Annotated in this window: 45 protein-coding genes, 2 tRNA genes and 2 pseudogenes (1 of these 49 running past the window's edge); 23 read left to right on the top strand and 26 right to left on the bottom strand. The window is 67.1% G+C overall.

What is annotated here, in order from left to right:
* The 4 genes and pseudogenes from QO033_RS19335 to QO033_RS19325 form a co-directional block, all read left to right on the top strand.
* Positions 1-262 (top strand): annotated as a pseudogene (locus tag QO033_RS19335) (S-(hydroxymethyl)glutathione dehydrogenase); the annotation flags it as partial.
* A 632-nt stretch (positions 263-894) separates the two neighbouring features.
* A pseudogene (locus QO033_RS25305) lies at positions 895-1,614 on the top strand (hypothetical protein); the annotation flags it as partial.
* Between the two features lie 175 nt (positions 1,615-1,789).
* Positions 1,790-2,035 carry a hypothetical protein gene (locus QO033_RS19330; protein ID WP_284482610.1) on the top strand — a complete coding sequence of 82 codons (246 nt, stop codon included), beginning with the start codon at positions 1,790-1,792 and terminating at the stop codon, positions 2,033-2,035.
* Positions 2,036-2,497: 462 nt separating this feature from the next.
* Entirely contained in the window at positions 2,498-3,376 is an 879-nt protein-coding gene (locus QO033_RS19325) for a DMT family transporter (protein WP_284482609.1), read from the top strand.
* A 44-nt stretch (positions 3,377-3,420) separates the two neighbouring features.
* Here QO033_RS19325 and QO033_RS19320 read toward each other — a convergent pair whose 3' ends face one another.
* The gene (locus QO033_RS19320; RefSeq protein ID WP_284482608.1) at positions 3,421-4,272 is read right to left on the bottom strand and encodes an IS110 family RNA-guided transposase; all 852 of its coding nucleotides are present in this window, start codon (positions 4,270-4,272) and stop codon (positions 3,421-3,423) included.
* Positions 4,273-4,798: 526 nt separating this feature from the next.
* On the opposite strand from QO033_RS19320, the gene QO033_RS19315 reads away from it, so the two are divergent.
* Genes QO033_RS19315 through QO033_RS19305 form a run of 3 tightly spaced genes read left to right on the top strand, consistent with a single transcriptional unit; the run spans position 4,799 to position 6,561 of the window.
* Positions 4,799-5,365 carry a hypothetical protein gene (locus QO033_RS19315; RefSeq protein WP_284482607.1) on the top strand — a complete coding sequence of 189 codons (567 nt, stop codon included), beginning with the start codon at positions 4,799-4,801 and terminating at the stop codon, positions 5,363-5,365.
* A gap of 27 nt (positions 5,366-5,392) precedes the next feature.
* Complete coding sequence (locus QO033_RS19310; protein WP_284482606.1) at positions 5,393-5,557, top strand: hypothetical protein; 165 nt, start codon at positions 5,393-5,395, stop codon at positions 5,555-5,557.
* A 2-nt stretch (positions 5,558-5,559) separates the two neighbouring features.
* Positions 5,560-6,561, top strand: coding sequence for a tyrosine-type recombinase/integrase (locus QO033_RS19305; protein ID WP_284482605.1), 1,002 nt, complete (start codon positions 5,560-5,562; stop codon positions 6,559-6,561).
* Between the two features lie 83 nt (positions 6,562-6,644).
* Here the strand turns inward: QO033_RS19305 and QO033_RS19300 are convergent.
* The 7 genes from QO033_RS19300 to QO033_RS19270 all read right to left on the bottom strand — a co-directional run bounded on the left by QO033_RS19300 (position 6,645) and on the right by QO033_RS19270 (position 12,073).
* Positions 6,645-6,721, bottom strand: a tRNA-Arg gene (locus tag QO033_RS19300).
* A gap of 58 nt (positions 6,722-6,779) precedes the next feature.
* Positions 6,780-7,268 carry a GNAT family N-acetyltransferase gene (locus tag QO033_RS19295; protein WP_284482604.1) on the bottom strand — a complete coding sequence of 163 codons (489 nt, stop codon included), beginning with the start codon at positions 7,266-7,268 and terminating at the stop codon, positions 6,780-6,782.
* Between the two features lie 198 nt (positions 7,269-7,466).
* Entirely contained in the window at positions 7,467-8,231 is a 765-nt protein-coding gene (locus QO033_RS19290) for an SDR family NAD(P)-dependent oxidoreductase (protein ID WP_284482603.1), read from the bottom strand.
* 65 nt (positions 8,232-8,296) lie between these two features.
* Complete coding sequence (locus QO033_RS19285; protein WP_284482602.1) at positions 8,297-9,844, bottom strand: FAD-binding oxidoreductase; 1,548 nt, start codon at positions 9,842-9,844, stop codon at positions 8,297-8,299.
* Between the two features lie 12 nt (positions 9,845-9,856).
* Positions 9,857-10,381 carry a hypothetical protein gene (locus QO033_RS19280; protein WP_284482601.1) on the bottom strand — a complete coding sequence of 175 codons (525 nt, stop codon included), beginning with the start codon at positions 10,379-10,381 and terminating at the stop codon, positions 9,857-9,859.
* Positions 10,381-10,776 carry a c-type cytochrome gene (locus QO033_RS19275; RefSeq protein WP_284482600.1) on the bottom strand — a complete coding sequence of 132 codons (396 nt, stop codon included), beginning with the start codon at positions 10,774-10,776 and terminating at the stop codon, positions 10,381-10,383. The genes QO033_RS19280 and QO033_RS19275 overlap by 1 nt, the downstream gene beginning before the upstream one ends.
* 16 nt (positions 10,777-10,792) lie before the next feature.
* Positions 10,793-12,073 carry a c-type cytochrome gene (locus tag QO033_RS19270; protein ID WP_284482599.1) on the bottom strand — a complete coding sequence of 427 codons (1,281 nt, stop codon included), beginning with the start codon at positions 12,071-12,073 and terminating at the stop codon, positions 10,793-10,795.
* A gap of 288 nt (positions 12,074-12,361) precedes the next feature.
* Between QO033_RS19270 and QO033_RS19265 the strand changes: the two genes are divergently transcribed.
* Positions 12,362-13,333 (top strand): helix-turn-helix domain-containing protein, encoded by a 972-nt coding sequence (locus tag QO033_RS19265; protein ID WP_284482598.1) that lies wholly within the window; start codon positions 12,362-12,364, stop codon positions 13,331-13,333.
* A gap of 55 nt (positions 13,334-13,388) precedes the next feature.
* Here QO033_RS19265 and QO033_RS19260 read toward each other — a convergent pair whose 3' ends face one another.
* A complete protein-coding gene (locus tag QO033_RS19260) occupies positions 13,389-14,309 on the bottom strand; it encodes an MYG1 family protein (protein WP_284482597.1) in 921 nt (306 codons plus the stop codon).
* Positions 14,310-14,490: 181 nt separating this feature from the next.
* Positions 14,491-14,802 carry an ETC complex I subunit gene (locus tag QO033_RS19255; protein ID WP_284482596.1) on the bottom strand — a complete coding sequence of 104 codons (312 nt, stop codon included), beginning with the start codon at positions 14,800-14,802 and terminating at the stop codon, positions 14,491-14,493.
* A gap of 328 nt (positions 14,803-15,130) precedes the next feature.
* Here QO033_RS19255 and uvrB point away from each other — a divergent pair, with 328 nt between their 5' ends.
* From uvrB to QO033_RS19235, 4 genes are all read left to right on the top strand, one after another.
* The gene (gene uvrB / locus QO033_RS19250; RefSeq protein WP_284482595.1) at positions 15,131-17,323 is read left to right on the top strand and encodes an excinuclease ABC subunit UvrB; all 2,193 of its coding nucleotides are present in this window, start codon (positions 15,131-15,133) and stop codon (positions 17,321-17,323) included.
* Positions 17,324-17,382: 59 nt separating this feature from the next.
* The gene (locus QO033_RS19245; RefSeq protein ID WP_284482594.1) at positions 17,383-18,117 is read left to right on the top strand and encodes a hypothetical protein; all 735 of its coding nucleotides are present in this window, start codon (positions 17,383-17,385) and stop codon (positions 18,115-18,117) included.
* 191 nt (positions 18,118-18,308) lie between these two features.
* On the top strand, positions 18,309-19,184 hold the full coding sequence (locus tag QO033_RS19240) for a DMT family transporter (RefSeq protein WP_284482593.1): 876 nt from the start codon (positions 18,309-18,311) through the stop codon (positions 19,182-19,184).
* Positions 19,185-19,312: 128 nt separating this feature from the next.
* Positions 19,313-19,388, top strand: a tRNA-Ala gene (locus tag QO033_RS19235).
* Positions 19,389-19,456: 68 nt separating this feature from the next.
* On the opposite strand, the gene QO033_RS19230 is transcribed toward QO033_RS19235, so the two are convergent.
* From QO033_RS19230 to QO033_RS19210, 5 genes are all read right to left on the bottom strand, one after another.
* On the bottom strand, positions 19,457-20,326 hold the full coding sequence (locus QO033_RS19230; RefSeq protein ID WP_284482592.1) for an energy transducer TonB family protein: 870 nt from the start codon (positions 20,324-20,326) through the stop codon (positions 19,457-19,459).
* Positions 20,327-20,333: 7 nt separating this feature from the next.
* Entirely contained in the window at positions 20,334-20,756 is a 423-nt protein-coding gene (locus QO033_RS19225; protein WP_321170053.1) for an ExbD/TolR family protein, read from the bottom strand.
* Between the two features lie 7 nt (positions 20,757-20,763).
* Positions 20,764-21,141: an ExbD/TolR family protein gene (locus QO033_RS19220; RefSeq protein WP_284482591.1), complete on the bottom strand. Its 378-nt coding sequence runs from the start codon at positions 21,139-21,141 to the stop codon at positions 20,764-20,766.
* Positions 21,142-21,145: 4 nt separating this feature from the next.
* Positions 21,146-21,841 carry a MotA/TolQ/ExbB proton channel family protein gene (locus QO033_RS19215; protein WP_284482590.1) on the bottom strand — a complete coding sequence of 232 codons (696 nt, stop codon included), beginning with the start codon at positions 21,839-21,841 and terminating at the stop codon, positions 21,146-21,148.
* A gap of 244 nt (positions 21,842-22,085) precedes the next feature.
* Positions 22,086-22,370, bottom strand: a complete 285-nt coding sequence (locus tag QO033_RS19210) for a DUF2218 domain-containing protein (protein ID WP_284482589.1) — start codon at positions 22,368-22,370, stop codon at positions 22,086-22,088.
* Between the two features lie 134 nt (positions 22,371-22,504).
* On the opposite strand from QO033_RS19210, the gene QO033_RS19205 reads away from it, so the two are divergent.
* From QO033_RS19205 to QO033_RS19190, 4 genes are read left to right on the top strand one after another with little or no spacing between them, the layout of a single operon-like run.
* Positions 22,505-23,395, top strand: coding sequence for a siderophore ABC transporter substrate-binding protein (locus tag QO033_RS19205; RefSeq protein WP_284482588.1), 891 nt, complete (start codon positions 22,505-22,507; stop codon positions 23,393-23,395).
* Between the two features lies 1 nt (position 23,396).
* The gene (locus tag QO033_RS19200) at positions 23,397-24,320 is read left to right on the top strand and encodes an ABC transporter permease (protein WP_284482587.1); all 924 of its coding nucleotides are present in this window, start codon (positions 23,397-23,399) and stop codon (positions 24,318-24,320) included.
* On the top strand, positions 24,307-25,251 hold the full coding sequence (locus QO033_RS19195; RefSeq protein ID WP_284482586.1) for an iron chelate uptake ABC transporter family permease subunit: 945 nt from the start codon (positions 24,307-24,309) through the stop codon (positions 25,249-25,251). The genes QO033_RS19200 and QO033_RS19195 overlap by 14 nt, the downstream gene beginning before the upstream one ends.
* Positions 25,248-26,000: an iron ABC transporter ATP-binding protein gene (locus QO033_RS19190; protein WP_284482585.1), complete on the top strand. Its 753-nt coding sequence runs from the start codon at positions 25,248-25,250 to the stop codon at positions 25,998-26,000. Before QO033_RS19195 ends, QO033_RS19190 begins: the two co-directional genes overlap by 4 nt.
* A gap of 34 nt (positions 26,001-26,034) precedes the next feature.
* Here the strand turns inward: QO033_RS19190 and QO033_RS19185 are convergent, their stop codons facing one another.
* From QO033_RS19185 to QO033_RS19170, 4 genes are all read right to left on the bottom strand, one after another.
* Positions 26,035-27,975: an FUSC family protein gene (locus QO033_RS19185; RefSeq protein WP_284482584.1), complete on the bottom strand. Its 1,941-nt coding sequence runs from the start codon at positions 27,973-27,975 to the stop codon at positions 26,035-26,037.
* Positions 27,972-28,439, bottom strand: a complete 468-nt coding sequence (locus QO033_RS19180; RefSeq protein WP_284482583.1) for a MarR family winged helix-turn-helix transcriptional regulator — start codon at positions 28,437-28,439, stop codon at positions 27,972-27,974. Before QO033_RS19180 ends, QO033_RS19185 begins: the two co-directional genes overlap by 4 nt.
* 211 nt (positions 28,440-28,650) lie before the next feature.
* The gene (locus QO033_RS19175) at positions 28,651-29,838 is read right to left on the bottom strand and encodes a pyridoxal phosphate-dependent aminotransferase (RefSeq protein ID WP_284482582.1); all 1,188 of its coding nucleotides are present in this window, start codon (positions 29,836-29,838) and stop codon (positions 28,651-28,653) included.
* Positions 29,839-29,940: 102 nt separating this feature from the next.
* Entirely contained in the window at positions 29,941-31,746 is a 1,806-nt protein-coding gene (locus QO033_RS19170; protein WP_284482581.1) for an alpha/beta hydrolase, read from the bottom strand.
* Between the two features lie 210 nt (positions 31,747-31,956).
* Here QO033_RS19170 and QO033_RS19165 point away from each other — a divergent pair, with 210 nt between their 5' ends.
* Positions 31,957-33,210 (top strand): Hsp70 family protein, encoded by a 1,254-nt coding sequence (locus QO033_RS19165; RefSeq protein ID WP_284482580.1) that lies wholly within the window; start codon positions 31,957-31,959, stop codon positions 33,208-33,210.
* 54 nt (positions 33,211-33,264) lie between these two features.
* On the opposite strand, the gene QO033_RS19160 is transcribed toward QO033_RS19165, so the two are convergent.
* Positions 33,265-33,744 (bottom strand): aminoacyl-tRNA deacylase, encoded by a 480-nt coding sequence (locus QO033_RS19160; RefSeq protein WP_284482579.1) that lies wholly within the window; start codon positions 33,742-33,744, stop codon positions 33,265-33,267.
* Positions 33,741-34,148, bottom strand: coding sequence for a DUF4186 domain-containing protein (locus tag QO033_RS19155; protein ID WP_284482578.1), 408 nt, complete (start codon positions 34,146-34,148; stop codon positions 33,741-33,743). Before QO033_RS19155 ends, QO033_RS19160 begins: the two co-directional genes overlap by 4 nt.
* Before the next feature lie 231 nt (positions 34,149-34,379).
* Between QO033_RS19155 and QO033_RS19150 the strand changes: the two genes are divergently transcribed.
* Both QO033_RS19150 and QO033_RS19145 read left to right on the top strand, forming a co-directional pair.
* Positions 34,380-36,143 carry a sensor histidine kinase gene (locus tag QO033_RS19150; RefSeq protein ID WP_284482577.1) on the top strand — a complete coding sequence of 588 codons (1,764 nt, stop codon included), beginning with the start codon at positions 34,380-34,382 and terminating at the stop codon, positions 36,141-36,143.
* Positions 36,140-36,760, top strand: coding sequence for a response regulator transcription factor (locus QO033_RS19145; RefSeq protein WP_284482576.1), 621 nt, complete (start codon positions 36,140-36,142; stop codon positions 36,758-36,760). Before QO033_RS19150 ends, QO033_RS19145 begins: the two co-directional genes overlap by 4 nt.
* 52 nt (positions 36,761-36,812) lie before the next feature.
* Here QO033_RS19145 and QO033_RS19140 read toward each other — a convergent pair whose 3' ends face one another.
* Positions 36,813-37,016, bottom strand: a complete 204-nt coding sequence (locus QO033_RS19140) for a hypothetical protein (RefSeq protein ID WP_284482575.1) — start codon at positions 37,014-37,016, stop codon at positions 36,813-36,815.
* A complete protein-coding gene (locus tag QO033_RS19135; RefSeq protein ID WP_284482574.1) occupies positions 37,010-37,429 on the bottom strand; it encodes an EamA family transporter in 420 nt (139 codons plus the stop codon). Before QO033_RS19135 ends, QO033_RS19140 begins: the two co-directional genes overlap by 7 nt.
* A gap of 71 nt (positions 37,430-37,500) precedes the next feature.
* On the opposite strand from QO033_RS19135, the gene QO033_RS19130 reads away from it, so the two are divergent.
* A complete protein-coding gene (locus tag QO033_RS19130) occupies positions 37,501-37,878 on the top strand; it encodes a LysR substrate-binding domain-containing protein (protein WP_284482573.1) in 378 nt (125 codons plus the stop codon).
* A 46-nt stretch (positions 37,879-37,924) separates the two neighbouring features.
* Here QO033_RS19130 and QO033_RS19125 read toward each other — a convergent pair whose 3' ends face one another.
* The gene (locus QO033_RS19125; RefSeq protein ID WP_284482572.1) at positions 37,925-39,007 is read right to left on the bottom strand and encodes a hypothetical protein; all 1,083 of its coding nucleotides are present in this window, start codon (positions 39,005-39,007) and stop codon (positions 37,925-37,927) included.
* Positions 39,008-39,404: 397 nt separating this feature from the next.
* Here QO033_RS19125 and dsrO point away from each other — a divergent pair, with 397 nt between their 5' ends.
* The 3 genes from dsrO to QO033_RS19110 are packed head-to-tail and all read left to right on the top strand — an operon-like array spanning position 39,405 to position 44,379.
* Positions 39,405-40,175 carry a sulfate reduction electron transfer complex DsrMKJOP subunit DsrO gene (gene dsrO, locus QO033_RS19120; RefSeq protein WP_284482571.1) on the top strand — a complete coding sequence of 257 codons (771 nt, stop codon included), beginning with the start codon at positions 39,405-39,407 and terminating at the stop codon, positions 40,173-40,175.
* A complete protein-coding gene (gene nrfD, locus QO033_RS19115) occupies positions 40,175-41,299 on the top strand; it encodes an NrfD/PsrC family molybdoenzyme membrane anchor subunit (protein WP_284482570.1) in 1,125 nt (374 codons plus the stop codon). Before dsrO ends, nrfD begins: the two co-directional genes overlap by 1 nt.
* An 11-nt stretch (positions 41,300-41,310) precedes the next feature.
* Complete coding sequence (locus tag QO033_RS19110; RefSeq protein WP_284482569.1) at positions 41,311-44,379, top strand: molybdopterin dinucleotide binding domain-containing protein; 3,069 nt, start codon at positions 41,311-41,313, stop codon at positions 44,377-44,379.
* A gap of 60 nt (positions 44,380-44,439) precedes the next feature.
* On the opposite strand, the gene thrC is transcribed toward QO033_RS19110, so the two are convergent.
* On the bottom strand, positions 44,440-45,825 hold the full coding sequence (gene thrC, locus QO033_RS19105; protein WP_284482568.1) for a threonine synthase: 1,386 nt from the start codon (positions 45,823-45,825) through the stop codon (positions 44,440-44,442).
* A 96-nt stretch (positions 45,826-45,921) separates the two neighbouring features.
* A protein-coding gene (locus QO033_RS19100) for an alpha/beta fold hydrolase (RefSeq protein WP_284482567.1) crosses the window boundary here: on the bottom strand, positions 45,922-47,346 show its 3' portion. Its footprint extends 465 nt past the window's final position; the window shows 1,425 of its 1,890 coding nt (coding positions 466-1,890); its start codon lies beyond the right edge, outside the window — the gene reads right to left on this strand; its stop codon occupies positions 45,922-45,924.

Here is a 47,346-nt window from a genome sequence, read left to right as displayed (position 1 = left end):
CAGCGTGGTGATCGGCGTGGCGCCCTCGGGGGCGGAGATCTCCACCCGTCCGTTCCAGCTGGTCACCGGCCGGGTCTGGAAGGGCACCGCCTTCGGTGGCGCCAAGGGGCGGACCGATGTGACGAAATTCGTCGACTGGTACATGGATGGCAAGATCGAGATCGACCCGATGATCACCCACAAGCTGAGCCTCGAGGAGATCAACCACGGCTTCGATCTCATGCATCAGGGCAAATCCATCCGCGCCGTCGTCGAATATTGACACCCTGATGTTTGATCCCAAGGTTTGAAGTTGTGATCTTATTCATAGGAGTAGAAGGAAGCACCATGGGATAAATTGGTGATAGGGGGCGTCACGGCTAGGCTCGACGTCGGAGCGAAGATGCAGTGATCGAAAACGTTGCTTGTATGGCTATTGCCCGCGGACAATTGGCGCAGCTGCTCCACTCGGAGTGCGCCCTTGCCCAGATTGCCCGCGGACAATTTCACAACCTAGGTCGTGTCGATAAAGGAGCTTCCGATGGTGTGATGGAGATGGTCCTAGCTGGTATCTGTGATAGCAGGTCAGATTCGCTGAATACTTTGGCTCCGCTTCGGACGAACGGTCAAGTAGCCGCGTTCTAGGGCTTGGTCATACTTCGCCTCGCCGCATGACTATGCCATGCGGTGGACGGTGCCGACTGATTCCGAAGGATCGCTCATGACCTGCCGCTGCCTGTCGCTCTTTGCTAAACTCCTTGCCGCCATGAGGCAGCGCTGAAATGACCCGCGACATCCGTGGCATGTACCCGCAGGACATCCCCTCGGGCGAGGCCTACAAGCCAGACCGCGAGCCGGAATTTGGAACTGAAACTAGGCCGGAAACTGGCTCTCCTGCAGGGCATCCTCGCGGCCATGTCCTTTAGCCTATTGTTGGCGGGCACGAATGCGACGACTCCGTTGCTGCCGGTCTACAACGCCGTGCTCGGCTTCTCCCCTCTGGAGTTGACGCTCACTTTCACGGTCTACGTCGGGGCGCTGATCGTGACGCTGGTCTGGGCAGCCCGTCCCGGGCGAGATGGACGCGGCCCCGCGGGCCTGCCTGCCGCCATGCTGCTCGCGGCGCTCATGCTGGTAATCGTCGGTGACATGCTGCTCTCGACCGGGACCTCCGTCGGCATCCTTTCCGGCCGCTTCCTCGCCGGTCTGTCCGGCGGCTGCGGAACCGGCGCCTCTGCTGCGCTCGTCACGGCAGTGCTCGGTGACCGCGGGCGCGGAGTTTCGGCGACGGGCAACCTCGCCGGGGCGATCATCGGGACGGTGGGCTCGCAGTTGATGTTGCAGGGCTTTGCCTCCGAAGCGGCGCATCTGACTTTCCTTCTGCATGCGTTTCTGTGCGCTCTACTTGCGTTCCCTCTCACTTGGGTTCTCTGGTGCCGTCGGGCACAGAACGCCAGCGATGTACGCCCCAGTGGCGAGATCGCCGGTGTCTGCGGTATCTTGAGACTGAACCTTATGCCCCTTGCGACGGGGGGGCTGGCTTGGGTCGGCTTGTCGTCGGCCATCGTGCTCGCGCCAACCCTCTTTGCGCATGCGAGTCTGCACCTAGCGCAGGCCTGGGGCGTGCCGGTGATGCTTGTCACGAGCTTGGGCCGGGCAGATCGGCAACCCTTGGTTGGCGCCGCGACTGCGGCGCTCACACGGGATGCTCTAGGGGGCGGTGGGGCTGGCGCTGATTGTAGCTTCGGTGCAGCTCGGAGCAGGGGGCCTTGCGCTACCGGGATTTGCGCTTCTCGGCTATACCGGGGGCATGAGCTACCGGCTGTCGCTGGTTCTAATCACTCGAGGCACTGCGCCGGCTCGGCAGGGGCGGCTGGCCTCACTCTATGCCGCAATTACCTGCGCCGCGGTGGCGGTTGTGGGAGCTGGTTTTCTGGCGGCACTGGTAAACTACGAGGTCATGGCACAGGTGGAGTTTGTGCTGATCGGGGCGCTAATGCTACTGGCGTTGCCGGCCGCGCCACGGCTCGATCAGACGCTGATCCCGGTGGAGTGATCCGCCGGGGGCGGTGTCGGTCACGCCAACGCCTCGGTGATGATTCCGAATGGCCTTGTGAGAAAAATTGGCTATCGTCAGGCAAAATGGTTCCGTAGGATCCGGGCAAGTCCGTTCTTCGATTTCCGGAAAATGACTTGGCACCTGCGTAATGACGGCCGCTTGGAGGAGTCGTCCGCACTATGAGATGAATGCGATGCAGCCTCTTCAAGAGGAAGTCGCCCCTCCTCAAGTCTGGTTCTTCTGAGATGATCAAAGGAGACGCAGCAGGGGGCGTAACGGAACTATGTCTGGACATCCAAGCCCGCCAGCTTGATCGGGACCATGCATTTGGGTTTCAACAAGTCTGGGCGAGGCTCGTGCTTTCAACTGGTGCATCCGTGGAAAATGACCTCTAGACTGCGCGGAGTTACCCTACGAAAGGTCATGCCGATGAGCCTCCCACAGACGCGGACACTTGGAATGGCGGCAGCGCTCGCCACCGTGATGATTTGGGCAGCATTCATATTGATCACGCGAGTCGCCGTGCAGGGCAACTTTACGGTAGAAGAATTGCTGATCCTGCGGCTTCTTCCTGGCGCTTTGGCGATGGTTCCGGTCATGTGGCGGATGGGCGTGATACCGCGCGGGCAATCTCTCCCTCGCGCGACGATGTTGATGGTTGGGGCGAGCGCAATCTTTCCTTTTGTTGTGTCCAAGGGGCTGGCCTATGCTCCCGCCTCGGACGGAGGAGCGCTGGCGCCGGGCATGCTGCCTTTCTGGACTGCGCTTGCAGCGTATGCCTTGGCTGGAGAAGTTCCTGGTCCGCGGCATAAGGTTGGGTTGGCGATGATCTTCGCTGGAGCGATAGTTGTTGGCCTTTGGCAAATCCTTGCCGGGGCGGATGATGGCGCTTGGAAGGGGCACCTGATGTTTCTGACCGGATCGGGGTTCTGGGCGATCTATTCCGTTATTTTCCGCCAAAGCGGCCTCAGCCCCTTACACGCGTTGGTGATTGGACTGTTCTGGGGCTCCTTGCTCATCTCCCCGCTCCTGCTTGCGACTGGCAACGTAAGCTTCGCGCAGGCTAGCCTAAGTGACATCGTGGCCATGATCATGATACAGAGTTTTGTCATCGGCATTCTGGCAATGTTTCTGTTCGGCTATGCGGTGCAGATCATCGGCGCCGCTGAAGCTGCGGCCTTCGGTGCGCTAACGCCAATCCTTGCCCTTCTGGGTGGCGTCGCGTTTTTGGGCGAAACCATCACTCCGCTCAAGGCCGCTGGTGTCGTTCTCGTGGCCGCGGGCGTCTTCTTGGCATCAGGTGTTCTGAGCAAGCCTCGTTCGGTTGCCGCACTTTGAACGCGACTGGATGTGAACCGCGCCGGGTTTGCCGGCAACTGTATTCAGGTTGGCTGAATCTCCCGGAAGTAGGTCCCGTCCGCAACCATGCTGTTGAGCACGCAGAGCAGCTTCCTCGCCGTCGCGGTCAAAGCGGCTTTCACCGGTTTTCCTGACGCCTGCAATTTCTGCCGAAACGCCTTGAACATCGTCGAGTGACGGGAGGCATGCAGGGCGGCGAGATAGAGGACGGTTCTGACGGTTGCCCTTCCGCCACCGATGACCCGTCTTCCGTTGCGCTGGCCGCTATCTCGGGCAATGGGCGCAAGGCCGGCGAGAGCCGCAATTTTCCGGCGATCGGTTGTGCCGATTTCCGGCAGCTCGGCCATGATCGTGGCAGCGACGATTGTGCCCACACCAGGCACCGACTGTAGCCGGCGATCGGTTTCAGCCAGTTCGGGCGAAGAGCGAATGATCTCCGCGATCCTTGTCTCTACCTTCTCGATCCGCCGCTCGAGGAGCAGGATCAAGCTCTTGATGTCGGACCGGGAATCGCGGTCTGTCGTCTGCTGAAGTCTGGTGATCTCCTGCTTTCGCATCTCAACCAACTGACGGCGCCGGGTAATCTGCGCGAGAAGCACCTGTCGCGTCGGGGAAACGGGAGGGGTTTGCGGTGGCTGCAACCTCTGACCGAAGGTCGCGAGCATCCGGGCGTCGACACGGTCGGTCTTGCCGATAACGCCCATGGCTCGCGCAAAATCGTGTGCCTGACGAGGATTGACGCGGCTGAAGCTGGCCTGGGCAGCCTCAAGGCCATCGCGCAGCACCCGGTCATAGCCGCCGCTGGCCTCGAAGATCACCCAGGCACCCTCGCGCGCCGCGGCCCGGGCGAAGCTGCGGGCGTCACCAACCGTCATATGGCGCGGCTTCTCCCGCCTCGCCGACCTCATCGAAGGAGCCCGCATCGCAACGCCGCCGCCAGACACTTATGGGTAACTGCAATCTCCGCCGGAGGGATACGATCCTATCATGCCTTTCTACATTGAATGGTGCACAGCATCGCGCGAGCTGGGTCGTCTCGCCGACATGCCCGGAAGCCGTGACGCGGACAGCCCCGAGTACTAGGCCGCCGAAGCTCGCGGGTACGACGCCCAGGCGAAGATCGCAGCCATGATCCCCTCCAGCTTGGAAGGGATTGTGGCGCAGGCGCATGCTCTATGGTCCATCGTCTGATCCGATGGCCCCGCCGGAACCCCGGTCAGTGCAAGAGGAGGCAAGATGGACGACGCCAAGCGGATCACTGGGATCTGGTCGGCGGCACGGGGGACGCAGAGCTCCTTGTCTGGGTTAGGTAGGGTGCAGACTATGTCTGGGAACGCTTCTCTATGCATAAAAATTATATTTAGAGTTGACCGAGAGGCTGGGGCGCCCTACAGCAGGAATATGAGACCCAAAGCGTTCAACATCAAAGTCCAAGAGTGCTACCGCACCGAAGGGACCACCCTTCCGGAGACATTGCGGCTCCTGAAGGCCGCAGGGCTCATGTCCACGGGCGCGCGCGGGGTGAATGCCCCCGACATGACGCCCCGAGATGCGGCCCGTCTAACGATTGCACTGCTAGCGAGTTCGAAGGTTGTGCATGTCGTCGAGGCCACCAAGAAGTTCTGCGCTCTGACCGTCAACCACAGCTATAGCGAGGGGATGGTTCCGTCCTTCGCGAAAGATGGTGAACAGGCTGAAACCCTCGAAGACGTGCTGACTGAGTACTTTTCGATGCAAGGCACGATCATTTCGGAACTGAGCAGCCTTGAGGTTCGCCACAACGAAGAACAGGCCGTCATGGAGTTCTTCAACGGACGGGCGTTGTTCGATGGAGATGCCGAAGCGACCAACCGTATCCTGTCCGAAGAGCGGAACATGGGTATCGGGACGGTTCGCCGGGTGCCGGGCAGTTCGATGTTAGAGTTGGCCGTCGCAATGAACGCTACGCAAAATGGGGAGGTCAACTAAGCTATGTCCCGTACTCCAGCGCCTGCCATGCCGACCGAGCGCCAAATTCAGGAGGCGCTCAAAATCGTTTCCTCCATGTATCCTGATGCTCGGATCGCCCGCGTTGGGCCGGATGGGGTGACGTTCGATTATCAGGACAAGGCCGCGCCCAAAGATGAGGGCTGGAACGGCAAACCGTTCTCGGCGGAGTAGTCATGAAGAAACCGCCCTACCTTCGTTCCAAACTGCGCCGGGGCCGCTGGTTCCATACCTACCGTCGGGGTGACAAGGAAATCTCCCTCGGGGTCCATGGCCTGCATCCCACCGACCCGCGTGTGTTCGCCGCGTACTGCGCAGAGCATGCCCGATGGGAACATCGCCCGCCTGGGACCGTGACGACGAAAGCTGGGACGTTCGCTTGGGCGGTCGATCTGCTGAAGGCCTCGCCGGCATGGGAGAAGTTGGCACCTGCGACCCAAAAGAACCGTGATGCGATCCTGCGCCGCTATGTGAAGGCGCAGGGCGCACGTCCGCTGTCGAGCATTTCTGCCGATGATATCGAGCAGGCGCTTTATGCCAAAGGCGGTTTCGCCGCGGTGAATGAGTTGAAGGCGCTCAAGCCGGTCTTTGCTCACGCCCACAAGCTGAAGTTCATCGCAACCGATCCGACGCGGAGTGTAAAGGTTGAGCGTCCGACCTCGGACGGCTTCCCGACTGCAAGCGCGGATGAGATCGAGCGGTTCCAGAAACGCTGGCCCATTGGCACGACCGAGCGTCTGGTTTTCGACCTTGCCCTCTACACGGGTGCCGCGCGGGCTGATCTGGTTCGGATCGGACGGAAGGATATCAGCGACGGGCTACTCAGCTTCCGCCGTCAGAAAACCGGAGTTCCTGCGGACGTTCCGCTCACGGCGGAGCTGAAGGAAGTGATTGGCCGGACGCCGGATATCTCCCCCACGTTCCTGCTGACGACTTGGGGCAAGCCCTTCAAGCCTGCCGGTCTCGGGAACCTTTTCGGAGAAGCGGCACAGGCTGCGGGGATTACTGCGAGGCTGCACGGATTGCGCAAGGCATTCTGCGTCTATTGGGCCGAACAGGGCAAAAGCACACACCAGATCGCCGCTATGGCTGGTCATATGAGTCTCTCGGAAGTCGAACGGTACACCCGGGAAGCTGACCGCAGGCGCATGGTGAAGCTGCTGGTGGAAGGCGCATGACACGGGACACAGAAGCTCAGGACCGGGACACGCTTCCGAAAGCCTTTGATTATAAAGGGGTGAATGCCATGGATGGGGCAAGCTGGCGATCCCAGAAGGACTCGAACCCTCAACCTGCTGATTAGAAGTCAGCTGCTCTATCCAGTTGAGCTATGGGACCGCTTGCGCCGACTTTTGCGGGCTTTGGCGGTGAGGTTCAAGGGAAACCTTCGGTTGGCTCAGAGGCTGCGGGTCATGAAGGTGCTGTGCGGGTCGGGGCCGTAGCAGCCGAAGGGGCCGCAGTCGGAAAACCCGTGCCGCCGGTAGAGGCTGCGGGCGGCGGCGAAATCGGGGCCGCTGTCGGTCTCGAGGTTCAGCCGCCGCATTCCCTGTGCCCGGGCGCAGTCGATCAGGTGACGCAGCAGCGCGCCGCCGGTGCCGCGGCCACGGGCCTCGGCGATGACATGCATCGATTTCAGCTCCCCCTCCTGCGGGCCGGTGCGTTTCAGCGCCCCCATCGCCAGCGGCGTCCCCCCTTGCCAGAGCAGGAAAAAGCTGATGTCCCCGGCGGCAAGCGCGCGGGCGTCCAGAACATGGACGCTGTCGGGTGGGGTATGGGCCTGCATCTCGGCCAGATGCCGGGCGATCAGCCGCTGTCCGGCGGGGCTGTCGGGCCGGTCGCGGCGAATGCTGAAAGCGGCGGGGTCAGCGGGCAGGGGCTGCGGCATCGCTTTGGCGGTCTCCTTCGGGCGGGTCTCCGGGCGGAGAGCCCGACCGTGCCGCCCCCCGAGGCTAGGGGCTTTGCGGTGGCGGGACAAGCTTCCGAGGCCGGGCCCGGGCTACGGTAGGCCGGGCGCAGAGAAAAGGGCCCGCGCGTGCGGGCCCTTCGGGATCGGTGGTGCCGGCCCCGGCGGGGCGCAGGCGGATCAATGCGCGGTCTGGCCGCCATCCGCCACGAAGACGGTGCCATTGACGAAGGACGCGCCGGGGGAGGCGAGGAACAGCACGGCGGCGGCGATCTCTTCGGGCTGGGCCGGGCGTTTCATCGGGCTGTTGGCCATCAGCGCCTGGGAGATCTCGGGATCGTCCAGCCAGCGCTGGGTCATCGGCGTCGCGATCAGACCCGGGGCCACGGCGTTGACGCGGATGTTCTGCGTCGCATAGTCGAGCGCGGCCGCGCGGGTCAGCCCCGCCACCCCGTGCTTGGCCGCCGCATAGGGCGCCATGTCCGGATCCGCCACCACGCCGGCCACCGAGGAGGTGTTGACGATGGCGCCGCCGCCGGCGCGCAGCATGGCCTGGATTTCATATTTCATCGACAGGAAGACGCCGCGCAGGTCGACGGCGATGATGCGGTCGAATTCCTCTTCGGTCACCTCGGCCAGCGGTGTCGTAGTGGGCAGGATGCCGGCGTTGTTGAACGCCACGTCGAGCCGGCCAAAGCGGCTTTCGGCTTCTGCGACCAGCGCCTGGACCTGAGCGCCCTCGGCCACGTTGGTGCGTTGGAACAGGGCCTCGGCCCCGAGATCGCGGCAAGCCTGGGCGGTGTCTTCGGCGGCTTCGGCCATATCGCCGATCACCAGCCGGGCGCCGCGCTCGGCGAAGGCCAGCGCGGTGGCGCGACCGATCCCCGTCGCGGCACCGGTGATTAGAACCACTTTGCCGTCGAAATCCAGATAAGCGTCGCTCATTTTCAGTCTCCTTCCGTGCGGAAAGACGGGGTGGCGCCGTGGCGCGCCCCGTCGTCGATGTCAGCTCAGATCGTGATGCCGGATTTCCCCGGGGCGAGAATGCCGTTCGGGTCCAGCGCCCGCTTGATCCGGCGGTTCAGGTCGCGCTGCCCCGGACCGTAGGTCTCCGCCACCTCGTTCATGAAGGAGGTCGAGGTGCGGTAAATCCCGTAGCCCGCGCCATGCAGCGCGTCGATCAGGGCGAGATAGCAGCGTCGCGCCCGGTCCATTTCCTCGGCATCGTTGCGGTCGTAGAGGATGTCGGTGAGCTGTTCGGCATGACGGCCGCCGATCAGGAAACCACCGATATAGTCGAAGCCGTATTCGTCCAGAACGCCGTGCATCAGGTTGAACTGCTTGAGCGCCTCGGAGCCCTCGCAGCGCACCACCGGGGCCAGCCAGGAGGAGCCGCCGCCGCCCTTGTAGTTGTAGATGGTGAACTCGGTCAGCGTCGGCTGGTTGGTCATGTTCAGGTTCCAGTGGTGGAACGGCGTCGCCTCGATTCCGGGATCGCGCTCGGTCATGAACTGGCCGCCGGTGGAGGCAAAGGCCTCGCGCGCGATCTTCAGGTTGACCTCGATCTGTTCCTCGGTGCCATAGAGCGTCGAGATATGGCCCCAGATGCCCAGGCCCATGTCGTTGCAGATCTCCCGTACCCGCTCGCGCGGGATGGCGCCGGGGCCGGTATAGATCTCGTCACGGCGATAGGTCTGGGCGATGTGATACATCGTGTGGCCCAGAACGCCGTTCTCGATCACCTTGTTCAGGTTCAGGTGGCGCACCGCGTCGATGCCGGCGGCCATGCCGTCGTCCTCGTTCCAGCCGCAGAGAAAGCCCAGGCTCATCGGCGGCTTCGGCATCAGCCAGATGCCGATCTTGGTCACGACGCCGAAGTTCGACTGGCTGAAAATCCCGTCGACCCAGGGACCGAAGCCCCAGCGGTAGACGTTCCATTCGCGGCTGTTCTCGACCCCACCCATGCCGGTGCGCACCAGTGAGCCGTCGGCCAGAACCACTTCCAGCCCGCAGAAATTCTCGAAATGCTGGCCATAGCGGTTATAGCCCACGCCGCGGTCGAGCGTGTTGCCCATCGGACCCGCGACGGGCCCGGAGGAGGGGAAGGAAATCCACAGCGGGATGTTGTTGGCCTCAAGGAATTCCTTGAGCTGCATATAGGTCACGCCCGGCTCCACCAGCGCATAGCCCAGCGTCTCGTCAACCTCGATGATCCGGTTCATCCGCTTCAGATCCAGCACCACCTGACCCGGGGTCGCGGGTGCTGCATCGCCATAACCGAGGTTCTTGCCGGTGGAGATCATCCACAGCGGAACACGGTATTTCTCGGCCACCTTGACCACGGCCTGGACCTCTTCGGTCGAGGCGGGGGCGACGGCGCCGGCGGGGCGGTGGCGGGCATCGGGTTCGGGCAGCATCACCTTGGCATAGGGGGCCAGCCGGTCGATATCGGCCATCACATAATCGTCGCCGACGATGGCGCGCCACTCGCTCAGGGCGGCGGCGAAATCGCTGTGCGAGACGCCGGGGGGCAGGAAAGTCAGGTCTTCAGTAGCCATGGAGGGTCTCCCTCAGAGATCGGCAATCAGGGTGGAGAAGGCGCGCGGGGCGCCGGTCCACGTCAGGGGGGAATGCGGCCGGTTCAGGCCCTGCGCCAGAACCTGGGACAGGTCGTGCGCCTGCCAGCCGGAGGCGGGGAGCGGCAGATGGCCCTGCGGCAGCCGGTGGTTGGCACGATGGATCACCGTCGCGCCGGGCGCGTGATCGCCAAGCGCCAGATCGAACAGCACCAGATCGGCGTCGCGCCCGATCAGCAGCACCCGCTGTCCGGCCAGCGCCCGCAGGCGCGCCGGGTCGGTCAGGAAGGCGCCGGTATCGCTGTGCCGGACGCTCAGCTCGGCAGCGGTCAGCGCGCGGTCCAGCGCGTCGCTTTGCGGCAGGGCGAGGATCACCTGCACCGGGGGCTGCTCCAGGGGCTGCACCGGGGGGATCCCCGGGGCAGCGAGGGCGGTCGCCCCCTGCGTCAGCGCCGGCAGCGACAGCCCGGCCAGGCCGGAGGCGAGAAATCCCCGCCGGGTGAATGCGGGTCGTTGCATCAATGGCCCTCCCGCTCGGCGATGGAGCCGGGGACGACACCGGGCGTCGCGCCGGGGGCGACCCGCAGCGACGCGATATAGGCGGCGACCGCGCGCAGCTCGTCATCCGAGATCTCGCTTTCGCGGAAGGCGGGCATGGCGTTCAGCCCGTGACGGGTGACGTGATGCAGGGTCTCGTAATCCAGCTTCTGCAGCCGCAGATCGGGGCCGACCCCCATACCATGGCATTGCAGGCAGGTGTTTTGCGCCAGCCGGGCGCCGGAGCGGTCGCCGCGCGTCTGGGCTGCGGCGGCCGGGTCGACGGTCAGCTCGTCGGCGGCGGCGGTGCCCGCCGTCAGGCACAGGCTCAGCCCGAGGGCCAGGGCGCGGCGGGTGGTGGGAAGGGAAAATCGCATGGATATCTCCGCGGTCTCAGTGAAGGGTGGCGCGCGCGGCCGCGACCTGTTCGGGCGTGGCGGTGGCGCTTTGCGTTTCGTTCATCGCGTTGCGCACGTAGTTGGCGATATCGGCGATGGAGCGATCGTCGAGCAGGAAGGCGGGCATGGCGATGCGGCCCTCCTTGTCCGACAGGCCGGTCAGCACCGGCATGATCACGTTGTCGGCGGCGGCGCCGACGGCGTGGTGGTTGGCCAGCGCGGGGGCGAAATCCGGAACACCTTCGCCGTCGAGCCGGTGGCAGGCGGCGCAGTTGGCGCGATAGGCGACCCGGCCCCGCTCGACCGAGGCGGTGGCCGCGGCATGATCCAGCGCTTCGCCGGTGGCATGCCGGATCGGCGGCAGCTGGTGCAGGTAGGCGGCCATGGCGCGCAGGTCGGTCTCGGTCAGATGCGAGGTGCCCTCGGCCACCACGTCGTACATCGGCCCGAACGGCCCGCCATGGGCGGTGGTCTGGCCGGAGAGATAGGCGAAGATCTCGTCTTCCGACCAGTCGCCCAGCCCGGTCTCGGCGTCGGGGGTCAGGTTGGGCGCCCAGAACCCATCGATCTGCGCCCCGGCAAAGGCCATGTCCTTGCGCATCGCGCCCAGGGCGTTGCGCGGCGTGTGGCATTCGGCGCAATGCGCCGGTCCCTCGATCAGATAGGCGCCCAGGTTGACCTCGTCGCTCAGCGCCGGATCCGGGGTGAATTCGCTGTTATCGAAGAACAGCTTGCGCCAGCCGCTGAGCAGGAAGCGCTGGTTGAACGGGAAGTCCAGCTGCAGATCGGGCTTGGCCTGCCGCACTGGCGGCAGCGACATGATATAGGCGTAGAGCGCGTCGATATCGGCATCCGACATCTTCGCATAGGAGGTGAAGGTCATGGTCGGATAGAGATTGCCCGGATGCGCCGTCACCCCTTCGCGCACGGCGCGGGCGAAGGCGTCGCGGGTCCAGCCGCCGATGCCGGTCTGCGGATCGGGGGTGATATTGGCGCTGGCCATGGTGCCGAACGGGGTCTGCATTTCCAGCCCGCCGGCAAAGGGGGCGCCGCCGGGTTTGGTGTGGCAGGGGGCGCAGTCGGCGGCGCGGGCGACATATTCGCCGCGGGCGATCTGGCTTTCCAGATGCTGGCCGAGGGCGGGCATCGGCGTTTCCGCCGCGGTGCGCTCTACCGGGCTGAACATATAAGCGCCGACGGCGGCGCCGCCGGCGAGGACGAGGACGGCGCCCGCGATCAGCGTGCGGCGGAGGGGGGCGGGCTGTGAGGATGGCATGGTGTCTTGCTCCGGCCTTCGGGCGGGCCCTGGCGGCACACGGGCGGCGTGCCGATCCGGGCCGCGCAACGGGCAGCGTTCATCGGAAAATTCGTGACCTCGTAGATAGATCGCCGCGCCCGGGGCGTCTTGTCGCAGGGGGACGAAAGCTGTGACTGCGCGGGACATGGCGTTCTCGGACTGCACAAGTCCTGTGCAAGAAAGCGCCGCCGCCGGAATTGAACCGGCGTCACCGGAGGATTAACAGGGCAGCTGATTTTCGTGTTTGCCCAGATTTCCGTTGCCTGAATGACCTCCCGCCCCGACCCGCAGAAGGCGCGCGCGCCGCATGTGTCCAGCTTCGACACCAGTGCGCTGGAACCCAGCGTGCAGGTCCGCCTGTGGGAGCATTACGCGCAGGAGCATGTGTTTCAGGTGCATTGCCACTCGGTGAACGCCGATACGCTGCATGGCTCGCTGCGCAACTTCGAGACCGGTTCGGTCCGGTTCGCCGATATGCGCGCGACCGCCCATGTGGTGGAGCGCACCGCCCGCGACGTCGCCGAGGACCCCTGTGAGCTGATCCTGCTGATCATGATTCTGGAGGGGGAGGCGACCTATGGGCAGGGCGGCGTCTGGATGACTGCGCAGGTCGGCGATATCCTGGCCATGCGCTCGGACCAGCCGTTTCTGGGCACTTATTCACGGCCGGTGCGGCAGATGGTGATGACCTTGCCGGTGACGGAGTTCACCGACCTCTGCGGGCGCGAGATCGTCGGGCTGGAGCGGGCGACCCAGGCGCAGCTGGGCAACAAGAGCCTGCGCTGGCTGTTCGAACAGGGGCTGGCCTCGCTCGACGGGACGGGCTCGGTGCCCTATCAGGCGATCCACGGGCTGGGGCTGGTGGCGGCGCTGTTCGGCCGGTCCGATCCGGTGCAGGGGCGGCGGATGCGGCCGCATTTCTTCGCGGCGCAGGCCTGGATCGCCGATCATCTCTCCGATCCAACGCTGTCGCCGTCACAGATCGCTGCGGGTTTGAATATCTCTCTGCGCCATCTGAATCGGGTCTTCGCCCGCGAAGGGGTGACCGTGCGCCGGGTGATCGAGGAGCGCCGCCTGAAGATGGCGTTGCAGTTGCTGCAGGATCCCAAGCACACCTATATGAGCATTGGCGAGATCGCCTATAGCTGCGGTTTTTCGGATCAGTCGCTGTTCAGCCGCCAGTTCCGGCGGCAATTCGACCTGACCCCGACCGAGGCGCGGCTGGCCGCCCGGCCGTAGCCCTGCGCCGGAAGGGCGCGCCTTTCTGTCGGCCCTCCGGGCCGGAGGACGGGGCTCAGGCGCCGCTTTCGGCCACGGCCAGATCCGCCATCCGCAGCGCGGCCTCGCGGCTGCTGGCAACGGCAATGAACCGCGCGTTGTGGCAGAATTTCGCACCCTTCACCCCGCTGGCGGCCTCCAGCTCGGCATCGGTCAGCCCGGCCCAGGCCGCCGGCAGGTCGGCGCGACTTTCGAAACTGTCGCCGCTCTTGCGGATGGTGGTGAGTGCCCAGTCGCTGTCGCGGGGATGGATGACGAACAGCAGGTGATCGGCGCCGGCCTTCTCGACGGCGGCGCGGAACGGCATGCCCATCGGCAGTTCCAGGACACGGGCGCTGCCTGCCGCCTCGATCGCCGTCATCACCATGGCCTCGGCCCGGCGCTTGGCGGCGCGGCCGTTGATCGCCGCCTCGACAAAGGCGCGGGCGACCGGCAGCGCCGCGGCAAAGGCCAGGTCGTCGGCCTCGGCGCCACGGGTGTCGAAGCTGGGTTTCAGGGTTTCCAGCAGCGCCGGCAGGGTCAGCCCGGCCAGCGGGCCGGCGACCGAGGGTTCCAGCGCGCCGTTGTCCAGCAGGTCGACCGGCAGCACGAAGCCCTGATCGAAGCTGCGGTGGATATCGTCCAGATGCGCCTCCGGCACCGCCAGCGCTCGCAGATAGTCATGGCCGTAGTGTTTCCAGATCAGCCCGAAGGAGCTGTAGGGCTGATTGTCGTCGCGCAGCGGGTTGGGTCGCTGGTGATGGTCGAAAATCCCCGCTTCCGCATCGTATTCGCGGCCGACGTCATAAATGATCTTGCCCGCCCCCGGGGTGATCCAGGCGGCCTCTCGCGTGCGGATCAGCTCGGCCTCGGGATAGAGCCGGGTCAGGATGACGGACGACAGCAGCTCGTCGGCATGAAAGCCGCCGGAATGGGTGACGAGATGCGTGATGGTCATCGGGGCCTCCGGGGTGGCGCTGGAAATGAAAGGGGCGACCGGATGGTCGCCCTGTCAGGCTCTGGACCTGGGATGGCTCAGGCCGTTCGCGCGCTCCGGGCCTGGGCCCGTGGCGCTGTGGCGGGGCAATCCTGCCGGGGAGGGCGCGGGGGTGCGGCGCCGCTCCGGTCTGCGATGCCGATCAGTGGGTCCAGGGGGCGCGGCGGTCGGTGGCGAAATTCTCGCCATAGCCACGGGCGCGGATGTTGGGCTTGCGCTCATGCGGCTCGATCACCTGGGCGTCGATCCCCTGGGCGGCGGCATAGGCCAGCGCGGCCTCCTTGGTTTCGAACCGCAGGTGCACCTGGCTGTCCATGTCGCTGGACGAGGTCCAGCCCATCAGCGGGTCGACGTCGCGGGCCGAGGCCGGGGCGTATTCCAGAACCCAGGCATGAGTTTTCGCCATGCCCGAGGTCATGGCATTCTTGGCGGGCCGATAGATTCGCGCGCGCATGTGCGTCTCCGTCCTGTCTTGCTTGCCCCTATATGCGACAGCCTGCAGGGCGCCACAAGGCTCGAATCGCCGCGGCTGCGGGCCCGGCCGGGGGAAACCCCGGGGCAGGGGCGCTCTGCGTTGAAATCCGGGCAGCGGGTCCTCTATCCGCAGGCCTTGCTGGCCGATCTGGTGGCGCGGCTCGATCCGGCGCTGTGGTCGCTGGACGAACGCACGGGCGAGGCGTCTCCGCCATAGAGGCGGTGGCCGAGAAACCGGTAAGAACTTTGTCAGGGGTCTTGCAGCCGGGCCGAAACGGAACAAGATAGGAACGGACAGGAGTCCGCCCATGTACAACAACACCCCCGACCGGATGCCGATGCTGCACGCCCCCGCGGCGGATGTGCGCGCGCGCGAAAAGCTCGAAGGCGGCAAGCGCTTCGTGATGCAGACCGAATTCGAGGCCGCCGGCGACCAGCCCGCCGCGATCGCGGAACTGTCGGGCGGCGTCGCCGCCGGTGACCGCGATCAGGTGCTGCTGGGCGCCACCGGCACCGGCAAGACCTTCACCATGGCCAAGGTGATCGAGGAAACCCAGCGCCCGGCCATCATCCTGGCGCCGAACAAGACGCTGGCGGCGCAGCTCTATGGCGAATTCAAGGGCTTCTTCCCCGACAACGCGGTGGAATACTTCGTCAGCTACTATGACTATTATCAGCCCGAGGCCTATGTGGCGCGGTCGGACACCTATATCGAGAAGGAATCCCAGATCAACGAGCAGATCGACCGGATGCGCCATGCCGCCACCCGGGCGCTGCTGGAGCGTGACGACGTGATCATCGTTGCCTCGGTCTCCTGCATCTACGGCATCGGGTCGGTCGAGACCTATGGCGCGATGACCCAGGATCTGCAGGCCGGGCAGGAGTATGATCAGCGCGCGGTGATCGCCGATCTGGTGGCGCAGCAGTACCGCCGCAACGATCAGGGGTTTCAGCGCGGCAGCTTCCGGGTGCGCGGCGACGTGCTGGAAGTCTGGCCCGCCCACCTTGAGGATCGTGCCTGGCGGATGTCCTTTTTCGGCGAGGAGCTGGAGGCGATCACCGAATTCGACCCGCTCACCGGGCAGAAGACCGACACATTCGACCGTATCCGCATCTATGCGAACTCGCATTACGTGACGCCGCGCCCGACGATGCAGCAGGCGGTGGTCGGCATCAAGAAGGAGCTGCGCCAGCGGCTGGATCAGCTGGTGGGGGAAGGCAAGCTCCTGGAAGCGCAGCGGCTGGAGCAGCGCACCAATTTCGATCTGGAGATGCTGGAGGCCACCGGCGTCTGCAACGGGATCGAGAACTACTCCCGCTATCTCACCGGCCGGGCGCCAGGGGAGCCGCCGCCAACGCTGTTCGAATTCATCCCCGACAATGCCATCGTCTTCGCCGATGAAAGCCACGTCACCGTGCCGCAGATCGGCGGCATGTACCGGGGCGACTATCGCCGCAAGTTCACGCTTGCCGAACATGGCTTCCGGCTGCCCAGCTGCATGGACAACCGCCCGCTCAAGTTCGAGGAATGGGATGCGATGCGGCCGCAGTCGGTCTTCGTCTCCGCCACCCCGGCGGCCTGGGAGCTGGAGCAGACCGGCGGCGTCTTCACCGAACAGGTGATCCGGCCCACCGGGCTTCTCGATCCGCTGGTCGAGATCCGGCCGGTGGAGATGCAGGTCGACGATCTGCTGGACGAGGTGCGCCGGGTCACCGCCGCCGGCTTCCGCACGCTGGTGACCACGCTGACCAAGCGGATGGCCGAGGATCTGACCGAATACATGCATGAGCAGGGGATCAAGATCCGCTACATGCATTCGGATATCGACACCATCGAGCGGATCGAGATCCTGCGCGACCTGCGGCTCGGGGTCTTCGATGTGCTGGTGGGGATCAACCTGCTGCGCGAGGGGCTCGATATCCCCGAATGCGGGCTGGTGGCGATTCTGGATGCCGATAAGGAGGGCTTCCTGCGGTCGGAAACCTCGCTGATCCAGACCATCGGCCGGGCGGCGCGGAACGCCGAAGGCCGGGTGATCATGTATGCCGACCGGATCACCGGCAGCATGGAACGCGCCCTGGCCGAGACCGAGCGCCGCCGTGCCAAGCAGATCGCCTATAACGAGGAACACGACATCACCCCGGCGACGGTGAAGAAGAATGTCGAGGATATCCTCGCTGGTCTCTACCACGGCGATACCGATCAGGCACGGGTGACCGCGAAGGTTGACAAGCCGCTGCATGGCGCCAACCTTGAAGCGCATCTGGACGGGCTGCGGACCGAGATGAGGAAGGCGGCCGAGAACCTGGAGTTCGAGGAAGCCGCCCGCCTGCGCGACGAGATCAAGCGGCTGGAGGCCGTCGATCTGGCGATCTCCGACGATCCTCTGGCGCGGCAATCGGCGGTGGATCAGGCGGTCGAGGAGGCGGTCGGCAAGACCGGCCGCTCCACCGCCGGGCGCCCGGGCCAACGCGGCGGGGTGCGGCGGAAGCGGCGGTAGGGATGACCGAGGGGCGCGCGCCGCATTTCTCGTTCCCGATGAGTTGAGAAGGAAGGAAAGTGGTAGGTTATGGGCTCATTCTTCTCACACTGCTCGCCGCAGTGATCGGGACGCTCACCGAGGCTGACCGGCGAATCAAGCTTTCACTGATCTCGGTTGCGGTGCTCTCTGCAGGGGTCAGCCTCTGGATGACCTTTCAGGACAACCGGGAGAAGATCTTGAACCAGCGGTTGATCGCCAGTCTCGTGCAGTCGTCCCAGGATGAAACGATTTTCGCCGAAGAATTGCGCATGGCGATCAACGCGATTGTTGCACCAACGGGCCGGGTCATGACCGGACTGACCTTTTCCAGTGCCGGTATGCGTCTTGTCTTCGGGGCACCGGACAGCGGCGTGGCGGTGGGCGCGGTGTTTCTTGGCGAGCGGGACTTACGTCCAGTGCGCTATGCTTTGATCGCCGAAACCGATCTTGAGCCGGTATTGCGACCTCTGCTGATTGAGGACATCTGGCAGGATGATACCCTGGCTGCCGACTGGAACCGGATCGCCCCCAAGATCGGATATCTGGTGCAGGGCGAGATTGATGGGCTTGTCCCCCTAGGCAGCGGCGAAACGCTGATCACCTTTCCTGAGGGTGGAGCCGTGGCTGTTGCCGTACCGCATCCCATCCACGACCGGATGATTGTGGTCACGCTCACCAAAGACGACCTTGCCGCGCTGGTCGGCTTGGCGCCAATCGAGCGTGGTGCCCGGATCTCGGACCTGGTCGCGGAACAGGTCGTCGCGGCGCTTTGATCGGCTCCGAGAGAGGCCTTTGCAGCCCCTGAAACGACCGTTTTGCAGGCAGCTTCGACCGGGCCCCGCCTGAGATCGGGACGCAACGCCCCCGCAATCTTCCGCGCCCTTGCAGCGCCCCGCCGCCTGCCCTAGCCGCGACAGGAGGGGAGGGCAGGCGCCGGTGGGGCGCCTCTCCCCCGGGGGGCGCGATGAAGCTGCAAGATTTCCTGATGATGATGGGCATCTGCCTGATCTGGTCGGTCAACGTGCTGATCGGCCGCTATGTGATGGGCAGTCTGCAGGTGCCGCCGATCTACTATGCCGCGGTGCGGTTCGCGCTGGTGGCGCTGTTGCTGCTGCCCTTCCTGCGCCCGGTTCCGAAGGAAATCCGGCGCATCATTCCGGTCGGGCTGCTGATCGGGGCGGCGCATTTCGGCATGCTGTTCATCGGGCTCGGTAGCGCCACCGCCTCGGCGGCCTCGGTCACCATGCAGGCGGGCATACCGTTCAGCGCTCTCTTCGCCCTGCTGATCCTGCGCGAACGGCTGAGACCGCGCCAGATCGCCGGCATTGTCCTGGCCCTGGGCGGCACGCTGCTGGTGATCTGGACCCCGGAGTCGGGCCGGCTTTCCACCGGCCTTCTGTGGGTGCTGGGCGGGGCCAGCGCCATCTCGCTGGGCAATGTGCTGATCCGGCAATTGAAACACATCAGCCCGTGGCGGCTGCAGGCCTGGTCGGCAGCCGCCTCCGCGCCGGTGCTCGCGCTGCTGTCGGGGCTCTTGGAGACCGGCCAGTGGGAGCGCTCGGTCGCCGGCGGCGCGCCGTTCTGGATTGCGCTCTGCTTCTCGGCGGTGATGGTCAGTATCGTCGCCCAGGTGACGCTGATCCGATTGCTGCACCGCTACAGTGTCGGCATCGTCTCGCCACTGACCCTGGCGATGCCGCTGATGACCGTGGTGCTGGGTGCGACGCTGGCGGATGAGCCATTGGGCGCAAGGTTCCTGATCGGGGTCTGCATCGCGCTGGCGGGGGCCTATTTCGTGCTGTTCCAGGGCCGCCGCGCCGCCGCCCGTGCCGCGGCCTGACGGTCTGCCGCGATGGCACGGCAGCGGGGCCGATCCGGTCTCGCCGTCGTTCGGAGCAATCTGCCGCATCCCGTGCCGCACGGCGCCTCTTGCATTCCGCCGCCATTTACGGAATCCATATCTCCACCGGGGCCTTAGCTCAGCTGGGAGAGCGCGTCGTTCGCAATGACGAGGTCAGGGGTTCGATCCCCCTAGGCTCCACCAACCTTCCTGACCGACATCACAAGGGCATCTCGCCGATGCGGAACCGTTGGGGGGACCGGCATGCAGGGTCAGCCGGCGAAGGTGATCGGCAGGCTGAAGGTGTAGCGCGGGGCGCTCAGGTCCTTGGGGGCGGCGGCAAACCGGCCGGCGGCCTGGACCGCGCGCAGGGCGGCCTGATCCAGTCCGGCCTGGCCCGAGCTTCTGAGCACCGAGACCCCCAGCAGCTGTCCGCTGGGCGCGACCGAGACCGTCAGCACCACGGTGCCGCTGCCACCGTTGCGCGGCGCGCGCTTGCGCCGTTCGATACGGGCGCGGATCGTGGCGCCCCATTGCGCCTGCAGCGATTTGCTCCGGGACCGCGACAGGGTCGAGGCCTGCTGGCTGCGCGCCTCGCCGGCATTGGCGCCGCCGCCGCTGCCGGCGGCCTTGCGGGCGCTGGAGCTGGCGCTGTTGACCGAAGCCGCCGGCGGTTTCGGCGCCGGCCGGGCCTTGGGCGGCACCCTGGCGATGTCGGGCTGCGGCTCGCGGGTTTGCTCCGGCGTTTCCGGCGCGGGGGGCTGCTCCACCACCGGCGGGGCGGGGGATTCGGGGGGCTCCAGCGCGCGATCCCGGGGCATCGGCGGCAGCGGCATTGCCGGGGTCAGCTCCGGGCGGGCCGGCGCCTCCGGGCGCGGCAGGCTTGCCACCTGCGGTGCGTCGGGTGGGGTCATCTGCGGCGGGGCAGGGGCCGGCGCGACGGTGTCGCTGACCGCGGGCGCCTGCTCCCATTCCTGCACCATCATGGCGATCGAGGCGGAGGAAGCCTCAGCCGACATCAGCGCCTCGCCGCCGGACCCGGCGGAGGCGGCGCCGCCTTCGGAAAACCGCATGGCGGCCAGCGCCAGATGCAGCACCACGGCAAAACCGAGAAAGAAGGCGGCGTTGATCAGAACTCTCACGGCGGCCTCACTTGGGAACGGTAACCAGCTGAACATCGGAAAAGCCGATGGCGGCAAGCTGCGGCAGCAGCCGGGCGATCCCGGCGGCGGGGGTCTTGCCGTCGGCCCTGAGGATCAGCGGCGGCACCTCGGTGCCCTCGCAGCCGCCATCGCCGCACAGATCGATCCGCGCCAGTTCCAGCGCCTGCAGCACCGCCTGCTCGCCCTCCGTCTCGCGATAGGCCAGGGTGCCATCGGGACCGAGGTAGAGTGTCAGCTCCGCCTCCGCGGTCTGTTCCGAGCTGGCCTCGGGCGGCTCCACCGCAATCGGTTCGGGCGGGGCGATCTGCGCCGTCATCAGGAAGAAGATCAGCAGCAGAAAGACCACGTTGATCATCGGCACGATGCTCTCGGCGGGCGGTTTGCGCGGCGGATCGGCGAAGCTCATCATCGCGGGGTCACTCCACCAGCACCAGCCGTTGGAAGCCGGCCCCGTGCAGCGCGTCCATCACCTCGACCAGCCGTTGCAGCGGCACCTCCTCGGCGCTGCGCAGCACGATCACGTCGCCGGGGTCCTGAGTCAGATCGCCCAGACTGTCGATCAGCGCCTCGGGGGTGATGTCGCGGCCGTTCAGCTTCAGCCCCTCCGGGTCGATCTGCACCAGCCGCGGCGGCCCCTGATACTCGGCCGAGGCGCCGCCGGCGGTGCGCAGCGGGATCTGCATGTCGACGCCGAAGCGCGAGGCCAGCATGAAGAACACCAGCAGCAGGAACACCACGTCGATCATCGGCGTCAGAGAGATGCGCCGGGGCGGGCGGGGGTCGTCGAAGGTCATCGGATCATTCCGCCGCCAGCGCGTCGCGGGGCTCCGCCGGGCTCAGCCGCGCCGGGCGCCGACGCAGGAACACCCGGGTGGCGATATCTTCCAGCTGACGCCGCAGACGGTCGTTGACGCTTTCGAACCAGGTCAGCGCCATCGAGGCGGGAATCGCCACCCCCATGCCGGCGGCGGTGGTCAGAAGCGCCTCCCAGATGCCGCCGGCCAGTGTCGCCGGATCGGCGCGGGCACCGGCCTCCTGCAGCGCCTGGAAGGCCGCGATCATGCCCAGGACGGTGCCCAGCAGGCCCAGCAGCGGTGCGATGGTGGCGATCAGCTCCAGCGCCCGCAGGCCGGCGCGGCCACGGGCCAGCAGCGCCTTGGCGACGCGAACGGTTTCCTGCCGGGCGGCCTCGTCGTCGAACTCGGCGCTGTCATGCGCGGTCATCGCCCGCTGGGTCAGCCGGGCGCGGATGGTACGGCGGCCGTCCAGCGCCGCCAGCGCCGCGCGGCTGTCGCCGCGTTCCCAGGCCTCCATCGCCTGTTTGACATGGCGGCCGCCGTTCCAGGCCCCCAGCGTCAGCAGGTCCCAGGCCTTCCACAGGATCAGCGCCACCGTAATGACGGAGAGCGCAGCGATGGCCCAGATCGACGGGCCGCCGGTGTCGAGAAACCCGGTGACAGAGGCGACGACTTCGTCGAACGAAAGAAATTCCATGGGGACCCCCGGGATCGGCTGGGCGTTGACAGAGGGGCGCCGCCGGAACCGGCGGGGCCTTTGCATCGTTGCTAGTTAATCCGACTTTTTTCGTCAACTACATCCGAACAGATTCTGCTCCCGACTCGCGGGGATTGGCCGATTTGTGGGGCCAAGGCTGGTCTCTGTCGGGGGCCTCCGGATGCCTCACGCGGATTTGACCACCGCCGGACAAGTGGCCCGGGTGGCCGGTCGCGGGTGGCGCTCAGGCTTCCCAGGGCATGGATTCGAAGCCTTCGCGGAAGGCGAACCGCTTCAGGTGACTGTCGATGATGCCTTTGGCGACGACCAGCCCCTCGGGGTCGCGGGCGGTTACTTCCACCCAGAGTTCGCTGTCATTTGCGGTCATCTGCGCCGGCCCGGTCGGCAGCGTCGCATGCCCCGCGTCGGCGGTGAAGCTGACCTCGACCTTATGGCCGAAGTGCTTGCAGAGCTGCTGCAGGTATTTCGACGCATGTTCCGTGTGCAGCCTGGCCTGTGCGCTGAGCATATCCGATATCTCCGATTGTTTCTCTCAGGATAGGCGCTGGATCTCTCCGGGGCAATGCCATAGTGAAACGCTCAGGATGTGCCGCCCCGATGCCGACCCTTAGCCCGGCGGTGCGCAAGGATAAGGACTTTGGCATGAAACACGCGATTTTCGGGATGCTGGCCGCGGTATCGCTGGCGCTGCCGGCCTGGGCCGACCCGGTGTCGATCCGCACGGCGCGCGGCCTGGTGAGTTTCGACAGCCTGCCTGAGCGGGTGGCGGTCTATGACATGGCGGCGCTCGATACGCTGGACGCGCTGGGGGTGCCGGTGGCGGGATCGGTCGAAAAGACCTTCGTGCCGCAGTTGCGGAGCTATCAGGGCGATCTCGGCACGTTGTTCGAGCCGAACTTCGAGGCGCTTTATGCGCTGGCGCCCGATCTGGTGATCGCCGGCGGCCGGTCGGCGCCGCAGGTCGACGCGCTGGCCCGGATCGCTCCGACCATCGACATGACCTTTACCGGCGATCTGCTGATCGACGAGGCGCTGGAGCGGCTGGCGGACTACGGCAAGCTTTTCGGCCGCGAGGACCGCGCCGCCCAGATCGCGGAGGGTCTGAATGCCAAGGTCGCCGCCGCCCGCGCGGCGATCTCCGGCAAGGGCAACGGGCTGATCATCCTGACCAACGGGCCGAAGATCTCCGCTTATGGCGCGGGATCGCGGTTCGGCTGGATCCACGGCGAACTGGGGCTGCCGGAGGCGGTGGAGAACGTCCACGGCGCCACCCATGGCGAAGCGGTGTCCTTCGAGTTCATCCGCCAGGCCGATCCCGACTGGCTGCTGGTGCTGGACCGTGCCGCCGCCATCGGTGCCGAGGCGGTGGGGGCGCAGGCGACGCTGGACAACCCGCTGGTGCGTGAGACCAAGGCCTGGAAGGCGGGCCATGTGCTCTATCTCAACGCGGCCGAGATCTACATCTCCAGCGGCGGGGTGCAATCGCTCTCCGATACGCTCGATCTGCTGATCGACGCCTTCGGAGGCGCATGACGTGACCCTCGGCCGCCTCGCCGCGCCGGCAGCGCTGCTGCTGCTGGCGGGGGTGAGCATCTTTACCGGCGTCGCCGCGCTGCAATGGGGCGATCTCTGGCTGATCGGCGTCAGCCGGCTGCCGCGCACCGCCGCGGCGCTGCTGGCCGGGGCGGCGCTGGCGGTGGCCGGGGTGATCATGCAGATGCTGGCGCGCAACCGGTTCGTCGAACCCTCGACCACCGGCACCGGACAGGCGGCGGGGCTGGGCATCGTCGCCATCACGCTGGTGGCGCCGGCGGCGGCGCTCTGGGTCAAGATGGCGGCGGCGACGGTCGCGGCGCTGCTGGGCACGGCGCTGTTTCTGGCACTGGTGCGGCGGCTGCCGCGGCGCGATCCGCTGCTGGTGCCGCTGACCGGAATCGTCTACGGCGGCATCCTCGGGGCAGCGGCCACCTTTCTCGCCTATGAGCGGGACCTGATCCAATATGTGGATATCTGGATGAACGGAGAGCTCTCCGGCGTCATGCTGGGGCGCTACGAATTCCTCTGGGCGGCGGGGGCGCTGGCGATTGCCGCCTATCTCTATGCCGACCGGTTCACCATTGCCGGCATGGGCGAGGACACCAGCCGGACGCTGGGTCTGGACTACCCGCGGATCGTGGCGCTGGGGCTGCTGATCGTTGCCGGCATCACCGCGGTGACGGTGGTGACGGTGGGCATGATCCCTTTCGTCGGGCTGGTGGTGCCCAACATGATCGCGCGGCTGGCGGGCGAGAACCTGCGCCGCACCCTGCCGCAGGTGGCGATGGCGGGGGCGGGGCTGGTGCTGGCCTGCGATATCCTCGGGCGGGTGATCCGCTATCCCTACGAGATACCGGTGGGCACGATCCTGGGCGTGCTGGGCGCGGTGGTTTTCCTGTGGATGCTCAATGCGCGCCGCTAGTGCCCTGATCCTGGCCGGGCTGGCGCTGGCGGTGGCCTGTCTGGCCTATCTCAGCCTCGGGGCGCGCGGCGACTGGGGCTTCGTGCTGATGTTCCGGGGTGCCCGGCTGGTGGCGCTGCTGACCGTGGCGCTGGCGGTGGCGCTGTCGACGATGGTGTTCCAGACGCTGGCCGCCAACCGCATCCTGACGCCGGCGATCATGGGCTTCGACGCGCTGTTCCTGCTGGGCCAGAGCCTGTTGGTCTTCACCCTTTCCGGCGTCGGTGTCGCGGCGCTGGGGGCCTATGTCACATTCGGGCTGGAGACCGCGGTGATGCTGCTCGCGGCGCTGCTGCTGTTCGGCACCCTGCTGCGGCGGGGGCAGGATATCTCCCGGATGATCCTGACCGGCATCGTCTTCGGCATCCTGTTCCGCAGCCTGACCCAGCTGCTGAACCGGATGATCGATCCGAATGAGTTCACGATGATCCAGAGCGCCGCGTTCGCCCGCTTCAACAACGTGCCCGAGGGGCTGACCTGGATCACCGCCGGGCTGACCGTGGCGGTGGGGATCTGGCTGATGAGCAAGCACCGCCAGCTGGATGTCATGGCGCTGGGGCGGGCGGCCTCGATGACGCTGGGGGTGGATCACGACCGCCAGACCCGCCGGCTGCTGGCGGCGGTGGCGCTGCTGGTCTCGGTCTCGACCGCGCTGGTCGGGCCGATCGTGTTCTTCGGGCTTCTGGTCTCGGCGCTGGCGCATGGGCTGGCGGGCAGCTGGCGCCATGCGGTGCTGCTGCCGCTGTCGGCGCTGCTGGCCGGCTGCATCCTGGTCGCCAGCCAGACGCTGTTCGAGCGGGTCCTGCATCTGCAGACCTCGGTTGCGGTGGTGATCGAGGCGTTGGGCGGCCTGGTGTTTCTGGCGATGATCCTGCGCAGGAGGAAGACATGATCGAAACCCGTGCGCTCTCGGTCGCGCTCAGTGGCAAGCCGGTGCTTGCGGATATCTCCGTCGCGCTGCCGAAGGGCCGGCTGACGGCGCTGGTCGGGCCCAACGGGGCAGGGAAATCGACCCTGTTGATGACCCTGGGCCGCCTGCTGGAACCGGCGTCGGGCGATATCCTGATCGACGGGCGCGATCTGCGGGCGGTGCCGCCGCGCGAACTGGCGCTGCAGCTGTCGATCCTGCGGCAGGAGGGCGCCATCGGCCCGCGCCTGACGGTGCGCGACCTGGTCAGCTTCGGTCGCTATCCGCACAGCCACGGGCGGCTGACAGCGGCGGACCGGCTGGAGGTGCAGCGCGCCATCGACCGGCTCGATCTGGCGGGCTTTGCCGACCGCTATCTCGACACCCTGTCGGGCGGGCAGAAGCAGCGGGCGCAGATCGCCATGGTGCTGGCGCAGCAGACCGATGTGATCCTGCTGGACGAGCCGCTGAACAACCTCGATCTGGCGCATGCCCGCCGGGTGATGCGCATCGCGCGGGAGGAGGCGGACGCCGGCCGGACGGTGATCGTGGTGCTGCACGATCTGACGGTGGCGGCGGCCTATGCCGATCATGTGGTGGCGATGAAGGCGGGCCGGGTCGCGGCCGAGGGGCCGTCCGAAGAGGTGATCAGCGAAGAGGTGCTGTCGCGGCTTTTCGAAACCGATGTCAGCGTCGCCGAGGTTGGCGGCCGGCGGGTTGTTCTGACGCTCTGACCCGCTGGAGCCGATGGCTTTCCGGGGGCGCCGGTCAGTCGGTGTGCAGCGCCGGGGTGAGGGCGCTGACCCCGGCGGCGGCACGGTCCATCATCGCCGCATCCTCGCCGCTCAGCCGCTGGCGCAGCCGGGACAGCGTCGCCTCGGTCCGGGCCGGATGCGCCCGCAGGGTCTGGATGCGGCCCAGCACCGCCCGCGCCGCCCGGCGGTCGCTGTCGGAGCGGGCCGGATCGCCAAGGATTTCATGGCAGCGCATCGCCGCATGGCCGAGGTTGAGGATGGCCAGGCTGGCCTCGGAGGCCTCGACATTGGCGCGGGCATAGCGTTCCGACAGCCGGATCAGCCGCAGCATCCGGTGATAGAGCCGCGCCCGCCAGATCCGCCGGTGTTCCAGCGCGCCGGCGTCGGCGGCCAGATCGGACAGATCGTGCAGCATCGAGGCCAGCAGCGTGTCGAGCCGTCGGCGCAGCCCCACCGGATAGACGAAGCGATAGGCCAGCATCGCCACCAGCGGGGCGGAGATCACTGCCAGCCCCATCATCACCGAACCGCCGAAGCTGCCGTGCAGCGGGGTCTGCACCTGGGTCAGCAGCAGCATCACCATGTTATAGTCGAAACTGTGGAGCGTGGTGCGCTTGTGACCCACCAGCACCGCCCCGAACAGGATGAAAGGCAGTGTCATCAGCACCATCTGGAATTCGCTATCGGCCAGCGGCCAGGCCAGCCAGCGGATCGCCAGGGCGCCCAGCACCCCGTAGACCTGACCGACGAAGACATAGCGCATGAACACCGCCGGGTTCTCGAACGACGACATCAGCGACAGCATCACCGACAGCCCCAGCATCATGTAGCCGCCCATGCTCCAGTCCGTGATCAGCCAGACCGCACCGAAGAGGCCAAGCCCGCCCATCGCCCGCAGCATCGCCTCGCGTGCGCCGATCCAGTCGCGGTGCAGCACCACCGGCAGGGCCGGCTCCGGCGTCACCGGGTCAGAGGGGCGCGCCCATTGCGCCAACGCCGCGATGAGCGGCTCCAGCGTCTCGCTCAGCCCGGGGGTGGGGCCATGCGCGCCGGCCTGGTCAGGGCCGGGGAGGACCGCATCGCGCGCCGTCTCCAGCGCGGAAAGCGCGGTGAGCGGATCGTTGGCCCGCAGCGCGGTGGCGGCACGGCTCAGCCCGGTAGAGACGGCGGGCGGCATCCCGGGCCCGTCGCCGCGGTTGCGCCGGCGCAGCAGCACCGGGATGGCGGCGATCAGCAGCCCGCGCGTCGCCCGCACCTCGCGACGGGAACGGATCGAACCGGCGGCATGGGGATCGAGGCCTTCCTCTACCGCGGCGAGACGCGAGAGGAGGATGCGGTCGCCGTCCCCGTCGGCGCTGCCATCCGCCCCGCCGATATTGCCGTCGCGCGGCGCGGCGGCGCGGTCCAGCAGATCGGCCAGCAGGTCGCGCACCTGTCGGCGCAGCCCGGCGCCATCGCTGCGCCCGGCGAAGAGATAGCCGAAGATCGTCGCGGCGATCACCCCGGTCAGCACGGTGGCGAACCGGTCGATCCCCAGCGCGAAGACATGATCGGGATGGGCGCTGTCCAGCAGCGAGACCATGGCGGCGGTATAGCCCGCCAGCACCGTCGAGTAAGCGACGAAACCGCGCTGCAGGTTGCCGATCCCGGTGCAGAGCCCGACCCAGATGGTCAGTCCGACCACCAGCAGCGCGGGGTGAATCTGCATCGACAGCACCAGCAGCACCCCGGCGATTGTGCCGCTGATGGTGCCGAGGATGCGGAACAGGCTTTTCTCCAGCAGCTGCCCGCGGGTCGGCTGCGACGCGGCCCAGACTGTCATCGCGGCCCATTGCGGGTGTTCCAGCCCCAGCGCCCAGGCCAGGACGAAGGCCAGGCAGGCGGTGACGGCGGTCACGCCGGCAAATCTCAGCTTCGGCGTGTCGAAGCCGTATCGGGTCAGCCAGCTGCTCATTCCGCTTTCTCCTGCTGCAACTTCTCATCCGCCCGCCGGTCGATCCGTTCCAGGCCGCCGAGGATATCGGCGATCTCGGCATCGCTGAGGTCGGCCAGCAGCTCGGTCTCCACATCGCGCAGCTGGGCGCGGATGCGGTCGACCTCGGCCTCACCCGCCGGGGTCAGCAGGATGCGGCGGGCACGGCGGTCGGCGGGATCGACCCGCCGTTCGATCAGCGCCCGGCCTTCCAGCGCATCGAGCAACCGCACCAGCGAAGAGGCATCGAGCCCGACCCGCGTGGCCAGTTCGGTCTGGCTGATATCGTCGCCGCCCTCCTTCAGATGGACCAGCGGCGTCCAGGTGGCATCGGTCAGCCCGGCGCGGGCCAGCTCATGGTCGATGACCCGGCGCCAGCGGCGGGCGAGGGTGACGAACAGAAATCCGAATCTGTCGCGGGGGCGGGAGGGGGCAGCGGAGGTCATCAGATGCATGTGCGTGCAAATGATTTGGAATGCAAATTAATTTCGCAGGAAAATTCACTGATGATGCCAGGTGCCGCCGCCGGGCGCGCAACAGGTCGAAAAACAGGCTGGGACGCAACGGCGTGGCACCGGTCCGCCCCCGCGAAGGGAGAGGGCCGCCGGCCGCGTGCGGCGCGTCAGGCGGCCGGTGGCCGAGGCAGGCGGGCCGGGATCAGAGGATCCCGACCAGCCGCTCGCAGGCGCTGGCGATCTCTTTCGGATCGCGGGCGATGCACATGCGAATCCAGCCCCGGAACTCGCGCCCGAACAGCCCGCCCGGGGCCAGGCCGACGCTGGCCTCCTCGACCATGCGCAGGCAGGAACGGTCGGCGTCGTCCTCGCCCTCGATGCGGAAGAAGGTGTACATGCCGCCCCGGGGGCGCTCCGGCAGCACCACGGAATTGGCCCGGCCGAGCACACTGTAGGCGGCGTCCATCCCGGCGCTCAGCCGGTCGCGCACCATCGTGACGGTGTCTTCGCCGCGGGTCAGCGCCGCCAGGGCGCCGGCCTGGATCATCGCCGCGGTGCCGGAGTTCATGTATTGCGTCATCGCCCGCACCACCGGCGCGACAGAGGCCGGGTGGTTGAGCCAGCCGATGCGCCAGCCGGTCATCGCCCAGGCCTTGGAAAACCCGTTGATGCACATCGCCAGATCCTCGGGCTCCGCCACCTGCAGCAGCGAGGGCGCGGCGCGGCCCTCTGCCATCAGCCGGGAATAGACCTCGTCCGAGATGATCCAGATGCCGGTCTTGCGGGAAAACGCGATCAGCGCCCGGTAGGTCTCGGGATCGGCGACCCAGCCGCAGGGGTTCGACGGGCTGGAGAAGACGATGGCCTTGGTGCGGGCATCGCAGGCGTCGAACAGCTTGTCGAGATCGAGCCGCCACTCGCCCTCTACCAGATCGAGCGAGACGGCGCGCGGCTCGGCCCCGGCGACCTGGATCGCGTGGCGGATGTTGGGCCATTGCGGCTCGACATAGACGGCGTTGTCGCCGGCCTGCAGGATCAGCGAGAAGGCCAGATGCACCGCCTGCATGCCGCCGGGGGTGATGGTGCTTCGGTCCTCGCTCAGCGGGACGCCGTGCAGATCGGACTGATAGGCGGCGAGGGCCGCGGTCAGCGCCGGGGCGCCGGCCATCTGCGGCACATAGAAGGTCTGGCCCTGATCCAGCGCGTCCTTGGCCGCCTGACGGATGTACTCCGGCGTGACCAGATCGCCTTCGCCGTACCAGAGTGCGATCAGGTCGGGCTTGTCGGCGGCCCGGGCGGCGAGAGCGGCGATATTCTCGGTCTCCAGATCCACGAGATTGCCCCGGATCGCGGCAAGGGCGGTGGTCGGGTCGATGGTCAGGCGTTTCATGGGGTCGGTCCTTCGGGCGGCGTCAGGTCGGAAGGGCGGTGCCTTCCCGGTCCGGGATGCCGGCTGCGGCGGCTGGCGTCAAGATTGGCGCGGGACCGCCGGTCAATCGGCGGGCGCGATGCGGTTCTGCTGCACCGCCTGGATGATGCGGTCGACGATCAGCCGGGATTGCTGGTAGAAGATCAGCTCGCCCGCCTCCGGCACCGGCTCGACCCGGATCAGCGGATTGCGGGTCTCCAGATCGCGGTAGCGCCTGACATCGAACACGCCGTCTTCGGTGGGGGCGAGAAACAGCATCGGGATGGTGAGCGCCTCGATCACCTCGTCGATCTCGGCCACGGCCAGCTGCAGGTCGCGGACAAAGGCGCCGTGGCCCTGTTTCAGCAGATGCGCGCAGGCGTTGCGGATCAGGGCCACCATATTGGGATCGCGGCAGGTCCGGATATCGATGGGGCGGGTGCGATAGGCGCGCTCCAGATACCAGTCGACCCCGTAATGCCGCATCATCCGGTGGCCGGATTTCGCCATCAGCTCCACCAGCCAGGGGGCGCGGGCGGCGAGCCGGGTCATGGTCTGCTGGATCGGCTGCAGCCGGTGGATGCCGCTGCGGTCCAGCACCCCGGTATAGCCGATGGCGATCAGGGCGCGAAAGCGATCGGGATTGGCGTGCTGCTCCTCCAGCAGGGGCACCAGCCCGTTGGACATGCCGATGCCGACGCAGGGGCCGGTGATCTCGTGATCCAGAAACGCCCGCAGTGCCGCCAGATTGTCGGCCCGGGCGCTCAGGTCCTGGTGCAGGCTGCTGTTGCCGTAGCCCGGCCGCGACAGGGCATAGAGCTTGACCCCGGCGCGACGTAGCCGCTCCTCCGCCTCGGCGGGCAGGATATAGGTCATCGGAAAGCCGCGCAGCATCACCGCCGGGGTGCCGCTCTCGGCCCCCATCCAGGTCCAGGCGACGACGCGGCCGTCGTCCAGCCGGATGCGGCGTTCGCGATCCAGCGGATCGTGCCAGACCGGGGCTTCGCCGCGCTGCTCCATCACCTCGCGGTTGGCCACCATCGACAGCATGCGCATCAGGTCGACATTGGTGGGGGCGCCGGCCTTGGCCATGATCGATTTGATCTGGGTCCGCACCGTCAGCCGCGACACGCCCCGCCGCTCGGCCACCTGATCGAGATTGCGCAGCTGAAAGAACAACCGTGCCACCTCCGCCTCTGCCGCGCTGAGACCGAAGGCCTGACGCAACCGGTCGGCGACCCGCTCGGTCCAGTCGACCTCAAGCGTGCGGATGGCGACATAGTGTTCGGACTGACCGTGCGTCTGGATCAGATAGGCCTCGGCCAGAAAGCTGCCGCCGGTGTCTTCGGCGCCGGTCTCCGGCGCGATGGTCAGGATGGCATGGCCGGCATTGCCCTGACCGCCAGCGGCCCGGCGCAGGGCGGCGTAATCGGCGGCGGAGGACGGGGCGATCACCGAGGGATCGAGAAAGGCGCCCTCCTGCACCCCGAAGGCCCGCTCGCCGGCGATGTTGGTGGCCGCGGCGCGCCCGTTGGGGGACAGCACGATGGCGGGTCCGGCAACATCGGTGACCGCCTTTTTCAGCGGGTCGTTCTCAACCGGGATGTCCAGCGTCTCCATGGTGCGGCGCGCCTGGGTCAGCTGGCCGAAGAGCTGACGGGAGATGCCCCGCCCCAGGGTCTTGTCGGGGCCGAGGGTATCGATCTTGGTGCGCCAGCTGGCGACCATCTCCTCGAAGGCGTCCTGATCTACGATGGAGCGATAGGTGGTGGCGATGATCTCCAGGTCGATGGGTTCGGCGGTGCCGGCTTCCTCGGCCGGCTCCCAGCTGTCGGGGTCGAACAGGAATTTCTGATCGCCCAGCGAGAGGTCGTCGCGCTTGTCGGTCATGACATCCGGCACCGCTGCCTGATCATCGTCCTCTGCCCCTCTCTGCGCGCCCGGTGGCGGGCGGTCCGAAATGATGCGCCTGAAGTGTTTGTTTCAGGAAACGGGCCTTTGGGCAATGCCGCAGGCGCCTTTGCCGGTTCCGGCGGCGCGCTGCCTTGCGCCCGGTCGGGAAAGCCGGTAGCGGGGGTTTCCCCGTCGCAAAGGTGCCCCATGCTGACCGATACGCTCGCCATCGACTTCGGAACCTCGAATTCCGCCGCCGCCATTCTGGAGGGCGGTCATATCCGTCGACTGCCGATCGAGGCGGGTGCCGAGACGCTGCCGACGGCGGTGTTCTTTCCGGCGGACGGCGGACCGATGGTGCTGGGCGCGGCGGCGGCCGAGGCGCTGATCGCCGGCGAGGAGGGGCGGTACATGCGGGCACTGAAAAGCGTTCTGGGCACATCGCTGCTGCATGAAAGCCGGCTGATCGGCGGCCGCCGGCGCACCATCGCCGAGATCATCGCCGATTTCCTGCGCCACCTGCGTCAGCGGGCCGAGGCCGGCACCGGCCGGCGGTTCACCCGGGCGCTGTCGGGGCGGCCGGTGCATTTTCACACCAACGCCCCCGAGCTCGACGCCCAGGCCGAAGCCGACCTGCGCGCCTGCTATGCCGCCGCCGGCTTTGACGAGGTCCGCTTTCTGGCCGAGCCGGAGGCTGCGGCGATCGCCAGCCACGGCATGGGCAACCGGGGCGATCTGGGGCTGATCGTCGATATCGGCGGCGGCACCTCGGATTTCTCGGTCTTCCGCAGCCAGGCGCCGGGCGCTGGCGCGCTGCCGGAGATTCTGGCCAGCCACGGTATCCGGCTGGGCGGCACCGATTTCGATCACGCCGTCTCCATGGCGCATGCGATGCCGGCGCTGGGCTATGGCGGCCAGCTGCGCCGCGAGATGGGCGCCGGGCTGCTGCCGGTGCCGCACGCGCTCTATGTCGATCTGGCGACCTGGGCCAAGATCCCGTTTCTCTATACCCCCGAGACCCGCCGCGCGGTGGCGCGGATGGCGAAACTGGCAGTGGCGCCCGAGCAGATGGGCCGGCTGGTCACCGTGCTGGAGGAAGAGCTGGGCCATGAGCTGGCCTTCGCGGTGGAAAAGGGCAAGATCGCGGCCAATTCCGGCGTGGCGGAGGCCTGGGTCGAGATGGGGTTCATCGACCGCGGCTTGCGGCAGCCGGTGACCGGCGACAGCCTGGACCGGGCGCTGACCGCCTATCGGGCCGAGCTGCGCGCGGCGGCGGCAGAGACGCTGCAGCTGGCCGGCGTCGCCCCGGAGGCGATCGGCCGGGTGATCCTGGTCGGCGGCTCCAGCTTGATGCGGGCGGTGTCGGAGGAGGCCATGGCGCTCTGTCCCGATGCCACCGTGCTGCGCTCGGAGGCCTTTACTGCGGTGGTCGACGGGCTGGCGCTGGCGACCGCGGCCTGAACCGCGCCGGCCGGCCAGGAGATCGGCTCTGAGGACCGGCGCCAGATATCGGTGCTAGAGATCGGCGCAGAGCGGTTTCGCCCGGGCGCCGAGCGCGGCGCAGGCGGCCTCTGGTGACAGGATCAGCAAAAGCCCGCGCTTGCCGCCGTTGATCACCACTTCCTCCAGCGCCATCGCCTCCGCCTCGAACAGGATCGGGACCCGCTTGCGCTGGCCGAAGGGGCTGATGCCGCCGGTGTGATAGCCGGTCAGCTTCTCGGCCTTCTCGGGCGCCATCATGGCGGCGGATTTGCCGCCGAAGCCGGCGGCGACCTTCTTCATCGACAGGCTGCGGTCGCCGGGGACGACGGCGCATGCGGGCTTGCCGTCGACCTCGACCATCAGCGTTTTCAGCAATTGCCCGGCCGGCAGCCCGACCGCCTCCGCCGCCTGCAGCGCCACCCGTTCGGTGCCGGGATGATAGTCGTATTCGACGGTGCGGAAGGGTACTTTCGCCCGGGTCAGAAAGCTGGTGGCGGGGCTGGCCTTGCTCATCTATCGGTCTTTCCTTGCTGTGGTCCGCGCGGCCGCCGGCGGTGCGGGTCGAAGCCCATTTCGCCGTCGATCCAGGTCATCAGCACATCCACCACATAGGCCTGTTCACGTGGGCTGAGCGGTCGGCCGCGCCGCAGCCCGTGCCATTTCTCCAGACAGCCGCGGCAGCAGCAGCCGGTGGCGTGCTGGGCGATGAACACCGGGTGGCCGCGCATCGGCGTCTGGCGGCCATCGTTGCGCGGCGCCTCGGGCGCCAGCCGCCCGGCGATGAAATCGCGGGCGTGATCGGCGATGGTGCCGCGCCCCTTGGCATCGGCATAGGCGCGCTCCCGCGGGCCGAGACGAAAGCGGCTGCGGAAATCCGACCGGGCGAGCCGGGCAAAGAGAGCTGAGTGAGCGGTCATGTGCAGGGTGTCCTGCCTTGGTGATAGCGTTCGGCGGCGGCGGTGAAAACCCCGACCCGGGGGGCAAGCTGCCGCAATCGGATGCACCCGCCATGCCCCGCCGGGCCGGAGGGTGCGATAGCGGTTCAATCCACGGCGGGGAGCGGGTATGGCGGTGAGAGAGCGGATCGCGGGCAGGGGCGCAGAGGCATGGCTTGGGGCAGGGGCAGAGGCGCGGGACGGGTGCGGGGCATGGCCCTGGGCCTCGCTGTCGTGGTCTCGGCGGGGCTGGCCATGCCGCTTCGGGCGGATCCGCCGCTGACCATCGGCGTGCTCGATTACCAGGGCGCGCGCCATTCGCTCAGCCATTGGGATGCGACGCTGCAGGGGTTGCGCCAGGCGCTGCCGCAATACGATTTCCGGCTGCGCGCGCTCGATATCCACGCGCTGGCGGAGGCACTGGCGGCGGGAGAACTGGATTTCGTCATCACCAACCCCGGCCATTATGCCGAGCTGGAATACGACTATCACATCAGCCGCATCGCCACCGCCGAGGGCGATGCGCCCGTTGCCTCGACCCTGGTGACGGCGCAGGATCTGGAGGCCCTGGGGGATCTGGCCGGCAAGCGGCTGGCGGTGGTGGCGCCGGAGGCCTTCGGCGGGTTCCAGGTGATCTGGGGCGAGATGGCGGCCCGAGAGCCGGGACTGCGTGGCCGGGTCGAACTGGCGGTGACGGGCTATCCGATGCGTCGCGCCGCCGACGCGCTGCTGAGCGGGCAGGCCGATGCGGCGGTGCTGCGCGCCTGCATGCTGGAGGAGCTGCAGGCCGCCGATCCGGACCGGTACGGCGGGCTCCATGCCTTCGCGCTGAAGCCCGGCCCGGTGGAGGGCTGCGCGGTGTCGAGCCCGGTCTATCCCGGCTGGCCCTTTGCCAAGGCGCGGCAGACGCCCGCCGATCTGGCCAAGCAGGTGGCGGTGGCGCTGCTGAGCCAGCGGGGAGAGACGCTCTGGACCGTGCCGCTCGATTACCAGCCGGTGCACGATCTGCTGCGGCGGCTGCAGATCGGCCCCTATGCCCGCACCGGTCCGGTGTCCCTGAGCGACTTCGCCGAGGATTACCGCGACTGGCTGATCGGCCTGTTTGCGGCGCTGGCCTTCTGGGCGATCTATTCGGTGCGGATCGAAACCCTGGTCCGCCGCCGCACCCGCGCCCTGAAGGAGGCCAACGCCCAGCTGACGCGGGAGATCGCCGAACGCCAGCGGGCGGAGGAGGCAGATCGCACGCATCAGCGCGAATTGGAACATGTGGCACGGTTGTCGATCATGGGGGAAATGGCCTCCTCCATCGCGCATGAGCTGAACCAGCCGCTCAGCGCCATATCCAACTATGCCCAGGGTTGCCTGCTGCGGCTGAAGAACGGCATGTTCAGCGAAGACGACATGCAGCGCGCGGCGGTGGAGATCAGCCAGCAGGCCGATCGCGCCGCGATGGTTATCCGCCGCATCCGCGCCTTCGTGCGCAAACGCGAAAGCCTGATGCGACCGGTCGATGTCGCCGAACTGCTTGAGGAATGCGCCGCATTGTACGAGGCGGTGACCAACCGCGCCGGTGTCACGGTGGACCTGGCGCCCGACGACGATCTGCCGCCGGTGATGGCGGATCGGATCCAGCTGCAGCAAGTGGTTCTGAACCTGGTGCAGAACGCGGTGGACGCGATGGGCGATGTGGCCCCCGAGGCGCGGCAGATGACCATTCGCGCCGCCCGCCAGCTGGGTGCGGAGGGGCAGCCGGGGCTCTGCATCTCGGTGCGCGATCGCGGCCATGGGATGGATGCACCGGCGCTGTCGCATTTCGCCGAACCCTTTCGCACCACCAAGCCGGAGGGCATCGGGCTGGGGCTGGCGCTGTCGCATTCCATCGTCGAGGCGCATGGTGGCTGGATGCGGGCGGAAACGCCGGCGGACGGGATCGGCCTGCGGGTCAGCCTCTGGCTGCCGGAAGGAGGGCTGACATGACCGGGGAAGACGCGGTGATCCATATCGTCGACGACGACCGCGCCGCCCGCGAGGGGCTGGGGTTTCTGCTGTCGTCGCTGGGGCTGCGCACGGTCTCGCACGGCTCTGCCGCCGATCTGCTGGCAACGCTGATGCCGGATGAGATCGGTTGTATCCTCGCCGATGTGCGGATGCCGGGGATGACCGGGCTGGAGCTGCTGGAGGAGCTGGAGCGGCGTGGCTGCCCGCTGCCGGTGATCATGATCACCGGTCATGGCGACGTGCCGATGGCGGTGCGGGCGATGCGGCTGGGCGCGATGGATTTCTTTGAGAAGCCGGTGAACGGCATGGCGCTGGTCGACCGGATCCGCGAGGCGCTGGAGCTGAGCCGCACCCGTGCCGGCGCCGAGAGGGAAAAGGCCCAGCTGGCCCGCCGCGTCGCCAGCCTGACCTCGCGCGAGGTCGAGGTCGCCCAGGGGGTATTGCGCGGGCTGCAGAACAAGCAGATCGCGCATGAACTGGGGATCAGCCTGAAGACGGTGGAGGTCCATCGCCACAATGCGATGGAGAAGATGGGCGCGACCAGCGCCGCCGATCTGGTGCGTCTGCTGGTGGCGGCGGGCTGGAGCACCGGCTGAGGGGCGAGTGTCTTGGGGCGGGCGTCGAGGCCGGGCACCTGTTGGGGCGGTCTCAGGACGGCCGGCTTCCGATCACGCCAGCGGGGATGCGGCTTGATATCCAGTGCGCCGCGGGCTTTCCCACAAGTATCAGGACCAGGCCGACGGTGACCGGGACGGCGGCGAATAACGCGTCGGTTCCGGTGGTTTCGCCCAGGGCCACCACGCCGAGACCGAGCGTAACAACCGGAACGCCGCCCGCCCGGGTGATCAGCACGACCCCAGCGTCGTCAGCGCCAGCCCGATCAATCTTGCGCCGCCGATCCGATCACCCAGGATCGCCCTGCCCAGCAGGACAGAGACGATGGCCATCGCCCCCGGGTTGAGGGCGCCCGCCGCCGCCGCCGCGGTTTTCATGGCAAGGGCCACCAGCAGCACATAGGGCGCCCCGAAGCAGACCACCATCGCACCGAGACCCATCACCCCCAGCCGGTCGGTTCCCCGTCCGCGCCGCAGGGCGATGGGGGCGAGGAGCAGGCCGGCCACCGCGAACCGCAACATGGTCAGATCATAGGCGTTCAGGCTGGTCGTCACGCCAAGCCGCAGCATCACCAGCGCCCCTGACCAGACCAGGATCGCCACCGCCGCCCAGCCAAGGCCTGCCGGAAAATTCCGTGAATGGATCGACATCGCTTCTCCTTCCATGCCGGTCGGAGATTAGGCTTTGAGAGATGTTCGGAAAAACGATATGATCTTATTTTATGGTGCAGGAAAACGAAACGAATGCCGTCGCCGCGCCGCATGATCTTGGCATCTCCCTTGTCCCGGCCCTGTTGCGGCGTCTGGCCGAGGTTCACCCGGACGTTCATGTCGACGTCCGGCTGGGGACCAGCGACGCCGTGCAGATGAGCATCACCGAGGGGACCGCCAATCTGGCCCTGTTCAATGACGTCGGCCCGTCGGCCGTCCCAGCCCGCGACCTGTTCTCGGAGCCGCTGAAATGGCTGGTTCTGGATGGCGGGCGCGCGGTGGAGCAAGAGCCGCTCCCCCATATTCGCGCGGCCGACGATGGCACTGAACTGGCGAAGGTCGTCATCGACCTGATGCGCCTGCCGGTGGCGGCGGGCCGAGAGGGGTGAGGGGAAAGCCTGGTGCTTCGCGCGCTCGCAGGAAGGGGCTGTGCCGTCATCGCGGCACTTGTTGTCGGGCCAGTCTGCGCAGACGCCGAACAATGACATTTCCGGCTCCCGATAACAGAGCGCCGAACAATGACGAGAGAGCACCGAAGATCCCGATCACCAGCCCGTAGACTTCATCGGCATATCGCATCGTCAGCCTTGTCACTCTCTGCTTTCCCAATATCGCCAGGTAACCTGCGGTTTGCCTGTGCCACGCGTCAGACGCCTTGCTGATCATCCTCAGGTCGTCGGTGTTCGTGCTGATCTTCAACAGGTGCATTCCCTGCGGCATTCCGGTCTGGTTGACGATGTTTCCGATTGAGGACGCGACCTCTATTGCGGGGCGCAGGGCGTGCATTCGCAAGACTGTTTTCAGGTCATCGAGACGTCGCACCTTTCGAAGACCGGCCCAGTCAATACCGTTTCGGGCGGCATGCATGAGAACCCGAGCGATTTGCGGGGGGATCTTGTTCGCGCGATGGGCAAATTTCAGGAAACCGGCGCCCGCCTTGATCGAAAGGGAGGTCCCCGCTGTCGATACGCTCAGCACGGTTGCACTGAGCCCGATCACTGAGAATGCGACGTCGAGTTCATCGATATCCTCCCCGTTCCAGTAGCGCGTTCCGGCGCGGCCTAGGCTGGCGATATCGCCGAGTGGGGTCAGGTCAATCGCAATTCCGCAGACCATTGCCGTCGATGTCTCGCATGTACTTCTGTCCCAGACACAGAGGGAACACTCGCGCAGCGAGCGGAGCATGGAATGATCATCCCCGAAGGCTTGTTCCAGAGCTTCAGAAAGGTCTTCGGAGATTTCGATCTCTCTCCGTTCGGCAATTCGCTTCAGACTCTCGATGATGACCCAGTTGCGTGGGCTTTCATTCAGTTGCGATTGGAGCTCCTGCTCCAGCCTGGCATGATCGACCTCTTCGAAGACCGTTTCGGTCAGGCGTTTGGTGACAATGGAGTGTGTCTCTTCGACGAGCAGTTTGCCCCCGGTGCCGGTCACGAGGTGGCAGATGTTCCAAACGGCCAGCAGCAGAAAGCCGAGACTCAACAGAGCAAGTATTGTTCGTGCAGCTCTGGCGATCATGGTCTCTTCGAATGCCGTATTTGGTGGCGAGGTTTCTGTGCGGGCCCGCTTTGCTCCCATCGGTCTGGCGCCAGTATTTGGGCCAGTCAGGGCCAAAGCGATCGGCGGGCATATGCAGGGTACTGTCTGCGCCTCATTGGAGCAAAGAGATTGATCGGACAGGCTTCTGCCTGGGGGGCTGCATGCCGCCAGTGCCGCCGCGCGTGCCGCGTCGCGGTTTCCCGTCAGGGCGGATACCCCGGATTGCCGCTCCTGGGGAGCCTCCCCCAGCCTCCACTTGATCCAGATCATCCGTGCCCTTGGGGTTAACCCCTAGCCGGCCCGGGTTTCCGCCGATATCGCCGCCGGCTGAGGGCGCCTAGATTGGCTTCGATCTGGTTACAGGAAGGATGAGCCAATGGATGCGACCCGACGCGGCTTTCTCGGCGCGGTTGGACGGGTGACCATCGGCGCCGCGGCCTCGGTCGCCGGTGCCAGCCAGTCCGCCGGCGCGGCAGGGGCCGCCCCCGACGACAGCGGCCACAGGCCCCATTGGGGCATGGTGGTCGATCTCAGGAAATGTATCGGCTGCCAGGCCTGCACCGTGGCCTGCATCATGGAAAACGACGTGCCGGAGGATGCCTTCCGCACCCATGTCTCGGTCTACGAGCTGGTGAAGGATGGCCAGGACCCGGCGATGGTGATGCTGCCGCGGCTGTGCAACCACTGCGACAACCCGCCCTGCCTGCCGGTCTGCCCGGTGGAGGCGACCTTCAAGGCGGAGAATGGCGAAGTGCTGGTCGATGCCAGCAAATGCGTCGGCTGCGCCTATTGCGTACAGGCCTGCCCCTATGACGCGCGGTTCATCAACCACGAGACGCAGACGGCCGACAAATGCACCTTCTGCTTTCACCGCACCAGCGTCGGCCTGCTGCCGGCCTGTGTGGAGACCTGCGTCGGCGGCGCCCGCAACTTCGGCGATCTCAACGATCCCGACAGCGAGGTGTCGCGGATGCTGCGTGACAACGAGGTCTCGGTGCTGCGCCCCGAGATGCACACCAATCCGAATGTCTATTACATCGGGCTCGACGACGTGCTCGACGGGCGGGTGGCCGGCGAGGCCGCCTATCACGCCGAGATGGTTGCCGGCCCCGGACATGATGCCGCTCAGCATGGGGAGGGCTTGTGATGCAGGTTCAGATCCACGAACTCGTCGGTGCCGTGCACGAGGCAGCCTGGCTGCCCTGGGCGGTGCAGTATTTCTTTCTGATCGCGATCTCGGTCACGGCGCTGCTGATGGCGCTGCCGGGGTTCCTGTCGGGCCGGGCGGATCAGCTGCCGCGGGCGCGGCTGGCGCTGATGGTGGCGGTCACCACCGGCATCACCGCGCCGATCGCGCTGCTGGCCGACCTGCACCAGCCGTTCCGCTTCTGGGAATTCTTCGTCTATACCCACAAGACCTCATGGATGGCGTGGGGCGCCTGGGTGGTGCCCTCCTATGTCGGGCTGACGCTGGCCTTCGCCTGGGCGGTGCACCGGCCCGGGTTCGCCAGCCTCGGGCGTGAGGACTGGCGTTTTGCCTGGCTGTTCCGCTGGCTGTCGCTGGGCGGAGAGAGCAACTGGTTCGCCCGTCCGCTGGGGATCGCCGCCGGCGCCGCCGCGCTGGGGATCCTCGTCTACACCGGGATGGAGGTGATGGTGGTCCGCGCCCGGCCGCTGTGGAACACGCCGTTCCTGCCGCTGCAGTTCGCCGCCACCGGTTGCGTCGGCGCATTGGGGGTGATGCTGGTGCTGGAACGCGCGCTCTGCCGTGCCCCGGCACTGGAGGCCCGGCTGAACCGGCAATTGGCGCTGGCGCTGGCCGTGGTGGGGGCGTTGGGGGTGGCCTGGTTCGCGCTGGCCTCCTCCGGGCTGTCGCCCAGACATGCCGAGGCGCTGGCCTCTGTCGCCGGCTTCCCGGTCTGGTACCGGATCGCCACCTGGGGCGCGCTGGCCATCGCGGTACCCTTCGTGCTGGCGCTGGCTCTGCCGCGCAACACCGGCTGGGTCACCGGGCTGATCGCGATCCATGCGGCCTGGATGTTCCGCTGGACCGTCTTCATGGGTGGCCAGGCGGTGCCCAAGGTCGGCTCCGGGCTCTACGACGCGCTGATGCCGGCCGGGCTCGACGGGCTGATGGGGGTGATCGGGACCTTCGGGCTCTGGATTTTCCTGCTGATCGCCTACACCACTTTCCTTCCCTGGCAGGAGGCCGGCGCACCGCAGGATCGCGCCCATCCCGCCACGCCGGCCAAATCCGCCGGGTCTTTCTGAGGAGCACAGCCATGACGAACCGTCGCAATATCCTCAAGGGCGCAGCCGCCGCCGGTGCCCTGGGCACCTTCGGGGTGGGCTATGCGCCGACGCTGAAGAAACTGGCCAAGGGCAAATGGTCGGGCGAGGTGCCCGATGCCGCGATCACCGGCAATTCGCTGAAACCCGAATACCGCATCGATCCGGTGACTGGCGATCTGGAGCCGAACCCCGAGATCGCGATGAGCTATACGATGTGCATCGGCTGCACCACCATGTGCGGGGTGCGGGTGAAGGTCGACAAGGCCGAGAACAAGGTGTTGCGGGTTACCGGCAACCCTTACAGCCCGATGAGCACGGATCCCTTCATCCCCTATGAGTCGTCGGTGCGCGAAAGCTTCCTGGCAATGGCGCAGACCGGCAAGGGCGGCGGGCTGACCAACCGTTCCACCGCCTGCGGGCGGGGCAACGCGGTGTTGCAGCAGGTCGACAACCCGCGCCGGGTCCTGAAGCCGCTGAAACGGGTCGGGCCGCGCGGGTCGGGCAAATGGCAGACGATCAGCTTCGAACAGCTGATCGAGGAGGTGGTCGAGGGCGGCGATCTGTTTGGCGAGGGCCGGGTGGCCGGCCTGCGCGAGATCCGCGATCTGGAGGCGCCGGCGGTGCCGGGTGCGCCCGAATTCGGGCCGCGCGCCAACCATCTGGTGTGGATGAACTGCGTCGACGACGGCCGCGACAACTTCGCGCTGCGCTGGCTGAAGCAGAGCTTCGGATCGAACAACTTCACCCGCCACGGGTCATACTGCGGTGGTGCCTATCGCTCCGGTTCGGGCGCGATGTTCGGCGATTTCAAGAAGATGCCGCATGCCAAGCCGGACTTCCTGGAAACCGAATTCGCCATCTTCGTCGGCACCGCCCCGGGCAACGCCGGCAACCCGTTCAAGCGGGTCGGCAACCTGATCGCCAAGGCGCGGTCCGACGGGAACATGAAATACGTCGTCATCGACCCGGTCCTGAACAATGCGCAGAACGGCCCCTCGGGCGAGCGGTCGCGCTGGATCCCGATCAAGCCGGGCCAGGACAGCGCCTTTGCCATGGCGATGATCCGCTGGATCCTGGAAAACGACCGGTTCAACGCGACCTATCTGGCGCAGCCGACCAAGGCGGCGGCGGATGCGGCGGGCGAGCCGAGCTATTCCAACGCCACCCATCTGGTGATCATGGAAGACGGCCATCCGCGCTATGGCCGGTTCCTGCGCGGCTCCGACATGGGGCTGGCGATCGGGGGCGAGGCCTATTCCGACGCCGATCCCTTCATGGTCGCCGCCGAAGCAGGACCGGTCCCGGCCGGCGACAGCGCCGCGCCGCTCTTCTTCGACGGCAAGGCGGTCACGTCGACAGGGGCGGTCGCCGTTCGCACCGCGCTCAGCCTGCTGCGGGACGAGGCGATGTCGCATGAGATGGCGGACTATGCCGAGGCCTGCGGCATTCCGGTCGACACGATTGCGGATCTCGCCCGCGAATTCACCAGCCACGGCCGCAAGGCGGCGGTGAACTCGCATGGCGGCATGATGTCGGGGACCGGGTTCTACAACGCCTATGCGCTGATGATGCTGAACACGCTGATCGGCAACCTGAACTGGAAAGGCGGCACGATGATCGCCGGCGGCTGGTTCCCAGACAACAAGGGCCCGGCCTATGATCTGGCGAAATTCCCCGGCGCGGTGAAGGCCAAGGGGCTGCCCTTCGGGCGCAACGTGCCCTATGAGAAAACGACCGAGTTCAAGACCAAGAAGGCCGCCGGCAAGGCCTATCCGGCGGACGGGCCCTGGTATCCCAACGCGCCGGGGCTGGCCACCGAATGGATGAGCTCTCTGGTCAACGGCTATCCCTATCACGCCGAGGCGCTGATCTTCCGCAATACCAACCCGATCTACGGGGTGCCGGGCGTCGCCCATCTGGTCGAGAAGATCAAGGACCCGGCGGTGGTGCCGCTGATCATCTCGATCGATCCCTTCATCAACGAAAGCTCGGCGATCTCCGATTACATCGTGCCGGATTCGGTGATGTATGAAACCTGGGGCTTCACCAAGCCCTGGGGCGGGGTGGCGACCAAGGCGACCACCGCGCGCTGGCCGGTGATCGAGCCGAAGATGGAGAAGAACGCCGACGGCGAACGTGTCGGCATGGAGACCTTCCTGATCGCGGTGGCCAAGCGCATGGGGCTGCCCGGGTTCGGCGACCGGGCGATCCCGGATGCCGATGGCAATCTGCATCCGCTGAACCGGGCCGAGGACTGGTACCTGCGCGGCGCCGCCAATGTGGCGATGCTGGGCAAACCGGTGATGGAGGCGACTGACGACGATATCGACCTGTCCGGGGTGAGCCGTATCCGCGCCGATCTGGAGGCGGTGCTGAAGCCCGACGAATGGCGCCGCGCCGCCACCATCTACGCCAAGGGCGGCCGCTATGAGAACATCGAGCGGACCTATCAGGGCGACAAGGCCACCTATGCCTTCGGCGCGCCGATGATGGTCTGGAACGAGGGGCTGGGCAGCTTCCGCCGGGCCACCACCGGCCAACGGATGCCGGGCAGCCCGAGCTGGCAGCAGGCGGAATTCGCCGATGGCAGCAAGATGCGCGATCACTACCCGCAGGCGGACTGGCCGGTCTCGGTGGTCAGCTTCAAGTCGCCGCTGCAGAACTCCTATTCTGTGGGGGCCAAGGCGCTGCTGCGGATCGTCTCCTCCAACCCGGTGACGGTGGGCCGGGCGCTGGCCGAGGCGCACGGGATCAGCACCGGCGACATGGTGCGGCTGACCACGCCGGGCGGCACGCTGGAGAGCGTCGCGGTGGTGCGCGACGGCATCGCGCCCGACACCGTGGCGATCGAACACGGCTATGGCCACAAGGGCTTCGGTGCCACGGACATCACCATCGACGACGACACCTGGCCCGCCGATCCGCGGCTGGCCACGGGGGTTCTGCTGAACGATCTGGGCATGGTCGATCCGACCCGGCCGAATGCCGGGGTCTGGGTCGATCCGGTGTCGGGCACGGCGGTGCGGCAGGGGCTGCCGGCGCGGATCGAGCGGATCTGATCTACTGGGTCGCTCAGCGATGAAACCGGGGCGCTCTGGCGCCCCGGTGTCGTTTCCGGCTCAGAGCAGGGCGCGCACCCGCGCCTTGACCGCCTCGATATCGTTGGCGATCTCTTCCGGTCTCGCCCCGGCGGCGCGGGGGGCGAAGGGGGCCTGTCCCGGGCCGGGGCAGAAGCCCAGAACCTCTGTCACCGTCTCGTTGAATTTCACCGGATGCGCTGTCGACAGCACCACCTGCGGCGCGCGGCCTGCCGGGGTGCGGGCGGCGGCCTCCAGCGCCACGGCGGTATGGGGGTCGGCGACATATCGCGTGGCGGAATGGGTCGCGGCGATCCGGTCGCGGCAGGCTTGCTGGCCGACGGCTTCGGCACCGAAGCCGGCGCGGAACCGGGCCAGCGCCGCCTCGGGCAGGGTGAAGCCGCCCTGCCGGTCGAGCCCGGCCATCAGCTGACAGAGCGCGGCCGGGTCCCGCTCCAGCAGATCGAACAGCAGCCGTTCGAAATTGGAGGCGACCTGGATATCCATCGCCGGCGTGATCGTGGGGGTCAGTGCCGTGGGCGCATAGCGGCCGGTGGCATGGACGCGGGCGAGGATGTCGTTTTCATTGGTGGCGATGGTCAGCCCGGCGATCGGCGCCCCCATCCGGCGCGCCACATATCCGGCATAGATATCGCCGAAATTGCCGCTGGGCACCACGAAGTTGACGCCGGTTTCCGGCAGCCCCAGTGCCAGACAGGTGGTGATGTAATAGACCGATTGGGCGACGATCCGGCCCCAGTTGATCGAATTGACCGCCGAGAGGGATACCGCCTCGCGAAACGCCTCATCGGCGAAGAGCGCTTTGACGATGCGCTGGCAGTCGTCGAAATTGCCTTCCACCGCCGCCACATGGGTGGTCTCGCTGCAGAGCTCCAGCATCTGCTCCTGCTGGAAGGGCGACACCCCGCCCCTGGGAAAGAGAAACAGCACCCGGATGCCGGCGCGCCCGGCAAAGGCCCTGAGCGCGGCGCCGCCGGTATCGCCGGAGGTGGCGCCGACGATGGTCATCTCGCGGCCCTCCTGGGCCAGGAAATGCGCCATCAGCGGCGCGATCGCCTGCATGGCGAAATCCTTGAAGGCGAGGGTGGGGCCGTGAAACAGCTCAAGCACCCATTGCCTGGGACCGGTCTGCACCAGCGGCGCCACCGCCGGGTGTCCGAAGTCGTCATAGGCCTCGGCCAGCAGGGTGCGCAGCTGCTCCGGCGCGATGCTGTCGCCGGCGAAGCGGCGGATCACCTCGAAGGCCACGTCGGTATAAGAGGCGCCGCGCAGGGCGGAGAGCTCGGCGGCGGTGAACCGCGGCCAGTCGGCGGGGAGGTAGAGCCCGCCATCGGGCGCCAGCCCGGTCAGGATCGCGGTCTTGAAATCGACGGCGGGCGCCTGCCCGCGGGTGGAGATATACTGCATGTCTTCTCTCGGGCCCGGGAGGGCGAAAAGGGGAAGGGGAAAGGGGCCGGGGCGCGGGGGTCGCCGGTCGGCCGCCCCCGCTGGGATCGGGCTGGCTCAGGCCGGCGCGTCCCCGGCCATATGGTCGTTCTCGGCAAAGCGCAGGAAGGAGAAATAGGTCAGGTCGAAAGCATCCGTCCGGTTGAAGAACGGGGCATGCTTGCCGTCCTGGATATCCTGCGGCGCGCCCTTCCAGAGGTTGCCGTATTTCAGCCCGGCAACATAGTCGTGGTTCAGGAAGGGATCGTCGCTGCCGTCGAGGATGGCGGTGGGAATCCGGCCCTCGGCCAGCATCCGCATCTGCCGCGGCCAGTCGGTGATCGACAGCTTGGTCATCATATAGGCGCGCGCTCGCCCATCGGTGCGCCGTACCGCCCGGTGCAGGAAGGCGCTTTCCTCCGACAGCGGCGCGGTGGCGTGCTGACCGTAAGAGCGGGCCTCCTCGCGGGAGAAATACTGCTTCGCGGTCAGCACCATATGCGCGGTGGGCACATAGGCGCGGCCCATGTCGTCGGGCACCACGGCCAGGGGCGGGGTGCCGCAGATCGCCAGAGAGGTCACCTCGACCGTGCCGCGCGCTGCCAGTTCCAGCGCCACATAGCCGCCCAGCGACCAGCCGAAGACATGCACGCGGGTGACGCCGCAATCGGCCAGCACTTCTTCGGCGATCCGGGTATAGGCGTCGACGTTATAGGTGGTCTCCGGATCGGCATTGTCCGACACCCCATGTCCGGGCAGGTCGAAGGCGATGACGCGGTAGCGGTCGGCAAAGCTGCGGAACTGCTTGTAGAAGGCCTCCTTGCAGGCGGAGTTGCCGTGCAGAAACAGCAGCGCCGGCTTGCCGGCCCCGGTGGTCGGACCGGTATCGGCCACCGCGATCTGACCATAGCGCGTCTTCAGCATCCGTTCGCGGGCGCCGGTCAGCGCCTCGCGCGCGGATTTGCCCCGGCGGCGGCCGATCCGGGCCAGGGTCTGGCTGCGCAGCCCGTCGGCCACTTCGCGCAGCTGTTGCAGCGCCGCCCACAGCCCGCCGGGATAGAAGACCACCACCAGGATGATCGCCAGCGCCACGATGATGTTCTGCCAGGGCCCGAAGCCCGCCAGCCATTCCGACAGGAAGGAGATGGCGAAGGCGCCGATCAGCGGCCCCCAGATGGTGCCGGTGCCGCCCACCAGCAGCATCGACAACACCAGCGTCAGAAAGCCCATGCCGAAGGCATCGGGCGAGGCGACGCGGAGATAGGCACCGTAGAAGGCCCCGGCGATGCCGGTGAAGACGGCGCTTGCGGTCAGGGTCAGGGCGCGGGTTCGCGCCTCGGACACGCCGCGGGCGATGGCATAATACTTGTTGTCCCTGAGCGCCATGATCGCCCGGCCCAGCCGCGATCGGGTGAGGAGGTAGAGGAAGGCGATGTTGAGCGCCAGCAGCCCCAGTCCGATGTAATAATACCCGATGCGCCCGTCCTTGGAGAGCCGGTAGTC

Source organism: Pseudodonghicola flavimaris (assembly GCF_030164425.1).
Classification (GTDB): domain Bacteria; phylum Pseudomonadota; class Alphaproteobacteria; order Rhodobacterales; family Rhodobacteraceae; genus Pseudodonghicola; species Pseudodonghicola flavimaris.
The sequence above is the reverse complement of the archived record's forward strand: the minus strand, read 5'-3'. Positions and strand labels throughout refer to the sequence as shown.

Excerpts from the sequence above, each read along its gene's own strand:
- QO033_RS19330 (WP_284482610.1), top strand. The coding sequence starts at position 1,790 with ATGAGCTACCGGCTGTCGCTGGTTCTAATCACTCGAGGCACTGCGCCG.
- QO033_RS19325 (WP_284482609.1), top strand. The coding sequence starts at position 2,498 with ATGGCGGCAGCGCTCGCCACCGTGATGATTTGGGCAGCATTCATATTG.
- QO033_RS19320 (WP_284482608.1), bottom strand. The coding sequence starts at position 4,272 with ATGACGGTTGGTGACGCCCGCAGCTTCGCCCGGGCCGCGGCGCGCGAG.
- QO033_RS19315 (WP_284482607.1), top strand. The coding sequence starts at position 4,799 with ATGAGACCCAAAGCGTTCAACATCAAAGTCCAAGAGTGCTACCGCACC.
- QO033_RS19310 (WP_284482606.1), top strand. The coding sequence starts at position 5,393 with ATGCCGACCGAGCGCCAAATTCAGGAGGCGCTCAAAATCGTTTCCTCC.
- QO033_RS19305 (WP_284482605.1), top strand. The coding sequence starts at position 5,560 with ATGAAGAAACCGCCCTACCTTCGTTCCAAACTGCGCCGGGGCCGCTGG.
- QO033_RS19295 (WP_284482604.1), bottom strand. The coding sequence starts at position 7,268 with ATGCCGCAGCCCCTGCCCGCTGACCCCGCCGCTTTCAGCATTCGCCGC.
- QO033_RS19290 (WP_284482603.1), bottom strand. The coding sequence starts at position 8,231 with ATGAGCGACGCTTATCTGGATTTCGACGGCAAAGTGGTTCTAATCACC.
- QO033_RS19285 (WP_284482602.1), bottom strand. The coding sequence starts at position 9,844 with ATGGCTACTGAAGACCTGACTTTCCTGCCCCCCGGCGTCTCGCACAGC.
- QO033_RS19280 (WP_284482601.1), bottom strand. The coding sequence starts at position 10,381 with ATGCAACGACCCGCATTCACCCGGCGGGGATTTCTCGCCTCCGGCCTG.
- QO033_RS19275 (WP_284482600.1), bottom strand. The coding sequence starts at position 10,776 with ATGCGATTTTCCCTTCCCACCACCCGCCGCGCCCTGGCCCTCGGGCTG.
- QO033_RS19270 (WP_284482599.1), bottom strand. The coding sequence starts at position 12,073 with ATGCCATCCTCACAGCCCGCCCCCCTCCGCCGCACGCTGATCGCGGGC.
- QO033_RS19265 (WP_284482598.1), top strand. The coding sequence starts at position 12,362 with ATGACCTCCCGCCCCGACCCGCAGAAGGCGCGCGCGCCGCATGTGTCC.
- QO033_RS19260 (WP_284482597.1), bottom strand. The coding sequence starts at position 14,309 with ATGACCATCACGCATCTCGTCACCCATTCCGGCGGCTTTCATGCCGAC.
- QO033_RS19255 (WP_284482596.1), bottom strand. The coding sequence starts at position 14,802 with ATGCGCGCGCGAATCTATCGGCCCGCCAAGAATGCCATGACCTCGGGC.
- uvrB (WP_284482595.1), top strand. The coding sequence starts at position 15,131 with ATGTACAACAACACCCCCGACCGGATGCCGATGCTGCACGCCCCCGCG.
- QO033_RS19240 (WP_284482593.1), top strand. The coding sequence starts at position 18,309 with ATGAAGCTGCAAGATTTCCTGATGATGATGGGCATCTGCCTGATCTGG.
- QO033_RS19225 (WP_321170053.1), bottom strand. The coding sequence starts at position 20,756 with ATGATGAGCTTCGCCGATCCGCCGCGCAAACCGCCCGCCGAGAGCATC.
- QO033_RS19220 (WP_284482591.1), bottom strand. The coding sequence starts at position 21,141 with ATGACCTTCGACGACCCCCGCCCGCCCCGGCGCATCTCTCTGACGCCG.
- QO033_RS19215 (WP_284482590.1), bottom strand. The coding sequence starts at position 21,841 with ATGGAATTTCTTTCGTTCGACGAAGTCGTCGCCTCTGTCACCGGGTTT.
- QO033_RS19210 (WP_284482589.1), bottom strand. The coding sequence starts at position 22,370 with ATGCTCAGCGCACAGGCCAGGCTGCACACGGAACATGCGTCGAAATAC.
- QO033_RS19205 (WP_284482588.1), top strand. The coding sequence starts at position 22,505 with ATGAAACACGCGATTTTCGGGATGCTGGCCGCGGTATCGCTGGCGCTG.
- QO033_RS19195 (WP_284482586.1), top strand. The coding sequence starts at position 24,307 with ATGCGCGCCGCTAGTGCCCTGATCCTGGCCGGGCTGGCGCTGGCGGTG.
- QO033_RS19190 (WP_284482585.1), top strand. The coding sequence starts at position 25,248 with ATGATCGAAACCCGTGCGCTCTCGGTCGCGCTCAGTGGCAAGCCGGTG.
- QO033_RS19185 (WP_284482584.1), bottom strand. The coding sequence starts at position 27,975 with ATGAGCAGCTGGCTGACCCGATACGGCTTCGACACGCCGAAGCTGAGA.
- QO033_RS19180 (WP_284482583.1), bottom strand. The coding sequence starts at position 28,439 with ATGACCTCCGCTGCCCCCTCCCGCCCCCGCGACAGATTCGGATTTCTG.
- QO033_RS19175 (WP_284482582.1), bottom strand. The coding sequence starts at position 29,838 with ATGAAACGCCTGACCATCGACCCGACCACCGCCCTTGCCGCGATCCGG.
- QO033_RS19170 (WP_284482581.1), bottom strand. The coding sequence starts at position 31,746 with ATGACCGACAAGCGCGACGACCTCTCGCTGGGCGATCAGAAATTCCTG.
- QO033_RS19165 (WP_284482580.1), top strand. The coding sequence starts at position 31,957 with ATGCTGACCGATACGCTCGCCATCGACTTCGGAACCTCGAATTCCGCC.
- QO033_RS19160 (WP_284482579.1), bottom strand. The coding sequence starts at position 33,744 with ATGAGCAAGGCCAGCCCCGCCACCAGCTTTCTGACCCGGGCGAAAGTA.
- QO033_RS19155 (WP_284482578.1), bottom strand. The coding sequence starts at position 34,148 with ATGACCGCTCACTCAGCTCTCTTTGCCCGGCTCGCCCGGTCGGATTTC.
- QO033_RS19150 (WP_284482577.1), top strand. The coding sequence starts at position 34,380 with ATGGCCCTGGGCCTCGCTGTCGTGGTCTCGGCGGGGCTGGCCATGCCG.
- QO033_RS19145 (WP_284482576.1), top strand. The coding sequence starts at position 36,140 with ATGACCGGGGAAGACGCGGTGATCCATATCGTCGACGACGACCGCGCC.
- QO033_RS19135 (WP_284482574.1), bottom strand. The coding sequence starts at position 37,429 with ATGTCGATCCATTCACGGAATTTTCCGGCAGGCCTTGGCTGGGCGGCG.
- QO033_RS19130 (WP_284482573.1), top strand. The coding sequence starts at position 37,501 with ATGGTGCAGGAAAACGAAACGAATGCCGTCGCCGCGCCGCATGATCTT.
- QO033_RS19125 (WP_284482572.1), bottom strand. The coding sequence starts at position 39,007 with ATGATCGCCAGAGCTGCACGAACAATACTTGCTCTGTTGAGTCTCGGC.
- dsrO (WP_284482571.1), top strand. The coding sequence starts at position 39,405 with ATGGATGCGACCCGACGCGGCTTTCTCGGCGCGGTTGGACGGGTGACC.
- nrfD (WP_284482570.1), top strand. The coding sequence starts at position 40,175 with ATGCAGGTTCAGATCCACGAACTCGTCGGTGCCGTGCACGAGGCAGCC.
- QO033_RS19110 (WP_284482569.1), top strand. The coding sequence starts at position 41,311 with ATGACGAACCGTCGCAATATCCTCAAGGGCGCAGCCGCCGCCGGTGCC.
- thrC (WP_284482568.1), bottom strand. The coding sequence starts at position 45,825 with ATGCAGTATATCTCCACCCGCGGGCAGGCGCCCGCCGTCGATTTCAAG.